56 protein-coding genes, 1 tRNA gene and 1 other RNA gene (1 of these 58 only partly in view) are annotated in these 56,157 nt (G+C 64.0%); 28 read left to right on the top strand and 30 right to left on the bottom strand.

The window, feature by feature from the left end:
* Both Q0105_RS12705 and Q0105_RS12700 read right to left on the bottom strand, forming a co-directional pair.
* Positions 1-713, bottom strand: the 5' portion of a protein-coding gene (locus tag Q0105_RS12705) for a branched-chain amino acid ABC transporter substrate-binding protein (protein WP_298212316.1). It extends 520 nt beyond the left edge of the window; 713 of the gene's 1,233 nt are visible here — the first part of the coding sequence; it begins with the start codon at positions 711-713; the stop codon falls past the left edge of the window.
* Positions 714-900: 187 nt separating this feature from the next.
* Positions 901-2,544, bottom strand: a complete 1,644-nt coding sequence (locus Q0105_RS12700; RefSeq protein ID WP_298212314.1) for a 3-(methylthio)propionyl-CoA ligase — start codon at positions 2,542-2,544, stop codon at positions 901-903.
* A 203-nt stretch (positions 2,545-2,747) separates the two neighbouring features.
* Here Q0105_RS12700 and Q0105_RS12695 point away from each other — a divergent pair, with 203 nt between their 5' ends.
* From Q0105_RS12695 to Q0105_RS12665, 7 genes are all read left to right on the top strand, one after another.
* On the top strand, positions 2,748-3,434 hold the full coding sequence (locus Q0105_RS12695) for a Crp/Fnr family transcriptional regulator (RefSeq protein WP_298212312.1): 687 nt from the start codon (positions 2,748-2,750) through the stop codon (positions 3,432-3,434).
* A 332-nt stretch (positions 3,435-3,766) separates the two neighbouring features.
* Positions 3,767-4,834: an AraC family transcriptional regulator gene (locus tag Q0105_RS12690; protein WP_298212310.1), complete on the top strand. Its 1,068-nt coding sequence runs from the start codon at positions 3,767-3,769 to the stop codon at positions 4,832-4,834.
* A gap of 71 nt (positions 4,835-4,905) precedes the next feature.
* Complete coding sequence (locus Q0105_RS12685; protein ID WP_298212308.1) at positions 4,906-6,387, top strand: protein adenylyltransferase SelO; 1,482 nt, start codon at positions 4,906-4,908, stop codon at positions 6,385-6,387.
* The gene (gene msrB, locus Q0105_RS12680) at positions 6,384-6,797 is read left to right on the top strand and encodes a peptide-methionine (R)-S-oxide reductase MsrB (RefSeq protein ID WP_298212306.1); all 414 of its coding nucleotides are present in this window, start codon (positions 6,384-6,386) and stop codon (positions 6,795-6,797) included. Before Q0105_RS12685 ends, msrB begins: the two co-directional genes overlap by 4 nt.
* Before the next feature lie 23 nt (positions 6,798-6,820).
* Complete coding sequence (locus Q0105_RS12675) at positions 6,821-7,360, top strand: septation protein A (protein ID WP_298212304.1); 540 nt, start codon at positions 6,821-6,823, stop codon at positions 7,358-7,360.
* 24 nt (positions 7,361-7,384) lie between these two features.
* Positions 7,385-7,648 (top strand): BolA family protein, encoded by a 264-nt coding sequence (locus tag Q0105_RS12670; RefSeq protein WP_298212301.1) that lies wholly within the window; start codon positions 7,385-7,387, stop codon positions 7,646-7,648.
* Positions 7,649-7,714: 66 nt separating this feature from the next.
* Positions 7,715-8,500, top strand: coding sequence for a peptidylprolyl isomerase (locus tag Q0105_RS12665; RefSeq protein ID WP_298212299.1), 786 nt, complete (start codon positions 7,715-7,717; stop codon positions 8,498-8,500).
* Positions 8,501-8,593: 93 nt separating this feature from the next.
* Here the strand turns inward: Q0105_RS12665 and Q0105_RS12660 are convergent, their stop codons facing one another.
* The 4 genes from Q0105_RS12660 to Q0105_RS12645 form a co-directional block, all read right to left on the bottom strand.
* Complete coding sequence (locus Q0105_RS12660; RefSeq protein WP_298212297.1) at positions 8,594-9,340, bottom strand: heparan-alpha-glucosaminide N-acetyltransferase; 747 nt, start codon at positions 9,338-9,340, stop codon at positions 8,594-8,596.
* 230 nt (positions 9,341-9,570) lie between these two features.
* A tRNA-Pro gene (locus Q0105_RS12655) sits at positions 9,571-9,647 on the bottom strand.
* Positions 9,648-9,747: 100 nt separating this feature from the next.
* Positions 9,748-9,996, bottom strand: coding sequence for a translation initiation factor IF-1 (infA, locus tag Q0105_RS12650; RefSeq protein WP_007856902.1), 249 nt, complete (start codon positions 9,994-9,996; stop codon positions 9,748-9,750).
* Between the two features lie 231 nt (positions 9,997-10,227).
* Positions 10,228-11,430: an HPP family protein gene (locus Q0105_RS12645; RefSeq protein ID WP_298212289.1), complete on the bottom strand. Its 1,203-nt coding sequence runs from the start codon at positions 11,428-11,430 to the stop codon at positions 10,228-10,230.
* A 497-nt stretch (positions 11,431-11,927) separates the two neighbouring features.
* On the opposite strand from Q0105_RS12645, the gene Q0105_RS12640 reads away from it, so the two are divergent.
* From Q0105_RS12640 to asd, 6 genes are all read left to right on the top strand, one after another.
* The gene (locus Q0105_RS12640) at positions 11,928-13,115 is read left to right on the top strand and encodes an ABC transporter substrate-binding protein (RefSeq protein WP_298212287.1); all 1,188 of its coding nucleotides are present in this window, start codon (positions 11,928-11,930) and stop codon (positions 13,113-13,115) included.
* 115 nt (positions 13,116-13,230) lie between these two features.
* Positions 13,231-14,094 carry a branched-chain amino acid ABC transporter permease gene (locus Q0105_RS12635; RefSeq protein ID WP_298212285.1) on the top strand — a complete coding sequence of 288 codons (864 nt, stop codon included), beginning with the start codon at positions 13,231-13,233 and terminating at the stop codon, positions 14,092-14,094.
* A gap of 58 nt (positions 14,095-14,152) precedes the next feature.
* Positions 14,153-15,154: a branched-chain amino acid ABC transporter permease gene (locus Q0105_RS12630; protein WP_298212283.1), complete on the top strand. Its 1,002-nt coding sequence runs from the start codon at positions 14,153-14,155 to the stop codon at positions 15,152-15,154.
* Positions 15,147-15,920: an ABC transporter ATP-binding protein gene (locus tag Q0105_RS12625; RefSeq protein ID WP_298212281.1), complete on the top strand. Its 774-nt coding sequence runs from the start codon at positions 15,147-15,149 to the stop codon at positions 15,918-15,920. The genes Q0105_RS12630 and Q0105_RS12625 overlap by 8 nt, the downstream gene beginning before the upstream one ends.
* Positions 15,920-16,636, top strand: a complete 717-nt coding sequence (locus Q0105_RS12620; RefSeq protein ID WP_298212279.1) for an ABC transporter ATP-binding protein — start codon at positions 15,920-15,922, stop codon at positions 16,634-16,636. Before Q0105_RS12625 ends, Q0105_RS12620 begins: the two co-directional genes overlap by 1 nt.
* Positions 16,637-16,687: 51 nt before the next feature.
* A complete protein-coding gene (gene asd, locus Q0105_RS12615; RefSeq protein WP_298212277.1) occupies positions 16,688-17,542 on the top strand; it encodes an archaetidylserine decarboxylase in 855 nt (284 codons plus the stop codon).
* Between the two features lie 22 nt (positions 17,543-17,564).
* Here asd and Q0105_RS12610 read toward each other — a convergent pair whose 3' ends face one another.
* The 20 genes from Q0105_RS12610 to Q0105_RS12515 all read right to left on the bottom strand — a co-directional run bounded on the left by Q0105_RS12610 (position 17,565) and on the right by Q0105_RS12515 (position 36,571).
* Entirely contained in the window at positions 17,565-17,768 is a 204-nt protein-coding gene (locus tag Q0105_RS12610; RefSeq protein WP_298212275.1) for a hypothetical protein, read from the bottom strand.
* Between the two features lie 139 nt (positions 17,769-17,907).
* Positions 17,908-18,726 (bottom strand): N-formylglutamate deformylase, encoded by an 819-nt coding sequence (hutG, locus tag Q0105_RS12605; protein ID WP_298212273.1) that lies wholly within the window; start codon positions 18,724-18,726, stop codon positions 17,908-17,910.
* A gap of 141 nt (positions 18,727-18,867) precedes the next feature.
* Entirely contained in the window at positions 18,868-20,268 is a 1,401-nt protein-coding gene (locus Q0105_RS12600; RefSeq protein WP_298212271.1) for a formimidoylglutamate deiminase, read from the bottom strand.
* Positions 20,258-21,571 carry an imidazolonepropionase gene (gene hutI, locus Q0105_RS12595; protein ID WP_298212269.1) on the bottom strand — a complete coding sequence of 438 codons (1,314 nt, stop codon included), beginning with the start codon at positions 21,569-21,571 and terminating at the stop codon, positions 20,258-20,260. The genes Q0105_RS12600 and hutI overlap by 11 nt, the downstream gene beginning before the upstream one ends.
* 77 nt (positions 21,572-21,648) lie before the next feature.
* The gene (locus Q0105_RS12590) at positions 21,649-22,284 is read right to left on the bottom strand and encodes a HutD family protein (RefSeq protein ID WP_298212267.1); all 636 of its coding nucleotides are present in this window, start codon (positions 22,282-22,284) and stop codon (positions 21,649-21,651) included.
* Positions 22,281-23,168, bottom strand: coding sequence for a phytanoyl-CoA dioxygenase family protein (locus Q0105_RS12585; RefSeq protein ID WP_298212265.1), 888 nt, complete (start codon positions 23,166-23,168; stop codon positions 22,281-22,283). Before Q0105_RS12585 ends, Q0105_RS12590 begins: the two co-directional genes overlap by 4 nt.
* 58 nt (positions 23,169-23,226) lie before the next feature.
* Positions 23,227-24,024 carry an amino acid ABC transporter ATP-binding protein gene (locus Q0105_RS12580; RefSeq protein ID WP_298212263.1) on the bottom strand — a complete coding sequence of 266 codons (798 nt, stop codon included), beginning with the start codon at positions 24,022-24,024 and terminating at the stop codon, positions 23,227-23,229.
* Positions 24,021-24,689 (bottom strand): amino acid ABC transporter permease, encoded by a 669-nt coding sequence (locus Q0105_RS12575; protein WP_298212261.1) that lies wholly within the window; start codon positions 24,687-24,689, stop codon positions 24,021-24,023. Before Q0105_RS12575 ends, Q0105_RS12580 begins: the two co-directional genes overlap by 4 nt.
* Positions 24,690-24,715: 26 nt before the next feature.
* Complete coding sequence (locus Q0105_RS12570; RefSeq protein WP_298212259.1) at positions 24,716-25,468, bottom strand: glutamine ABC transporter substrate-binding protein; 753 nt, start codon at positions 25,466-25,468, stop codon at positions 24,716-24,718.
* 36 nt (positions 25,469-25,504) lie between these two features.
* Positions 25,505-26,251, bottom strand: a complete 747-nt coding sequence (locus Q0105_RS12565) for an IclR family transcriptional regulator (RefSeq protein ID WP_298212257.1) — start codon at positions 26,249-26,251, stop codon at positions 25,505-25,507.
* 102 nt (positions 26,252-26,353) lie between these two features.
* Positions 26,354-28,084 (bottom strand): urocanate hydratase, encoded by a 1,731-nt coding sequence (gene hutU, locus Q0105_RS12560; protein WP_298212255.1) that lies wholly within the window; start codon positions 28,082-28,084, stop codon positions 26,354-26,356.
* 40 nt (positions 28,085-28,124) lie between these two features.
* Positions 28,125-29,666, bottom strand: a complete 1,542-nt coding sequence (hutH, locus tag Q0105_RS12555; protein WP_298212252.1) for a histidine ammonia-lyase — start codon at positions 29,664-29,666, stop codon at positions 28,125-28,127.
* A 65-nt stretch (positions 29,667-29,731) separates the two neighbouring features.
* Positions 29,732-30,550, bottom strand: a complete 819-nt coding sequence (gene hutC, locus Q0105_RS12550; RefSeq protein WP_298212250.1) for a histidine utilization repressor — start codon at positions 30,548-30,550, stop codon at positions 29,732-29,734.
* Positions 30,551-30,566: 16 nt separating this feature from the next.
* Positions 30,567-31,349, bottom strand: a complete 783-nt coding sequence (locus Q0105_RS12545; protein WP_298212249.1) for an ABC transporter ATP-binding protein — start codon at positions 31,347-31,349, stop codon at positions 30,567-30,569.
* Positions 31,346-32,182 carry an ABC transporter permease gene (locus Q0105_RS12540; RefSeq protein WP_298212247.1) on the bottom strand — a complete coding sequence of 279 codons (837 nt, stop codon included), beginning with the start codon at positions 32,180-32,182 and terminating at the stop codon, positions 31,346-31,348. Before Q0105_RS12540 ends, Q0105_RS12545 begins: the two co-directional genes overlap by 4 nt.
* Before the next feature lie 23 nt (positions 32,183-32,205).
* Complete coding sequence (locus tag Q0105_RS12535; protein WP_298212245.1) at positions 32,206-33,171, bottom strand: ABC transporter substrate-binding protein; 966 nt, start codon at positions 33,169-33,171, stop codon at positions 32,206-32,208.
* A gap of 499 nt (positions 33,172-33,670) precedes the next feature.
* On the bottom strand, positions 33,671-35,056 hold the full coding sequence (locus tag Q0105_RS12530) for a HAMP domain-containing sensor histidine kinase (protein WP_298212243.1): 1,386 nt from the start codon (positions 35,054-35,056) through the stop codon (positions 33,671-33,673).
* Positions 35,053-35,745 (bottom strand): response regulator transcription factor, encoded by a 693-nt coding sequence (locus Q0105_RS12525; RefSeq protein WP_298212239.1) that lies wholly within the window; start codon positions 35,743-35,745, stop codon positions 35,053-35,055. Before Q0105_RS12525 ends, Q0105_RS12530 begins: the two co-directional genes overlap by 4 nt.
* 17 nt (positions 35,746-35,762) lie before the next feature.
* Positions 35,763-36,083 (bottom strand): hypothetical protein, encoded by a 321-nt coding sequence (locus Q0105_RS12520; RefSeq protein WP_298212237.1) that lies wholly within the window; start codon positions 36,081-36,083, stop codon positions 35,763-35,765.
* Positions 36,084-36,100: 17 nt separating this feature from the next.
* A complete protein-coding gene (locus Q0105_RS12515; protein ID WP_298212235.1) occupies positions 36,101-36,571 on the bottom strand; it encodes a Spy/CpxP family protein refolding chaperone in 471 nt (156 codons plus the stop codon).
* A 444-nt stretch (positions 36,572-37,015) separates the two neighbouring features.
* Between Q0105_RS12515 and Q0105_RS12510 the strand changes: the two genes are divergently transcribed.
* The 9 genes from Q0105_RS12510 (at position 37,016) to Q0105_RS12470 (ending at position 43,573) form a co-directional block, all read left to right on the top strand.
* Positions 37,016-37,888, top strand: a complete 873-nt coding sequence (locus Q0105_RS12510; protein ID WP_298212335.1) for a pirin family protein — start codon at positions 37,016-37,018, stop codon at positions 37,886-37,888.
* A 133-nt stretch (positions 37,889-38,021) separates the two neighbouring features.
* Positions 38,022-38,444, top strand: coding sequence for a DoxX family protein (locus Q0105_RS12505; RefSeq protein WP_298212233.1), 423 nt, complete (start codon positions 38,022-38,024; stop codon positions 38,442-38,444).
* Positions 38,445-38,459: 15 nt separating this feature from the next.
* Positions 38,460-39,038: a hemerythrin domain-containing protein gene (locus tag Q0105_RS12500; protein WP_298212231.1), complete on the top strand. Its 579-nt coding sequence runs from the start codon at positions 38,460-38,462 to the stop codon at positions 39,036-39,038.
* Positions 39,039-39,091: 53 nt separating this feature from the next.
* Positions 39,092-39,325, top strand: coding sequence for a DUF2630 family protein (locus tag Q0105_RS12495; protein ID WP_298212229.1), 234 nt, complete (start codon positions 39,092-39,094; stop codon positions 39,323-39,325).
* A gap of 189 nt (positions 39,326-39,514) precedes the next feature.
* Positions 39,515-41,323: a monovalent cation:proton antiporter-2 (CPA2) family protein gene (locus Q0105_RS12490; RefSeq protein ID WP_298212227.1), complete on the top strand. Its 1,809-nt coding sequence runs from the start codon at positions 39,515-39,517 to the stop codon at positions 41,321-41,323.
* A 41-nt stretch (positions 41,324-41,364) separates the two neighbouring features.
* Positions 41,365-41,670: a GNAT family N-acetyltransferase gene (locus Q0105_RS12485; RefSeq protein ID WP_298212225.1), complete on the top strand. Its 306-nt coding sequence runs from the start codon at positions 41,365-41,367 to the stop codon at positions 41,668-41,670.
* A gap of 56 nt (positions 41,671-41,726) precedes the next feature.
* Positions 41,727-42,353, top strand: a complete 627-nt coding sequence (locus Q0105_RS12480) for a hydrolase (protein ID WP_298212223.1) — start codon at positions 41,727-41,729, stop codon at positions 42,351-42,353.
* Between the two features lie 46 nt (positions 42,354-42,399).
* Entirely contained in the window at positions 42,400-42,648 is a 249-nt protein-coding gene (locus tag Q0105_RS12475; RefSeq protein ID WP_298212222.1) for a DUF2789 family protein, read from the top strand.
* 19 nt (positions 42,649-42,667) lie between these two features.
* Positions 42,668-43,573 carry a pirin family protein gene (locus Q0105_RS12470; protein WP_298212220.1) on the top strand — a complete coding sequence of 302 codons (906 nt, stop codon included), beginning with the start codon at positions 42,668-42,670 and terminating at the stop codon, positions 43,571-43,573.
* A 218-nt stretch (positions 43,574-43,791) separates the two neighbouring features.
* Here Q0105_RS12470 and ssrA read toward each other — a convergent pair.
* The 4 genes from ssrA to ompA all read right to left on the bottom strand — a co-directional run bounded on the left by ssrA (position 43,792) and on the right by ompA (position 46,318).
* Positions 43,792-44,178, bottom strand: a transfer-messenger RNA (tmRNA) gene (ssrA, locus tag Q0105_RS12465).
* Positions 44,179-44,190: 12 nt separating this feature from the next.
* Positions 44,191-44,856 (bottom strand): HAD-IA family hydrolase, encoded by a 666-nt coding sequence (locus Q0105_RS12460; RefSeq protein WP_298212219.1) that lies wholly within the window; start codon positions 44,854-44,856, stop codon positions 44,191-44,193.
* A gap of 10 nt (positions 44,857-44,866) precedes the next feature.
* A complete protein-coding gene (ubiG, locus tag Q0105_RS12455; RefSeq protein WP_298212217.1) occupies positions 44,867-45,577 on the bottom strand; it encodes a bifunctional 2-polyprenyl-6-hydroxyphenol methylase/3-demethylubiquinol 3-O-methyltransferase UbiG in 711 nt (236 codons plus the stop codon).
* Positions 45,578-45,667: 90 nt separating this feature from the next.
* Positions 45,668-46,318, bottom strand: a complete 651-nt coding sequence (gene ompA, locus Q0105_RS12450; RefSeq protein ID WP_298212215.1) for an outer membrane protein OmpA — start codon at positions 46,316-46,318, stop codon at positions 45,668-45,670.
* A 225-nt stretch (positions 46,319-46,543) separates the two neighbouring features.
* On the opposite strand from ompA, the gene gyrA reads away from it, so the two are divergent.
* The 6 genes from gyrA to rpsA form a co-directional block, all read left to right on the top strand.
* The gene (gyrA, locus tag Q0105_RS12445) at positions 46,544-49,216 is read left to right on the top strand and encodes a DNA gyrase subunit A (RefSeq protein WP_298212213.1); all 2,673 of its coding nucleotides are present in this window, start codon (positions 46,544-46,546) and stop codon (positions 49,214-49,216) included.
* Positions 49,217-49,324: 108 nt separating this feature from the next.
* Positions 49,325-50,434 (top strand): 3-phosphoserine/phosphohydroxythreonine transaminase, encoded by a 1,110-nt coding sequence (gene serC / locus Q0105_RS12440; RefSeq protein WP_298212211.1) that lies wholly within the window; start codon positions 49,325-49,327, stop codon positions 50,432-50,434.
* A 55-nt stretch (positions 50,435-50,489) separates the two neighbouring features.
* Positions 50,490-51,587, top strand: a complete 1,098-nt coding sequence (gene pheA, locus Q0105_RS12435) for a prephenate dehydratase (RefSeq protein ID WP_298212209.1) — start codon at positions 50,490-50,492, stop codon at positions 51,585-51,587.
* A gap of 11 nt (positions 51,588-51,598) precedes the next feature.
* Positions 51,599-52,471 carry a prephenate dehydrogenase/arogenate dehydrogenase family protein gene (locus Q0105_RS12430; RefSeq protein WP_298212207.1) on the top strand — a complete coding sequence of 291 codons (873 nt, stop codon included), beginning with the start codon at positions 51,599-51,601 and terminating at the stop codon, positions 52,469-52,471.
* Between the two features lie 135 nt (positions 52,472-52,606).
* Positions 52,607-54,649 carry a bifunctional 3-phosphoshikimate 1-carboxyvinyltransferase/cytidylate kinase gene (locus Q0105_RS12425; RefSeq protein WP_298212205.1) on the top strand — a complete coding sequence of 681 codons (2,043 nt, stop codon included), beginning with the start codon at positions 52,607-52,609 and terminating at the stop codon, positions 54,647-54,649.
* Between the two features lie 208 nt (positions 54,650-54,857).
* A partial coding sequence (gene rpsA, locus Q0105_RS12420) for a 30S ribosomal protein S1 (protein ID WP_298212203.1) occupies positions 54,858-56,157 on the top strand: 1,300 nt, incomplete at its 3' end.

The following is a 56,157-nucleotide window of genomic DNA, read 5'->3' as shown; positions in this document are numbered from 1 at the left end:
CCCCAGTTGCCGGTGATCACGCTGTCGGCACCCGACTGTTTGATCTTGGCGATGTAGGGAGCAAAGTCACGCACCTGGGCCAGGGGGTGCAGGTCGTCGCCGACAAACTGCACGTCGGGGCGCTTGCGCTGCATCATTTCCTTGGCGAACTTCGAGACCTGGTGGCCGTGCGAATAGTTCTGGTTGATCAGATAAACCTTCTTGACCTCGGGCAGATCCTTCATGTAGGTCGTCAGCGCCTCCATCTTCATGGAGGTGTCTGCATCCAGGCGGAAGTGCCAGTAGCTGCACTTGCTGTTGGTGAGGTCTGGGTCCACGGCGGCATAGTTCAGGAACAGAACTTCCTTGCCGGGATTGCGTGCGTTGTGTTTTTCCAGCGCATCCATGATGGCCAGCGCAGGGCCCGATCCGTTGCCCTGCACCACGTAGCGCACGCCCTGGTCCATGGCCGAGCGCAGGGCGCTGGTAGTCTCTTGCGGGCTGAGCTTGTTGTCGATGCCGATGATCTCGAATTTGACGCCTGCGGCGTTCTTCTTGTTGAACTCTTCAGAGATGAACTGGAAGCTCTTGAGCTGGTTCGTTCCAACGGCTGCCATCAGGCCCGACAGGGGGTCGAGCCAAGCGATTTTCACTGTTTCGCCCTTTTGAGCGAATGCCCCGCCAGCGCTTGCCAGAATTACCGATGCCGCTACAGCCTTAATAGCAAATTTCATGGTTTTGTCTCCTAGTGAATCGACACAACGCAGCGTACCGCGTTGCAACAAAGCGATGCTCAGGGATTGCCCCTACCAGCGTCGCACACGTGACTGGCGCAGCGCTCCCCCGAGCTCACACGCCAATCGTGGGCAGCCAAACCGAGGCCCGCGCGCATGGCGCAGACCCGGTTGAGCCACGCCCTTCTCACAGGCCCGGAAGCTTGTAATCCTTGAGTTGCTCACGCAACTTTGTCTTGAGCATCTTGCCGGTGGCGCCCAATGGAATCGACTCCACGAACACCACGTCATCGGGGATCTGCCACTTGGCCGTTTTACCCTCGTAGAAGGCCAACAGTTCTTCGCGCGTGACCTCTGCGCCAGGACGCTTGACCACGGCCACGATGGGGCGCTCGTCCCACTTGGGGTGCGGCATGCCCACGCAAGCCGCCATTGCAATCGCAGGGTGCCCCATCGCAATGTTCTCGATGTCGATGGAGCTGATCCATTCGCCGCCGGACTTGATCACGTCCTTGCTGCGGTCGGTAATCTGCATGAAGCCGTCGGCGTCGATGGTGGCCACGTCGCCCGTGGGGAACCACTCCCTGCCCTGGGCATCCTTGACAAGCGGATTGCCGCCCTCGCCCTTGAAGTAGCTGGCCACGATCCACGGGCCCTTGACCAGCAGATCGCCATAGGTCTTGCCGTCCCAAGGCAGTTCGTTGCCCTCGCCGTCCACGATCTTCATGTCCACGCCATAGATCGCACGGCCCTGTTTGAGCAAGATCTTCATCTGCTCGTCCTTGGGCAGAGCCAGGTGCTTGTTCTTCAGCGTGCACAGCGTGCCCAGCGGGCTCATCTCGGTCATGCCCCAGGCGTGCAGCACCTCCACGCCATATTCATCCTTGAAGGCATGGATCATGGCGGGTGGGCAGGCCGAACCACCAATCACCGTGCGCTTGAGCGTGGAGAACTTCAGTCCTCCGGCCTTCATATGGCCCAGCATCATCTGCCACACGGTGGGCACGCCCGCCGCATAGCTGACCTTCTCGGTCTCGATGAGTTCGTAGATCGACTTGCCGTCCATGGCCGGGCCGGGGAACACCAGCTTGCAACCCGTGAGCGCTGCCGAATAAGGAATGCCCCAGGCGTTGACGTGGAACATGGGGACCACGGGCAGCACCGAATCACGGGCCGAGAGGCACATCACATCGGGCAATGCGGCAGCGTAAGCATGCAGCGTGGTGGAGCGGTGGCTGTACAGCGCGGCCTTGGGGTTGCCCGTGGTGCCGCTGGTGTAGCACATGCTCGATGCCGAGTTCTCGTCGAATTCGGGCCAGGCGTAGTCGGGCGAATGCGCGCCGATCCAGGCTTCGTAGCTCGTGAGGCCAGGGATGCCCGAATCCGCAGGCAGCTTGTCGGCATCACACAAGGCCACCCACTTCTTCACCGTGGGGCACTTGGCGTGCACCGCCTGCACCAGGGGCAAGAAGGTGACATCAAAACACAGCACCTGGTCTTCGGCGTGGTTGACGATCCATGCGATCTGGTCGGGGTGCAGGCGCGGGTTGACGGTGTGCAGCACGCGGCCTGAGCCGGAGACGCCAAAGTACATCTCCATGTGGCGGTAGCCATTCCAGGCCAGTGTAGCCACGCGGTCGCCGAACTGCAGTTGCAGATCGTCCAGCGCACCAGCCAGCCGACGCGCTCGCGCAGCCAGGTCGCGATAGGTGTAGCGATGAATGTCACCCTCTACCCGTCGGGAGACGATTTCGGCGTCGCCATGGTGGCGTTCGGCGAACTCGATCAGCGACGAAATCAGCAATGGTTGACTTTGCATCAGGCCCAGCATGGGAGCTCCTTGGATGTTGTAGTGAAGGGAAAGATCATGGTAACGCGCAGCCTGAAACCCATGTGTCTCCAACGTCATGCGCGCCGGCCGGTAGCGCTCCAGTGTGCGCCGCATGCATGCAGCCGCCAACACCTGTCGTTCCATTGACAAAGGCCGAGGGATTACCCTGCACTTTGCGCCCCGGTGCGGCGACAATCGCGCACATGCTCAGCGCCTCGCCATCTGCTCCGCGGTTCATTTCAGCCCAGCTCTGGTTTGCCAGCGTTCCCGCCGCGCTGCAAGAGCGCCTGCGCAGCGAGGTGTTCACGGCGCAAGGTGGCAAGGGCGAGGTCATGCTGCCTGCGGGCAGCGCCGTGGCGGGCTGGCATGCGGTGCTCTCGGGCCTGGTCATGCTGCAGAGCCCGGCCAGCAAAGGGCGGTCTTCGGCTTTTATCGGCGTGCCAGATGGCGAATGGTTTGGCGAAGGCTCGGCCATGAAGCCCGAGCCCCGCAGATACCACGTGGTGGCACTGCGCCCCACCACACTGATGTGCCTGCCACTGCCGCTGTTTGCCATGCTGCGCGAGACCAGCCTGGCCTTCAACCAGTTTCTGGTGCTGCACCTGAACATGCGGCTGGGGCAGGCCATGACCATCATCGAGGCCGGGCGCACGCAGTCCACCGAGCACCGCGTGGCGCTGTACCTGAGTCGGCTGTTCTGGCGCAGCACACGGAGGCTGAACCTCACACAGGACGAGTTGGGCCAGTTGGTGGGCCTGTCGCGGCAGACCGTGAACAAGGTGTTGCGTGTGATGGAAGACATGGGCATCGTGTCGCTGGATTTCGGGCGCGTGGCCATCGTGGACGACGATGCGCTCAACGCGTACCTCGCGGCCACGGCGGCGCAATGACCTGACGCCGCTTTCTGCGCAAGCGCGCGGCTCAAAGGATTGCCACCGGTGGGAACGCCCCTGGCACAGCGCCCGAACCGCCGTCGCCACAGCCAGCCATTGCCAGCGAGAAACTCACCACCCCCAACCATTGGGGCTTACGCCAACACACATCAACCATGTCTTGTCTCAACTTTTCTTAGAAGCTTCGGGAACGCATCCCATCCAATAAATAAGGCACAACCTTGAGGCTGGATTGTGGAAAACAGCGGGCCTTTCGGTACTATCGCAACCTTGCCAAAACACTGACTTCAGGCCACCATCGCGCGTAAACCCTGATCCCCGCTGAAGCCATGACTTCCCACCGTACAAGCTCTGCCGCCTGGGTGCGCGGCACCACCGACATGATGGCCGCCGAAGGGCTGCCGGTGGCCGAGCTGTGCAGCGAGGCAGGCATCGACCTCGCATCGTTGCAGCAGCCACAAACCCGCGTGGATGTGGACCGGGTCAGCCGACTGTGGGAGCTGGCCGTGGCGCGCTCGGGCAAGGTGGATCTGGGCCTGTGCCCACACCTCACGGCCCGCTACGGCAACGTGGATGTGGTGGGCTATGCGCTGGCGTCCGGCCCCAGCCTGCTGGTGGGGTTTCAGCACCTCAGGCGCCACATGGCGGTGATTTCAGACTGCACCACCTTCGACATGGAGCGCGATGCGCGCGGCGGCTACTGGCTGTCCATCACGCACATCGGCGCCGCCCGGCCCATTCCGCGCCAGCGTGTGGAATACGCGCTGCTCACGCTGTTCACGCTGTGCTGCTGGCTCACGCGCCGCGACCTGCGACCCCTGGGCGTGGAGCTGGTCACGCCGCCACCGGCCGCTGGCAATGAAGCGCGCTATCAAGCCGCCTTTGGCATGCTTCCGCGCTTTGGCCAGCCAGCCAACCGATTCCTTCTGGCCGAGGCAGATTTGCTGGCCAGCATCCCCACACACAACCCTAGCCTGTGGGCCATGCACGAACGGCTGGTGGAAACCGAACTCGACCAACTCGGCCATTCGCTGGCCAGCACGCGGGTGCGCACCGAGGTGGCACGCATCCTTCACAAGGGCGAACCGCGCCGCGACGACATCGCCGCCCGCCTGCACATGACCGACCGCACCCTGCAGCGCAGGCTGCAGGCCGAATCGGCCACCTACCAGCAGTTGCTCGACGACACGCGCTGCGAGTTGGCCCGCCAGTACCTGTCAGACCCCCGCCGCAACCTGACCGAAGTGGCCGACCTGTTGGGCTTTGCCGACCAGAGCAACATGTTCCGCGCCTGCAAACGCTGGTTTGGCATGCCGCCGGGGCAGTACCGCGCGCAATTGCAGCAGCAACAGCAGCAGCCTGGGGCCGAGGCCGAAGCGCTCACCCCCAGCGCATAGGGCGGCAAACGCCCCGGCCTGCCAAGGCCCTGCCCACACCGGGTCATCCATGGTGCGAGACAATTCCAGCCATGAACCCCACCGCCGACAGCGCCACCCGCCCCGAAACCGGCCTGGCCTGGGACCACCGTTTCGCCGCGCTGGGCCCGGACTTTTTCACCGAACTGCGCCCCAGCCCGCTGCCCTCGCCCCACTGGGTGGGCGTGAGCACCGATGTGGCTGCACTCATCGGTCTTGACAGCACCTGGTTGCACAGCGACGCAGCGCTGCAGGTCTTCGCAGGCAACGCTCTGCCCGCAGGGGGCCGTTCGCTTTCCAGCGTGTACAGCGGGCACCAGTTTGGCGTGTGGGCGGGCCAGCTCGGCGATGGCCGGGCCATTTTGCTGGGCGAAACCGCCAGCGGCTGGGAGATTCAGCTCAAGGGGGCGGGCCGCACGCCCTACTCCCGCATGGGCGACGGGCGCGCCGTGCTGCGCTCCAGCATCCGCGAATTTCTGTGCAGCGAAGCCATGCATGGACTGGGTGTACCCACCTCGCGGGCGCTATGTATCGTTGGCTCGCCAGCCCCCGTGCGCCGGGAGGAAACCGAAACCGCCGCCGTGGTCACCCGCGTGGCGCAGAGCTTTGTGCGCTTCGGCCATTTCGAGCACTTTTCGGCCAACGGCATGGAGCCCCAACTGCGCACGCTGGCCGACTACGTCATCGACCGCTACTACCCGGAATGCCGCAGCACCACTGAATTGGGCGGCAATGCCTACGCCGCCCTGCTACAGGTCGTGAGCGAGCGCACGGCCCATCTCATGGCCCAATGGCAGGCTGTGGGATTTAGCCACGGGGTGATGAACACCGACAACATGAGCATCCTGGGCCTGACCATCGACTACGGCCCGTTCCAGTTTCTCGACGCCTTCGTGCCCGGCCATGTGGGCAACCACAGCGACACGCAGGGCCGCTACGCCTACAACCGCCAGCCCAACGTGGCGTACTGGAACCTGTTTGCCCTGGCCCAGGCCCTGCTGCCGCTGATCGGCGACGAGGATCTGGCCAAAGCCGCATTGGAGCCATACAAAACCGTCTTCCCCGAAGCCTTCATGGCCCGCATGCGCGCCAAACTGGGCCTTGGCGCCGTGCGCGAGCAGGATGCGGCACTGATCGACGGCGTCCTGACCCTGCTGGCCAAGAACGGCGTGGACTACACGATCTTTTGGCGGCGCCTGTCACACGCCGTGGGCAGCAGCGATTTCGAGCCAGCGCGCGACCTGTTCGCGGACCGGGCGGCTTTCGACACATGGTTGCTATCATATTCAGAGCTGCTTGCGCTTGATGATCGTGCGCAAAGTGCCAATTTAATGCTCAAAACCAACCCCAAATTCATCCTGCGCAACCACCTGGGCGAGCAGGCCATCCGCGCAGCGAAACTCGGCGACTTCAGCGAACTCCAAACCCTTCAGCGGCTGCTGGAACATCCCTTTGACGAGCACCCAGGGCACGACGCCTACGCAGCCTTCCCGCCCGACTGGGCATCTTCCATTGAGATCAGCTGTTCATCATGACCTACTCTGTTCAAAAAACCGATGCCCAATGGCAGGCTGAGCTGCGCGAAAAAGGCGCCGAGCCCGCCGCTTTCCAGGTCACGCGCCACGCGGCCACGGAGCGCCCTTTCACCGGCAAATACGAAGCCCACTGGGCCGATGGCAGCTACCATTGCGTCTGCTGCGGCGCCAAGCTGTTCGACTCGGTCACCAAGTTCGACGCGGGCTGCGGCTGGCCCAGCTTCTCCGAGGCCATCCCCGGCGCCATCAAAGAGATCGTGGACCGCAGCCATGGCATGGTCCGCACCGAAACGGTGTGTGCACAATGTGGGGCGCACCTGGGCCACGTGTTTGAAGACGGCCCCACCCCCACGGGCCTGCGCTATTGCATGAACTCAGCGTCGCTCGACTTCGAATCCGACAGAGGCTGAACGCCGAGAATGTCCCCGACTCCATGAAAATTCTGATTGATTTCTTTCCCATCCTGCTGTTCTTCGGGGCCTACAAGTTTTATGGCATCTACGTGGGCACTGCCGTGCTCATGGCTGCCACCGCAGCGCAGATGGCGCTGATCTATGCCATCGACCGGCGCCTTCAGACCATGCACAAGGTCACGCTGGTCCTCATCCTGCTGTTTGGCACGCTCACGCTGGTGCTGCAGGACGACCGCTTCATCAAATGGAAACCCACGGTGCTTTATGGCGCCATGTCCATCGCGCTGGCCGTTGCCCTGTGGGCGATGAAGAAGAACTTCCTCAAGATGCTGCTGGGCAGCCAGCTGGAGCTGCCCGACCGGGTGTGGCTGCGGCTCAACGTGGCCTGGATCGTTTACTGCGCCTTCATGTCGGCGATCAACGCCTACGTAGTGGTCAACTTCAGCACCGAGGCCTGGGTGGACTTCAAGCTCTGGGGCTACGCCTTTCCGCTGGTCTTCCTGATCGGCCAGGGCATCTACATCGCACCGCACCTCAAGAGCGACGAGCCCACCGCCTGAGACAGCCCACCCACAAAGCCGCACATGACGACGACCCTTGCCCAACAGATGCACCAGGCTTTGGCCGAAAAGCTCACCCCTACAGAGCTGGAGGTCCTGGACGAAAGTGCCGCTCACGCAGGCCACGCCGGAGCCAATGGCACGGGCTTCGGCACCCATTTCCGGGTGCGCATTGCGTCACCTTTCTTTACAGGTCGGCCCCGCGTGGCGCAGCACCGCCTTGTGTATGATGCGCTGCAAGAATTTATTGACCAAGGCGTTCACGCCCTCGCCATTGAAGTTCTCTGAGCCGGCCCCAAATCATCAGCTGCCGGATTTCAGCTGGCAAACAACCTCTCATTTTTTGGATTTCGCATGAAGAAACAGCTCCTGTCCGGCCTCGTCGCCGCTGCCGTGCTGGGCACGTTGGCCCTGCCGGTTTCCGCCCAGAACGTGGCCATCGTCAACGGCAAGGCCGTTCCGAAGGAACGCGTCGAAGCGCTCAAGCAACAGGTGGAACGCTCGGGCCGCCCTGTGACGCCCGACATCGAAGGCCAGATCAAGGAAGAAGTCATTGCCCGTGAAGTCTTCATGCAGGAAGCGCAAAAGCGCGGCCTGGAAGCCTCGGCAGACTACAAAACCCAAATGGAACTGGCCCGCCAGACCATTTTGATCCGCGAACTGTTCGCCGACTTCCAAAAAGCTAACCCGGTGACGGACGCCGAAATTCAGGCCGAATACGACAAGTTCGTGGCCGCCAACAGCGGCAAGGAATACAAGGCTGCCCACATCCTGGTGGAAAAGGAAGCCGACGCCAAAGCCATCATTGCGTCCATCAAGAAGGGCGCCAAGTTCGCAGACATCGCCAAGAAGCAGTCCAAGGACACAGGCTCCGGCGCCAAGGGTGGCGACCTGGACTGGGCCAACCCCGCCAGCTACGTGAGCGAATTCACCGAAGCCCTCGTCAAGCTCGAAAAGGGCAAGATGACCGAGACCCCCGTGAAGAGCCAATTTGGCTGGCACGTGATTCGCCTGGACGATGTGCGCCAGGCCGAACTGCCCAAGCTGGAAGAAGTCAAGCCCCAGGTCGCCCAGCAACTGCAACAGCAAAAACTGGCCAAGTTCCAGGAAGACCTGCGCGCCAAGGCCAAGGTCGAGTAATCGGAACCAACCGAATCCCGCTAGGGATGCCGACAAAAAACGCGACCTCGGTCGCGTTTTTTTATGGGCGCATCAGCGCATCCGTTGGCTGCATCAGCCGTGCCCCAGGCCCCATGCCACCGCCATCAACAAGCCCATCATCACCGGCTGATGGAGCATGTAGTAACTCAGGCTCCAGCGCCCCAGGGCCGCCAACGGGCGCAGGCCGCCAGGCAGTGAGCGCTGCAACCAGTTCGACCGGTGCGCCAGCATCCACTGGCCCGCGGCCAGCCCCCACCACAGCACGCCCAGCCACGGAAAAATCGGCACATAGTCCTCGGTGAAAGGCTTGCGCGAGACCAGACCCAGCCAGTTGAGCGCCCGGCCATTGAGCCACGGCGCAGCCTCGGCCCACATGCCGCTCAGGACATGCTGCGCCAGCGGCGGCAGCGCCACGGCCACCAACCCAGCCAGCCACAGCCACCGGCCCCAATGGGCGGTGCACCGCGCAATCAACAGCATCACGGCCATTCCGTGCAGCACCCCGAAGTAGATGAAGCTTTGCGGAAACATGACATAGGAGCTTGCCGTCACCAACAAAGCGCAGCCCACGATCTGCCCCCAACGGCGCCCAAAGCGCAGCCATCCCTGCCCCTGGTGCCACGCAATGGCTTGGCCCAGCCCTGCGCAAAACAGAAAGAGACTCACGATCAAGGTGCGTTGCGTGGTCCAGAACGGATCCATGCGGAAGTTCTGTGGCCAAAAGCCGAAGTGGCTCAGGTCAAAGCAAAAATGGAAGACCGTCATCCACACCATGGCCAACCCGCGCAATGCGTCCACTGCGTCATAACGCTTGGGCATGGCTTCAGCCGAAGGCGACAAGGAGGGAGAAGCAGACAGAGCAGCAGCGGACGAAGAGCGTTTCATTGCGTGATCAGCCAATCGGGATGTGGGCACATGTGGCCCTGAAGCGTACGACCGCCAGATGGTACGAACGTTTGCATGCACGTGCGCACAGACACTACTGCAAGCCTCAAAAACGCGGGCAAGAAAAAAGGCCTTGCAGCATGTGCTGCAAGGCCTTCAAACATTGGTCGGAGCGGCGGGATTCGAACTCGCGACCCTCTGCTCCCAAAGCAGATGCGCTACCAGGCTGCGCTACGCTCCGACAGCTCGTATTCTAACCCGCAGATTTCATGATTTTTGGCTCGATACCTGCTTTTTGCATTTTTTTTGAAAAGCTGCAGAAGGCAGACCAATTGATGGGCTTAGCGGCTGCTCGGGCCAGGGCCGCGGCCGGCCAGGTGGCGGAACGTGATGCGGCCCTTGGACAGGTCGTACGGAGACATCTCCAGCGACACCTTGTCACCCGCCAAAATGCGGATGTGGTGCTTGCGCATCTTGCCGCCGGTGTAGGCGATCAGTTGATGGCCGTTGTCCAGCGTTACGCGAAAGCGCGAGTCGGGCAAGACTTCCGTGACGGAGCCTTGCATTTCGATGAGTTCTTCTTTGGCCATGTTCTTTATCTCTTCAAAACAAATATTCTGTGATCGGCGCCTGAACGCTGGGAGGCTTCCACCACGGCGGATACAACGTGGTCGGTGCTCGACACACGGTGCATTGCGGGCGGTGGGAGTCGCTGCACCCTGGGCGCAGATCAGGCAGAGGGCCGTGGGAGACGGCTTCAATGGACAGGCTTAGGCGCTGTGCATAGCCTGTCGATTGTACCGCGATGTGCTAGGTTTTGCCTATGGGCTCGCTTTGGCGTCCGCTGGCGAGCCTTCACGCCCCTGAACGGCCATCGCCAGAGTCCGTACCAGATCGGTCTGGGTGATCACCCCCACCAGGCGCTCATCGCCGTCCACGATGGGAATATGGTGGTGCCCGCCCTGAGAGAACAAGGGCACGAGATCCATGGCGTGCTGCGCCACGCGCGCCACTTGCACCGGGTGCGACATGATTTCACCCACGCTCTGGGGCTGACCGCCGCGCCCCATGACCAGCGCGCGCAAGCGCTGCCCTAGCCCCTCGTGCGTATCCAGGTTGGCCAGCCGCATGAAGTCGGCCACCGTCACGATACCGGTCACCAGGTGCTGCGCATCCACCACAGGCAGCGCCTTGATCTGCTCGGCGCGCATGAGGGCCCAGGCATCCTTGAGCGAAACGCCCGCCTCCACAGCCAGGGGCGGCTTGGACATGATGTCTGAGCAGCGCAACTCGCCCAGCGTCCGCTGGAACGCCGCACGCCCCGCCAGATGCAACAGCCCTTCCAGATCGGCCCGGCTCACGTCCAGCACCTGGTTGTAGTGCGCAAGCGCAGCATCCACGTCCGACGCGGTAAACGCCCCCTGGGCCACATCGGTGCGGGCCACTACGCGCTGCGGATGGGGATAGCGGCGCCCGGTCAGCCCGTTGTAAATCACCGCTGCCACCAGAAGCACGAGCACATTGAACAAAACGGGAAACACGGCCAGATGCCACCCGTCGCCCGCCGTCAGCACCACATACAGCGCCATCGCTCCGCCCGGCGGGTGCAGGCAGCGTAGCGGCACCATGAGCGCGATCGCCAGTCCCACGGCCACAGCCCCCGCTAGCGCCTGATCAGGGATCAGTGCAACACAAACCGCCCCCACCAAGGCAGACAGGGTGCTGCCACCCAACAGAGGCCAAGGCTGGGCCAACGGACTCGACGGCATGCCGAACACCAGCACAGCGCTGGCCCCCAGCGAAGCCACCATCCAGGGGCCCGAGCCGCTGCTGCCCGCCCACCAGCGGCTAAGCAATGCCGTCAGCAGCACCCCAATCACCGCACCCACTATGAAACGCAGCCTTTCACGCCCATCAATGCCCAAGGGGGCGGGCCAGAAGTGGCGCAACCACCGGACCAGGCGCACACGCACCGGCAACGCTGCAGAAGAAGAAGGCGGGGTTGGGGGTGAGGAAAGAGACATGGACAAAACAGAAGCACTGCGGCGCAGCCACCAAAAATCACCAGGGGCCGGGCCTCGGCAACACGCAGCGCAGGCATGCAGTGTCGCCGAGATGGTCATTTTGTGGGCTAGCGCACCCAGATTCCCCCACGAATCCACGCAGCCATGGGGAATGGCTCGTGCGGTTTGATGGGGTTTCCTATGCTCGAAACTACTGACACCAAGAGATCAAACAAGTTCGCACAGCTCAAAATTGATGATCTATACTGCATGAAAAATTGAATGATGCAATTTAATTCATATTGAAGATGCCTTGTATCGAGACACTCATGCCACCCAATGCACAGGCGATCGGCCAGGCGGTTGCGCATGTCCGACCGGGGCTGATTTCAGGAAAAATCCCGCCCCACGCACATCTTGATGCTGCCCCTCACCCGACGGTACGGGTATCCCATAAGTATTCACCACAGAATGCTTGGGGTAAATTACTTTAAGCCTAAACAAAGGAGACAAGCCATATGACTACCCGCCGCCTCGTCATCAGCCGCAGCGCCGCCCTCGTGGGCGCCGCATCCACGGGGCTGTTGCTGCCCTCCATCGTGCGCGCCCAAAGTGGCAAGGTGCGTGTGGGTTTCATGTTGCCCTACACCGGCACCTTCGCGCAGTTGGGCGTGGCCATTGAGAACGGCGTGCGCCTGGCGATCGACCAGCAAGGCGGCAAACTGGGCGGGCGTGAGATCGAATGGTTCAAGGTGGACGATGAGTCCGAACCCAGCAAGGGCGTGGAGAACGCCAGCAAGCTTGTGCAGCGCGACAAGGTGGATGTGCTGATCGGCACCGTGCACTCGGGCGTGCAGATGGGCATTCAGAAGGTGGCGCGCGACACCGGCGTGCTCAACCTCATCCCCAATGCGGGCGTGCATGCCGCCACGCGCGCACTGTGCGCACCCAACGTGTTCCGCACCTCGTTCAGCAATTCACAGCCCACGCTGGCGCTGGGCAAGGCCATGGTCGAAAAGGGCCACAAGAAGGCCGTGTGGATCACCTGGAAATATGCGGCTGGCGATGAGGCCTTTGAAGGCTTCAAGGAAAGCTATACCAAGGCAGGCGGCACTATCGTCAAGGAACTGGGCCTGCCCTTCCCCAACGTGGAGTTCCAGGCACTGCTGACCGAAATCGCGGCCCTCAAGCCCGATGCCGTGGCCTGCTTCTTTGCGGGTGGCGGCGCGGCCAAGTTCATCCGCGACTATGCTGCGGCTGGTCTCAAAGACAAGATCCCGCTGTATGGCTCGGGCTTCCTCACCGAGGGCGTGCTAGAGGCCGCTGGCCCTGCCGCCGACGGCATCATCACGACCATGCACTACAGCGATTCGCTGGACACGCCGCGCAACAAGCAGTTCCGGCTGGAATACGCCAAGGCCTTCCGTAGCCAGCCCGACGTGTACGCCGTGCAGGGCTACGACACCGGCTTGCTGCTGGTGCAGGGCGCCAATGCGGTCAAGGGTGATCTGTCCGCCAAGCCCGCCATCATCAAGGCCATGGAGAGCGCCACCATCGACAGCCCGCGTGGCAAGTGGACCATGAGCAAGGCCCACAACCCGGTGCAGGACATCTACCTGCGCCGCGTCGAAAACAAGGAGAACAAGGTGATCGGCGTGGCCGCCAAGGCCCTGGCCGACAGCGGCGCCGGGTGCCGCATGGGCTGATCCCGCACACGGCACGCGCCTCCCGACCCGCCCGCATGGTCTCCGTGCGGGGGGCTCTTTGCTGTCGGCTGCGCGCCGTGCGGCCTGATCTGTTGCACTCCACCCACGGCCCCCCATGGACTTCGCCACCTTCCTGATCCAGTTGCTCAACAGCGTGCAGTACGGGCTGCTGCTGTTCATGCTCGCGGCCGGCCTCACGCTGATCTTCGGGATCATGGGCGTGGTGAACCTGGCACACGGCAGCTTCTACATGCTGGGGGCCTATCTGGCGTACTCGCTGTCGGGGCATTTCGGCAGCCTCACGCTCGCCATTCTGGGTGGCGCTGTGCTCTCCGTGCTGTTTGGTTTGGCGCTGGAGTGGCTGCTGTTTCGCCATTTCTACCACCGCGACCACCTCGACCAGGTGCTGCTGACCTTTGGCCTGATCTACATCTTTGAAGAACTGCGCTCCATCCTGTGGGGCGACGACGTCCACGGCGTGCCCATTCCCAAGGTGCTCGACTGGTCCATTCCGCTCACCGACACCCTCTCCTATCCGGTCTATCGGCTTTTCATCTCGGGCGTGTGCATCGCATTGGCCGTGGCCCTGTACCTGCTGATTTCCAAGACCCGCCTGGGCATGAAGATCCGCGCGGGGGCCTTCAACCGCGACATGGCCGAGTCGCTGGGGGTGAACATCAAGCTCATCCACGCCATCGTTTTTGCACTGGGCGTGGGCCTGGCGGCGGTGGCGGGCATGGTGGCCGCACCGGTGTCCAGCGTCTACCCCAACATGGGCTCCTCGGTGCTCATCATGTGTTTTGTGGTGGTGGTGATTGGCGGCATCGGTTCGGTGCGTGGTGCACTCATCGCTGCCCTGCTGGTGGGGCTGGTCGACACCTTCGGCAAGGTGCTTCTGCCATCGATGGCCGGAATGCTGGTCTATATGTTGATGGCAGCCGTGCTGCTGTGGAAACCAGAAGGCCTCTTCAAACAATGATGACCCCCATGCTTGTCGCCCCGTGCGCCCCACACGCTTCGCAGCCCGGCGGCCACCTATGAGCACACCCCGCGCCAATATCGAAGTGCTGCCCCGCAGCGCGCAGTTCACCCTGGCTCTGGGCCTGGTGGCATTGCTGGCTTTTCCGTTCGTCGGAAGCGACTTCTACGTGCAGATGGTCACGCGCATGATGATCATGGCCATCTTTGCGATGAGCCTAGACCTGCTGCAGGGCGTAACAGGCCTGGTATCGCTGGGCCATGCCGCCTACTTCGGCGTGGCGGGCTATGCGCTGGCCTTCCTCACGCCCGCCGATACGCCAGTGAGCCTGTGGTGGTCGCTGCCATTGGCTGTGGCCGGTGCAGGGCTGGTGGCGCTGGTCATCGGCTTTTTTGTGGTGCGCACGCACGGCATCTACTTCATCATGGTCACGATGGCGTTTGCGCAGATGGTGTTCTACCTGTTCTTCGACAACAAGGTGCTGGGCGGCTCGGACGGCCTGTACATCAACTTCCGGCCCGATGCGTCCATCTTTGGCTGGCTGCCGTTCGACCTCGAAGGGCGCAAGACCTTCTACTACTTCACCCTGGCCCTGGTGGTCATCGTCTATGTACTGCTGCGCCGCCTGCTCTGGAGTCCGCTGGGCCGGGCGCTGTCGGGCATCCGCATCAACGAACACCGCATGCGTGCCATGGGTTTTGGCACACGTGGCTACAAACTCACTGCCTTTACCGTGGCGGGTGCGCTGGCCGGGCTGGCGGGCTACCTGTGGGGTGCACAAACCGGCTATGTGAACCCCGAGCTGATGGGTTTTCACATGAGTGCTCACGCCATCATGATGGTCATCCTGGGCGGCATGGGTAATTTTGCGGGGGCCATCGTCGGGGCCTTCGCTTTCGAATACCTGCTGCATGTGTTCAAGGACATCACCAAACACTGGCAGTTGCTGATGGGCGGATTCATCGTGTTGGTGGTCGTGGCCGCGCCACGCGGGCTGCTGGGCATGCTGGCGCAGCGCCAGGGTGCCAGCAAGGCCGAGGAGGACCCACACCATGGCTGACGCCCTGCTCTCTGCCCGCCAGCTCACCAAGCGCTTTGGCGGCCTGGCTGCCGTCAACGGCGTGTCCGTGGACCTTTGGCGTGGCCACATCCACGCCGTGATCGGCCCCAACGGCGCAGGCAAGTCCACGCTGACCAACCTGCTCTCAGGCGACCTGCCCCCCACCGCAGGCCAGGTGCTGCTGGGCGGCGCCGACGTGACCGGCTGGGCGCCCGAACGCATCTCGCGCCAGGGCCTGGGGCGCAGCTACCAGAAGACCAACATCTTTCTGCCGCTCACCGTGCACGAAAACGTGCGCCTGGCCGCCCAGTCGCGCGATGCGCAGCAGCCCTGGAACCCGCTGCGTTGGTGGCAGGATACGCGCGCAAACACTATCAAAAACAGAGCTACTACCGAACGCCTGGAAAGCGCTATCGAGCTTTCTGGCTTGAAAGACCGGCGCACGGCGATTGCCGGTGCCATGAGCCACGGCGAGCAGCGCCAGCTTGAAATTGCGATGACCCTGGCCACCGAGCCGCAGGTGCTGCTGCTCGACGAACCCCTGGCGGGCATGGGCGTGGCCGAGGCCGAGCGCATGGTCGATATGTTGCAGCGCCTCAAGCCCGCCCACGCCATCATGCTGGTGGAACACGACATGGACGCCGTGTTTGCGCTGGCCGACCACCTCACAGTGATGGTGAACGGCGAGGTGATCGCCCATGGCACGCCACCCGATGTGCGCGCCGATGCGGGCGTGCAGGCCGCCTATTTGGGAGAAGACCACTGATGAGTAGCGCTCCTTGGATCGATGCCCGGGGCATCCACACCTTCTACGGCAGCAGCCACATCCTGCACGGCGTGGACTTCACCGTGGGCAAGGGCGAAACCATTGGCCTCATGGGCCGCAACGGCATGGGTAAAAGCACCTTGCTCAAGTCGCTGATGGGCCTGGTCAAGCCGCGCTCGGGCAGCGTGGCCGTGGCGGGCCGCGACGTGACGGGCAAGCCGCCTTACGAAGTCGCCCGGCTGGGCATCGCCTATGTGCCCGAGGGCCGTGGCATCTTCGGCAACCTCAGCGTGGTCGAGAATTTGCAGATGGCCGCCCGTGCGGGCACCAGCGGCCAGCGCGACTGGACCTATGAGCGCGTGCTGGAGACCTTTCCGCGCCTGAAGGAGCGCCTGGGCCATGGTGGCCAGCAGCTCAGCGGTGGCGAGCAGCAAATGCTGACCATCGGCCGCGCGCTCATGACCAACCCCGACGTGCTCATCCTCGACGAAGCCACCGAAGGCCTGGCCCCGCTGATCGCCCGCGAGATCTGGCGCATCTGCAGCCTCATCAAGGACAGCGGCATCAGCAGCGTGATCGTGGACAAGAACTGGAAACACGTCACGCAGATCACCGACCGCAACATCATCCTGGTCAAAGGCCAGGTGGTGTTCGAGGGCAGCTCGGACGCACTGCATACCCAACCCGAACTGCTGGAGCAGTACCTCGGGGTCTAAACGGCCTCCACGCCGATAGAATCGCCGCTTTCGTCTTCGAGGGGTTCGCCCGTGTCTGATCGCCTGGCAGTTCTGCCGCAATACCTCATGCCCAAGCAGGCATTGACCGCCCTGGCGGGTAAGTTCGCATCAGCCCGGCTGGGGGGCCTCACCACCTCGGTGATCCGCCGCTTTGTGGCCCGCTACAACGTGAACATGGCCGAAGCGGCCAACCCCGACATCGCCAGCTACGCCTCGTTCAATGACTTCTTCACGCGGGCACTGAAAGACGGCGCGCGCCCGCTGGCCGATGCCGACCTGATTTGCCCCGTGGACGGTGCCATCAGCCAGTTCGGACCCATCGCCAAGGACCAGATTTTCCAGGCCAAGGGCCATTCGTACTCCACCACCGCCCTGGTGGGCGGCGACGCGGCACTGGGCGCGCGTTTTGAGAACGGCCATTTCGCCACGCTGTACCTGAGCCCGCGCGACTACCACCGCATCCACATGCCCTGCGCGGGCGAGCTCGCGCGCATGATCCACGTGCCGGGCGACCTGTTCTCCGTCAACCCCACCACTGCGCGCGGCGTGCCCGGCCTGTTCGCTCGCAATGAACGCGTGGTCTGCGTGTTTGAATCGGCCCAAGGTCCGTTCGTGCTGGTGCTGGTGGGCGCCACCATCGTGGGCAGCATGGCCACCGTGTGGCATGGCCAGGTGAACCCGCCCCGCCCCGGCACGCTGCGCCAGTGGGACTACGCGAGCGGCCAGGTGAGCCTGCAAAAGGGTCAGGAGATGGGCCGCTTTCTGCTGGGCTCCACCGTGGTGATGCTGTTCCCCAAGGGGCCGCTGCAGTTCAACCCGCAGTGGACGCCCGCGGGGCCCATTCAGCTGGGTGAAGCGATGGCGCAACGAGCGACGACCGGCTGACCGGGGCCGTTCCCAGGAGGCCCTACTCCGGCACCCTGCTCATGTGGAATGCGCTGGGCTCCAGCCGCAATGTGTCGGGATGCACAGGGGATTCATGCCCCACCAGGTGCACCATCAAACCACTGCGCCGCACCACCACATGGCTCACCGTTTCGCGGCGCCCCCCCAGGTGGACGACCGCGCCGGGCTTGAACAAAGGCATGTAGTAATACGCCGCAGATTCCATGAGGATGCGGCTCCTTCCGCAAAAAAGGTGGCCGGTTGGCGCACCACGCGGCCTGCAAAAACAAGGTGAGGCCGCTCGGGCCATCCTAGCACCGATCCCTGCCCTTGCTGCGCTGCGGCAAGGCAAAGTCAGCGCTGATTCAGCCCTTGGTTTGCGCCCGCGCAAATACAAGCGCCGCATCCAGCAGGCGGCGCAAGTGCGGCTGCACGCCCGCAGCCACATCGGGCAGGTAGTCAAACGGCAAAACCTCCTGCATGTAGCTGCACTGCGTCATCTCCAACTGCACCGCATGGATGTTGTTCGCAGGCTGGCCGTAGTGGCGCGTGATGTGCCCGCCCTTGAAGCGGCCATTGAGCACGCCGGTATAGCCTGGCGCGGATTGGGCAATGGCCAGCAACTCCTGCGCCAGCGCGGGGGCGCAGCTCGCGCCGTCGGCCGTGCCCAGGTTCAGGTCGGGCAGCTTGCCCTCAAAAAAGCGCGGGAGTACGGAGCGGATGGAATGCGCGTCCCACAACACCGCCACACCGTGCTGCGCACGGATGCGATCGAGCTCGGCGCGCAGCTGCGCATGGTACGGCGCCCAGACAGTGTCGCGGCGCGCGGCCACCTCGGCATCATCGGGCACATCGCCTTGGGCATAGATGGGCGTGTCGTCAAAAGTGTCCACCGGGCACAGGCCCGTAACGCTCTGGCCGGGGTACAGGCTGGCACCGTCGGGCGGGCGGTTCAGGTCCACCACGTAGCGCGAATGCGTGGCCACGAGGATGGAGGCGCCCATGTCTTTCGCAAACGCATAGAGGCGCTCCATGTGCCAGTCGGTGTCGGGCACATGGCGGGCTTCGTCAGTGAAGCGCGCGGCCAGTGCGGGCGGCACATAGGTGCCTGCGTGGGGCATGGAGATCAGCAGCGGCAGTGTGCCCTGGTGGAACAAAAACGGTGGGGGGGCAGTATTGGTCATGGTTTTGGGTGCGGTAATACACGTCGGCTGTTCAGTCCAGCCGCCCGCCCTGGGTCTATCGAAGGGCAAGTTGCGGCAGAAGCCCAGGCTTCGACAGGCTCAGCCCGAACGGTTGGGGTACGAGGCTGGGACCGGACCATCTCAGGCGTCCGGCGCAATGGTGGCCGATCGCGCGGCCACGAAGGCTTGCGCGGCAGTGTCGTGCAGGGCATGGCGGCCCAACGCTACGCGCTGCACACCCGCCACCCACAGGCTGTCGATGGCCGAGGTGCGGTGGCTGCCGAACACGTGGGACGAAAGCATGCTGTGCGCGGGCAGGCCACAAAGCGCCACATGCTGCGCATCAAGCGCCACCATGTCGGCCTGCTGGCCTGCTTCGATGCCGCCGATGGAGCGGCCTGCCGCCTGCGCCCCGCCCTGCACGGCCTGCAAGGTCATGGCGGTGGCCACTTCGGCCTGGCTGCTGCTCGCCAGCACGTTGCGCTGGCGCAGCGACAGGCGCTGGCCGTATTCAAGCATCAGCAGCTCCTCGGCCGCGTTCACGCAGGCATGGCTGTCCGAGCCCACGCCCCAGCGGCCGCCGTGCTGCAGCCACAGCGGCATGTCGAAGATGCCGTCGCCCAGATTCGCTTCGGTGGTGGGGCAGATGCCCGCCACGGCGCCCGTGCGCGCGGCATCTGCATATTCGCCCTGCGTCATGTGCGTGGCGTGCACCAGGCACCAGCGTTCGTCCACGGGGGCGTGCGCAAGCAGCCATTGCACGGGGCGCTGGCCGCTCCAGGCGATGCAGTCATCCACCTCCTGCGTCTGCTCGGCGATGTGGATGTGGATAGGCGCCTTGGGGTTGAGCGCGGTGAGGCCCTGCACGGCAGCGGCAAGGCTGCCCTCCGGCACGGCGCGCAGCGAGTGCGGAGCAAGACCCAAAACACCACCCAGCGCTTGTGTAGCGGGCGCAAGGCGCTCCAATAATGAGAGCATATTGTCGGTGCCGCGGATAAAACGCGCCTGGTCGGCACGCGGCGGCTTGGCGCCGAAACCGCTGGTCTGGTAGAGCACCGGCAGCAGCGTGATACCGATGCCCGCATTGCGCGCCGCACGCAGCAGCACCAGCGACAGCGTGGCATCGTCGGCATAGGGCGTGCCGCCCTGGTCGTGGTGCACGTAGTGGAACTCGCACACGCTGGTGTAGCCCGCCTCCAGCATCTCCACGTACAGCCAGGTGGCAATGGCCTCCAGCGACTCGGGTGTGATACGCGCGGCAAACCGGTACATCAGGTTGCGCCAGCTCCAAAAACTGTCCTGGCTTTGCCCCCGGTATTCCGTAAGGCCCGCAAACGCGCGCTGGAACGCATGCGAGTGCAGGTTGGGCATGCCGGGGATCAGGGGGCCGGGTGCTACCGCAACGCCCATTGGCGCTACCGAGTCAGCCACGGCACGGGTGATACGCCCTGCACCATCCCACTGCACCAGCACGTTGCGCGCCCAGCCGGTGGGCAGCAGCGCATCCGCCGCGAAAAGACTGCGTGAAGCGTCATGCGCCATGGGCTGCCTCCTTTTGCGAGCGCACTCCCAGGCCGTCACCAGCCACCCGCCCCTGCCGCACGATGGTGCAGGCGGGTTGGTGGCCGAACCAGTAGGCCAGCTCAGCCGCCTCGCCCAGCGGCCACAGCACGAAGTTGGCGGGCCTGCCAGCGGCGATGAGGCCGTGTGTATCCGCAAGGCCCAGCGCACGCGCGGCGTGCGTGGTGATGCCCGCCAGCGCCTCGGGCACCGTCAGGCGGAACAGCGTGCAGGCCATGTTGGCCATGAGCAGCAGGCTCAGCGCTGGCGAGGTGCCAGGGTTGTGGTCGGTGGAGACGGCCATGGGTGCACCTGCTTCGCGCAGCTGCGCAATCGGCGGCAGGTGCGTGTCGCGCAGCGTGTAGTAGGCGCCGGGCAGTAGCACGGCCACGGTGCCTGCGGCCTTCATGGCGTCGATCCCGGCTTGCGACAAATGCTCGATGTGGTCGCACGACAGCGCGCCATAGCGCGCGGCCAAGGCCGCACCGCCCATGTCCGAGAGCTGCTCTGCATGCAGCTTGACGGGGATGCCGAGCGCCTGCGCGGCCTGGAACACCTGCTCCGTCTCTGCCAGCGTGAAGGCGATGTGCTCGCAGAACACATCGACCGCATCCACCAGCCCCTCGGCCGCCAGCGCGGGCAGCATCTCGCGGCAGACCAAGTCGATGTAGTCCTGGCTGCGCCCGGCGTACTCAGGCGGCAGTGCATGCGCGCCCAGAAAAGTGGTGCGCACCGTCACGCCAAAGGCCTCGCCCAGGCGGCGGGCCACGCGCAGTTGCTTGCGTTCGTGCTCCAAGGCAAGGCCGTAGCCGGACTTGATCTCGATGGCGCACACGCCTTCGGCCAGCAGGGCTTGCAGGCGCGGCGCGGCCTGGGCGAAGAGCTCATCTTCCGACGCCTCGCGCGTGGCCTTCACCGACGACACGATGCCCCCGCCCGCCTTGGCCACTTCTTCATACGTGGCGCCTGCCAGCCGCATGGCGAACTCGTTGGCACGCTGGCCGCCATAGACCAGGTGCGTGTGGCAGTCCACCAGGCCGGGCGTGGCGAGCGCGCCGCCTGCGTCCCAGCGGCGCAGCGGCTGGTAGGCGGGCGGCAACTGCGCCTCGGGCCCCACCCAGGCGATGCGGCCGCCCTGCACCACCACACAGGCGGGTGAGCCATCGGGCACGGGCACATCGGCCACCACCAGGCCCGCCACGGGCCTCAGGTTGGTCCACACGCCATCGGCGCTTTCGCCTGCCGCAAAGCTGTTGTTGTCCTTGTGCTGCATCTGCCGGTACATCTTTGGGTATCGCTTTGATTGCTACAAAATTAATAGCCATTAGCGCTTATTCATCAAGCGCCAGAGGCCATTTTTATTCAAACTTCTGGATTCACTCCGCGCTGCAAAGCGATCCAGACCAGGGCGGGCGCATCAGCCACACCACCAGTGCGCAAAGGCTCCAGGCGGCCCGGCACCGGGTCGCCCTCGCCTGCCCACCAGAAACCCTGCCCCGCCTTCAACACACTGGGTGCGGCGTTCTGGGCTTGCGCCCACTGCCACTCACCCTGCAGCACCATGCACAGCCCCGCAGGCGTGCTGCCGGGCGATTGCGCATCGCTGACCACGCGCAGCGGGCCGTGCCACAGGCCCCGCCGCTGCATCAGGTTGAAATCCTTGGAGGTGCCACCCAACATCGCGCCGTCCACGGCGTCGTCGCCCGAGAAGGCAAACGGCTGCCAGCGCTCTTCCAGCCGGTGCTCCCAACCGGGGCTGCGCAGGTGCAGGCCGTCACCGCCCAGCAGCATGATCTGGCGGTCGATGGACGGGAAGACCGAGAACGGGCCGGGCCGGTCCACGGTGGCCAAACTCACGCGCCACTCAAAGTCGTTCATGTCCGCCCCGGGCGGCCAACAGGCCAGCTCTTGCGTGCTGCCGCCGCCGTTCTTCCACGGGGTGCTGGGGGTGGTGGCCAGGTCAAAGAAGTTCATCGCCATCGTCGTCGTATTCCTCATGGTGTGGCTGTCGGCTCTGTCCCCGCGATCAGCAGCGGGAACAGCGGGTGGTCCATCTCAGCGCCTGCGGGCAACTCGTCTGCCAGGCCCGGAAACTCGGGCGAAGTCTTCCAGGGCCGGGGCGCATGGCGCGTATCGTCGCCGAGGAATCGCACCGAGAACACGCGGCGGCGGTTGGTGCCCTCCACCCCGCCCGCCGCATGCAGCGTGAGCATGTGAAAACACACCACATCGCCGGGCTCGATCTCCCAGCCCACAATCGGGAAGGCGTCGCGGTCGGCCTCGACGTTGGGCAGGTCCTGCAGGCTGCCTTCAGGGAACCATTTGGCCTGGTTGTCCATGAAGGTGCGCGGCATGAGCCAGGGGCCTTTGTGCGAACCAGCCACAAATTCGAGCGTGGCCGCGCGCGAGACCGGGTCCACCGGGATCCACATGCTGATGTTCTGCATGCCGTCGATGTTGTAGTAGGGCTGGTCCTGGTGCCAGGGCGTGCGCTGGCGCGTGCCGGGCTCTTTCACCAGCACATGGTCGTGGTACAGCCGCACGGTGCGCGACTGCATCAGGCGCTGCGCGGCCAGCGCCAGCGGCGTTTCGTGCACAAAGCGGCCGAACTGCGGGATGTCCTGCCAGTTGCAGAAGTCTTCAAAAAAACGGCCTGGGTCGTCGGGGCGGCTGGCGACCTTGGCGCGCGGGCTGGGCGCGGCCAGGTTGGCGTCGATGCCACTTCGCAGCAGCGCCACCTCATCGGACGTGAGCAATTGTTTGATGCACAGCGCGCCGTCGCGGTCGAAGCGGGCGATGTCGCCTGCGGTCAGGCGCTCCTGCAGGCGCTGCGCAAAACGCGTTGGCAAGAGCGGGTCTGTGGCGGGTGAAAGCGGGGGCATGCGGGGCTGTCTCCTTGTGTTGGGTTGACCGTCGTCGTGCACGCGCCGCTTCACAGCTTCAGGCGCGCGTGAGCACGGCCTGCAGGAAGGAGCGCGTGCGCTCCTGCGTGGGGTTGGTGAAGATGGTGGCGGGCACGCCAGCCTCAATGATGCCGCCGCCGTCCATCACCACAACCACATCGCCCACATCGCGTGCAAAGTCCATCTCGTGCGTGACCACCATCATGGTCATGCCTTCGCTGGCCAGCAGCTTCATCACCTGCAGCACCTCGCCCACCAGCTCGGGGTCCAGCGCCGACGTGGGCTCGTCGAACAGCATCACGCGCGGCTCCATGGCCAGCGCGCGCGCAATGGCCACACGCTGCTTTTGCCCGCCCGACAGACTGGCGGGCATGGCCGTGGCCTTGTGCGCCAGGCCCACCTTGGTCAGCAGGGCCTGGGCGCGCTCCTCCGCCTCCTTGCGCGAGAGGCCACGCAGCTTGCGCGGGCCTAACGTGACGTTGTCGATCACCGACAGGTGCGGAAACAGGTTGAACGACTGGAACACCATGCCCACCTCTTCGCGCAGGGCGTTGAGGTCGTGGTCGGGCAGCATGCGGCCGTCCTGCACCAGCGTGCGGCCACAGATCTCGACCGTGCCACCCTCGGGTTGCTCCAGGCCGTTGCAGCAGCGCAAAAAGGTGCTTTTGCCCGAGCCGCTGGGCCCGATCACCACCACCACCTGCGATGGCAGCACATCAAAGTCGATGCCGCTCAGCACCACATGGCTGCCAAACGACTTGCGCAACCCACGGATGCGCACGATGGGCTGTGTGGCCGAATCCACCGCATTCATCACAGCGTCTTTCTTCTTCATTGCACCATCCCCCCAGCGCGCAGGCGCAACTCGATGCGGCGCAGCACCAGTGTGGTGATGCCGGTGAGGATGAAATACACCACCGCAATCGCCAGGTACACCTCCAGCGAGCGGTACGACACGCTGATGATCTTCTGCCCCTCGTGCATCAGGTCGTGGATGGTGAGCAGCGACACCAGCGCCGAGTTCTTGATCAGCGCGATGAACTCATTGCCCAGCGGCGGAATCATGCGCACCACCGCCTGTGGCAGCACCACGGTGCGCATGGCCAGGCCCGAGGACATGCCGATGGAGCGCGCGGCCTCCATCTGCCCCTTGTCGATGGACTGGATGGCGCCGCGCACCACCTCGGACACATAGGCGCCCGAGTAGATGCCCAGGCCAAGCACCCCGCACACAAAAGCGGGCAGCAGAATGCCGAACTGCGGCAGGCCAAAGAACAGGATGAACAGCTGCACCAGCAGCGGCGTGCCACGGATCGCGGCCACGTAGGCGGTGCACAGGGCATAGACCACGCGGCGCTTGGGATTCAGGCGGCCAATGCCCACCAAGAGGCCCATGACGCAGCCCAGCAGCAGCGAGGCAGCCGTGATTTCCACAGTGACCAGCGCACCCGCCAGCAACTGCGGTAACCCGGCCCAGACAGGAGAAAAATCAAGTTCCATGGCTCAGTTCGGCAACCGTGGGTGACTTACTTGGCAGCGCTGTTGCTGAACCACTTCTTGACGATGGCCGCATAAGTGCCGTCGGCCTTGAGCTTGGCGATGGCACCGTTTACCGCCTTCGTGAGCTCAGGCGTGTCCTTGCGCAGGGCCATGCCATATTCTTCGGTGGTGAGCTGCTCGTCGAGCACGCGCAGGCCGGGGCGGGTGCGCACATACTGAAAGGCGGCGGGCTTGCCGGTCACGGCGGCGTCGGCACGGCCGATGTCCACCAGGTTGAACATCTCCTGGTTCTTTTCGACCTCGACACGCTGCACCTTGGGGAATTTTTCGGTCAGGTACGACACCGACTTGGTGCCCACCTGCACGCTGACCTTCTTGCCGTCCAGGTCGACCAGTTTGTTGATGGTTTTGTTGTCGGCCTTCACCATCACCACCAGGCCACCGGCGTAGTAGGAGTCGGTGAAGTCCACCACCTTCTTGCGCTCGTCGGTGATGTAGATGGCCGAGACTGCCATGTCAAAGCGCTTGGAGATCAGGCCGGGGATCAGGCCCTTGAAGTCGATGTCCACCCATTCGACCTGCTTGCCCAGTGTCTTGGCAATGGCCTCCACCAGCTCGATGTCAAAACCCGTGCGTTTGCCGTTGTCCACGAATTCCATGGGCGGGAACGTGGCATCGGTGCCCACGCGCAGGACGTTGCTGTCCTGGGCCTGCGCACCCGTGGTGCAAAGGGCTGCGGCGGCCAGGCTGGCCAGAAGAAGGTTGCGGCGGAAGTTCATGGGGAAGTCTCCTTTTTAGAGGGGTGAGGGAATAATTCAGGGAGGGGTGAGCTGGCGGGAAATGCGCGCGGCGGCAACCACGGCCATGCCGATGAGCGCGGCCTCTTGCCCCTGGGCGCGCACCATCGGAGCCATCAGGGTGATGGCCCCGGCCGCCTGCCGGGGTGAGCCGAACACGGGCACGCTGACGCCCCAGACACCGGCATCCACTTCGCCGGAGCTGACCGCGTAACCCGCCTTGGCAATGCCTTCCAGCTCGGCCAGCGCCGCCTGGCGCTCGGCAGTGCCTGCGCCGTAATGCGTGTCCAACACAGCGCTGCGCATGGCGGGCGCAATATGGGCGAGCAAGCACTTGGCCGAGGCGCCGGAGCGCAAGGGCACGCTGCGGCCCTTCTCGAACGAGCAGCGCAGGGCCTGCGTGCTGTCCACCATGTCCAGGCACACCACGCTGTCGTTCACGGCCACCACCAGCCCCACGCTCTCGTGGGACTGCCGGGCCAGGGCCTGCATGTCTGGCCGCGCCTGGTGCACCAGGTGCGACGCCAAATCGAACCCCAGCGCCAGTTGCAGGCTGAGCGGGCCGGGCGCGTAGTGCCCGCTGCTCTCCAGCACAAAACCCCACAGCTTGAGCCGCGCCAACTGGCGGTACAGCGTGCTGCGTGCCAGGCCCGTGGCCTCCATCAACTCGACCGCCGACATGGGCTGGCCGTGCTGCGCCAGCACGGCCAGCACGTGCAGAACACGGTCGGCGGCGGCAACGGAGGTCAGTCCACGGGCTTGCATGGACTCAGTATCAAAGGATTGCAGCGGCATTCATACCCAACATTCCCACCGAATGGGAATGCCGTTCCCTTTTTTCAAATTCCGGTCGCGCCCTCCTCTGGGTTACTTCACCATGGGCAGCTTCAGGCCCTGCTTTTTGGCCGTTTCCACAGCCAGTTCGTAGCCCGCGTCGGCATGGCGCATCACGCCGCTGCCGCAGTCGTTGACCAGCACGCGCGCCAGGCGCTCGGCGGCATCGTCCGTGCCATCGGCCACGATGACCATGCCCGAATGTTGCGAGTAGCCCATGCCCACGCCGCCGCCGTGGTGCAGGCTGACCCAGGTGGCACCGCCTGCGGTGTTGAGCAGCGCGTTGAGCAGCGGCCAGTCGCTCACGGCGTCGGTGCCGTCCTTCATGGCCTCGGTTTCACGGTTGGGGCTGGCCACGCTGCCGGTATCGAGGTGGTCGCGGCCGATCACGATGGGCGCCTTCAGTTCGCCGTTTTTCACCATCTCGTTGAAGGCCAGGCCCGCGATATGGCGCTCACCCAGGCCCAGCCAGCAGATGCGCGCAGGCAGGCCCTGGAAGGCGATGCGTTCGCCCGCCATGTCGAGCCAGCGGTGCACATGCTTGTTCTCGGGGAACAGCTCTTTGATCTTGGCGTCGGTCTTGCGGATGTCTTCCGGGTCGCCCGAAAGCGCCACCCAGCGGAACGGACCCTTGCCTTCGCAGAACAGCGGGCGGATGTAGGCGGGTACGAAGCCGGGGAAGTCGAACGCGTTTTTCACGCCTTCGTCAAACGCCACCTGGCGGATGTTGTTGCCGTAGTCCACCGTGGGGATGCCCATCGATTGGAAGTCGAGCATGGCCTGCACGTGCACGGCGCAGGAACGGGCAGCAGCCTTCTTCAGCACCTCGTGCTGGGTCACGTCCTGCTGCGCGGCGCGCCATTGCTCCACCGTCCACTCGCTCGGCAGGTAGCCGTTGACGAGGTCGTGGGCAGAGGTCTGGTCGGTGACCAGGTCGGGCTTCAAACCGCCCGCCTTGGCGCGTTTCACCAGCTCGGGCAGTACGTCGGCCGCGTTGCCCAGCAGCGCGATGGAGATGGCTTCCTTGCGTTCCGTGTGGTGCTTGATGAGCGCGATGGCATCGTCGATGTCCTTGGCCTGCTTGTCCACGTAGCGGGTGCGCAGGCGAAAGTCGATGCTGCTTTGCTGGCACTCGATGTTGAGCGACACCGCGCCTGCGAACGTGGCTGCCAGCGGCTGCGCGCCGCCCATGCCGCCCAGGCCCGCCGTGAGAATCCACTTGCCTGCGAGCGAGCCGCCGTAGTGCTTGCGGCCCGCCTCGGCAAAGGTCTCGTAGGTGCCCTGCACGATGCCTTGCGTGCCGATGTAGATCCAGCTGCCAGCGGTCATCTGGCCGTACATGAACAGGCCCTTCTGGTCCAGCTCGCTGAAATGCTCCCAGTTGGCCCACTGGGGCACCAGGTTGGAGTTGGCCAGCAGCACGCGGGGCGCGTTGGCGTGGGTCTTGAACACGCCCACGGGCTTGCCGGACTGGATGAGCAGGGTTTCGTCGGCGTTCAGGTCCTTGAGCGAGGCGAGGATCTGGTCATAACACTCCCAGTTGCGCGCGGCACGGCCAATGCCGCCATAGACCACAAGGTCTTGCGGGCGCTCGGCCACCTCGGCGTCCAGGTTGTTCTGGATCATGCGGTAGGCGGCTTCGATCAGCCAGTTCTTGCAGGTGATGCTGCTGCCGCGCGGCGCGCGGATCACGCGGCTGGCGTCGTGGCGGGGGTCGGTGTTTACGGAAGCTGCGGCAGCAATGATGGCGTCGTTGGCGTTCATGGTGTGCTCCTGTGAATGGTGGGACGTGAAGAAAAATGGATCAGGCGAAGCTAGGCAGGCATTGCGTAAGCGCTTGGGGCCATGCGGACTGCTGGGCCCATTCGCGCATGGATTCGATGTCGGTGGCGAGGAAGCGGTCTTGCTCCAGGTAGGCCACGCGCTGGCGGATGGCGGCGAATTGGTCTTCCACCAAAGGCGATGACTTCAGAGCGCGGTCGAACTCCATGCCCTGGGCTGCGGCCATGGCTTCGATGCCCACCATGACTGCGGCGTTGCGCACCATGTCTGCAAGGCGCCGCGCGCCATAGGTGGCCATGGAGACATGGTCTTCCTGGTTGGCCGATGTGGGCAGGCTGGTCACGCTGCTGGGGTTGGCCAGGCACTGGTTCTCGGCGGCCAGCGCGGCGGCGGTGACCTGCGCGATCATGAAGCCCGAGTTCACGCCGCTGTCGCGGATGAGGAAGGCGGGCAGGCCCGAGAGGCCAGGGTCAAGCAGCAGCGACAGGCGACGCTCGGAGATGGCACCGATCTCGGCCACGGCCAGCGCGATGATGTCGGCCACAAAGGCCACGGGCTCGGCGTGGAAGTTGCCGCCGGAGATCACGTCGCCATTGTCGAAAACGAGCGGGTTGTCGGACGCCGCATTCGCCTCGATGGTCAGCACGCGCGCGGCATGGTGCAGGTTATCGAGGCACGCACCCATCACCTGTGGCACGCAGCGGATGGAATACGGGTCTTGCACGCGGCCGCAGTTCGGGTGCGAGGGGTCGATGGCGCTGCCGTCGAGCAAGGCGCGCACGGCAGCGGCCACGGCGATCTGCCCAGCCTGGCCGCGCGCCTCATGAATGCGCGCGTCGAAGGGTTTGACCGAGCCCTTGATCGCTTCGAGCGAGAGGCAGCCTGCCACCAGCGCTGCGGCGAACACGCTCTCGGCGCCAAACAGCCCGACCAGCGCCAGCGAGGTGGACACCTGCGTGCCGTTGAGCAGCGCCAGCCCTTCCTTGGGGCCCAGCACAAACGGCTGCAAACCGATGGAGCGCATGGCCTCGGCACCCGACACCACGGCACCGTTGACCTTGGCCTGCCCTTCGCCAATCAACACGCAGGCCAGGTGCGCCAGCGGTGCCAAATCACCCGAGGCACCCACCGAACCTTTGGCCGGAATCACGGGCAGCACGTTGGCATTGGCCAGGGCCAGCAATGCATCCGCGATCTCGGGGCGGATGCCTGAGTGCCCGCGCGCCAGGCTGACGGCCTTGGTGGCCAGGATGAGGCGCACCACCTCATCGGGCAGCGCATCACCCGTGCCCACGCTGTGCGACAGCACCAGGTTGCGCTGCAGTTCGGCCAGGCGCTCGTGGGCTATTTTTGTGCTGGCGAGCTTGCCGAAGCCGGTGTTGATGCCATAAACCACCTGGTCTTCATCGACGATGCGCTGCACCGTGGCCAGCGATGCCTGCATGAGCGCACGGGCCGATGGGTCCAGCGACAGTTGCACGGGCGCGGCATGGATGCTGCGCAGCTCGGCCAGCGTGACGCGGCCGGGGTGCAGGGTCAGAGATGAAACGGTGTTTTTTGTCATGGCGTCGATCCTGTATATACAAGTAGGTACAAGCGTAAGAATTCTGGGCTTTTGGCGAAAAACTTTCAACCGGCGACGGGATTGCCGTCGGCTCGGAAGCGGCTGCCCAGGCGGTAACGAGTAGCGGGGTGCAGGCAGCGCACCACGGTGATCGGCACGCCGCGCGACCAGGTGCGGCGGGTCAGCAGCAGGCAAGGCTCCTGCGGCGACATCTCCAGCAGCGTGGCCTGCTCGGCGGTGGGCATGACGGCATCGACCACATGCTCGATCTGGTCGAAGGGCACGTTGCGCACCAGGTATTCGGAGGGTTGCAGCAGCGTGAAATCCTGCGCGGCGAACTGGGGCACCTGGCGCGGGTTCACATAACGGTCTTCAAGCTGCACGGGCAGGCCGTCCTCGCGGTGGACGCACAGCGAGTGGAACACCGACTCCCCCGTGCGCAGGTCCAGCGCGGCGGCCACTTCGAGAGCGGCCGAGATACGCTCCACCGCCAGCACGTCGCAGCGATAGTCGTGCCCACGCTGGCGGATCTCGCTGGCCAGGTTGGCGATCTGCAGCAACGTGGACTGGGGCTTGTCTTCGGCCACAAAGCTGCCCACACCGGCCACGCGCACGATGCGGCCCTGCTCCACCAGCTCGCGCAGCGCGCGGTTCACCGTCATGCGCGAAATACCGAACTGAGTGACCAGCTCGTTCTCGGACGGCAGGCGGTCGCCCGCGCGCCAAACGCCTTCCTGGATCTTGCGCGAGATATGGTCCTTGACCTGCTCGTACAGCGCCATGGCCACAGGCGCAGCCACGGCTGCCGCGCCCTGGGACGGGGCAGCAACGCGGCCAACGCTGCGCGCAGCAACGGCGGGACGAGGGGAAGGACGGGCGCTCATAGGGTCAACACGTTCATCAGTGCAGATCGGCCGCCATGGATTCGGCGCGGATCTCTTCCGTCAAACGCGCCTTCAAGGCCATGAATTCCGGGCTGGTCTTGATCGTGTAGTGGCGCGGGTGCGGCAGGTCCACGGCCAGTTCGGTCTTGATGCGGCCGGGCCGGGCGCTGAACACGGCCACGCGGTTGGCCATGAAGATGGCCTCATCGATGTCGTGGGTGACAAAAAGCACGGTCTTGCGCTCGGCCTCCCAGATGCCCAAGAGCAGTTCCTGCATGAGCACGCGGGTCTGATTGTCCAGGGCGCCGAAAGGCTCGTCCATGAGCAATATCTTGGGGTCGTTGGCCAGTGCGCGCGCAATGGCGGTGCGTTGCTGCATGCCGCCCGACAGCTGCTTGGGAAAGTGCTGCTCGAAGCCGCGCAGCCCCACCTTGGCGATGAAGTACGCGGCGCGCTCTTTTTGCTGTGCCTCGGGCATACCACGCTCGCGCAGGCCGAAGCGGATGTTCTGCTCGATGGTGAGCCAGGGGAACAGCGTGTAGCTCTGGAACACCATGCCACGGTCTGCGCCGGGGCCTTCCACCGGGCGGCCGCCCAGCAGCACACGGCCCGCAGTGGGGTGATCAAGCCCCGCCACGATGCGCAGCATGGTCGACTTGCCGCAGCCCGAAGGGCCGAGGATGGTCACGAAATCGTTCTCCGCCACATCGAAATCCACGGGCAGCAGGGCCTGGGTGGTCTGCCCCTTGGGGCTGACGAAGGTGCGCGAAACACCTTGGATGGACAGCAGCGGGCTCATCGCAGGGCACTCCAGGCAAACAGGCGGCGGTTGACGAACTTGAACAAGGTATCGGACACCAGCCCGATAAGGCCGATGACGATGATGCCGAAGATAATCTGGCCGGTGTTGAGCAGCGCCTGGCTGTCGGTGATCATGTGGCCGATGCCCGATGACGAGCCGATCAGCTCGGCCACGATCACGTAAGTCCAGGCCCAGCCCAGCACCAGGCGCAGGGTCTCGGCGATGTCGGGGGCGGCCCCCGGAATCAACACGCGGCGCACGATGCCCGTGGGGCTGGAGCCCAGCGTGTAGGCCGCCTCCACGAGGTCCTTGCGGGCATTGCCCACGATCACGGCCACCATCAGGATGATCTGGAACACCGAGCCGATGAAGATCACGAGCAGTTTTTGCATCTCGCCCAGGCCCGCCCACAGGATCAAGAGCGGAATGAAGGCCGAGGCGGGAAGGTAGCGGCAAAAGGACACGAAGGGCTCAAGAAAAGCCTCCACCCCCTTGTGCGCACCCATCGCGATGCCCAGCGGCACCGCCACGATGGCCGCCATGATGAAGCCGCCGAGCACACGCCACACCGTCATGCCGATGTCGTGCAAAAAGCCGAACTCGGTGAACAGCAGCCAGCCTTCCTTGGCCATGGTGATGGGGCTGGCCAGGAACGTGGGCGAGACAAAGCCCCCCAGCGTGAACGCGGCCCAGGCAGCGAAGAACAATATGAAAAACGCCACCCCCAACACCAGCCGCGTGCGGGTGCTCACAGGCTCTAACGGGGCCAGGGCCCGGCGGCGAGGCCGCTCTGGCTCTGGCGAAGGTGCAACACCCATCACGCGACTCATGGATCAATCCTTGTGATGGCTGCTTATTTGATGAAGCTGTCGTCGAACATCGCCTGGAAGTTCTCGGGCTGCTTACGGATGACGCCCGCTTCGAGCAGGATCGCGCTGGCATCCTTCATGAAGGCTGTGAGCTCACCCGCAAAGAACTTCTGGTTCGCGGCCTTGTCTTGCCAGCGCAGGAAGGCCGCCGACTTGGCGAACGCCTCGCCGGTCTGCTTGACGGCTGCGCCCATGATCTCGTTGGACTTGGTGGGGTCGGCCTTGATCATCTCGAGTGCCTGGAAGTACGAGTTGGCCAGTGCCTGCGCGGCCTTGGGGTTGGCCTTGAGCCACGTGGGGTCGCAGCCCACGGTGTCCATCACCATGGGGTAGTCGATGGTGGTGGCCAAAATTTTGCCGGCGGCGGGGTTGGCGCGCACGGTGGACAGATAGGGCTCGTAGGTCATGGCGCCGTCGTTCTGGCCCGACACAAAGGCCTGGGCAGCAGGCTGGGGCTCCAGCGAAACGATCTTCACGTCCTTGAGGCTCATGCCGTTCTTGGACAACATCCAGGCCAGGCCGAAATACGGGGCCGTGCCGGGCGCGCTCACGCCGATGGTCTTGCCCTTGAGGTCGGCAAAACTCTTGACGTCATTGCGCACGGCCAGGCCGTCGGCGCCATACGACTTGTCCAACTGGAAGATCTGCACGATGGGCACGCCGTTGGTGTTCCAGGCGACATGGGTCTCCACCGTGGTGGCGGCGCACTGGATGGCCTTGGAGGCCAGGGCCAGGTGGCGGTCCTTCTGGGGGATCATCTTGATCTCCACATCGAGGCCGTTCTTCTTGAAGATGCCCGCCTTGTCAGCCAGCGTCAGGGGCGCAAAGCCCGTCCAGCCCGACATGCCCAGCACAATCTTGGTTTCTTGCGCCTGGGCCGGTGTGGCCAGGGCCATTACGCATGCCGTTGCCGCCGCCAGCGACGTCCATTTCACAACCGATCGAGTCATCATCTGCTCCTGTTTGAAGAAAGTACCTTGGCCTACCCTGGCCGGGCTGCACCCGCATACCAGCCGACATGATGGCATTGGCGGCATACCTGTATATACAGGGTAAACACCAGAAAACCTGGTGATTCAGCAAGGCTGAGTATCCAACAGCAAGAAGGGAGCCAAGAGAGAAAACGCCCTTTTTTTGCAGGGGCCAGCAAGCAAATTGCTACCAAATCAATAGCATCTAGCGCTTATTCAACAAGCGCTGGATGCCATTTTTACACCCATCCGCCTATCCATGGTCAGGCGGCAAGCCCGCATGTGGCTGCACTATCCAAGCGCATACAAGTGCCTGCAAGCGCATGTGTGCCCTGCTCTCTGCACACAACCCGTCCATACAGCACGCAGGTGGCTTATTCCATTTCTAAATCAACCGATCACTTTGTCGGCTTCGCTTGCCGTGCTACAGCACTGTCTGCGCTTCGCCTTCGCGTGCTCGATCGATTGAGAAACGGAATTACTCCACCACCGGCAGCCGCACGGTGACCGACAGGCCGGGCTCTGCATTGCGCATGTGCAACTGCCCGTCATGCGCCTGGGCCACCAGGCGGCACAGGTACAGGCCTAACCCCACCCCGCCCGTGGTGCGCTGGCGGGCCGTGTCTGGGCGGTAGAACGCCTGGGCCAGGTGGGGCAGGTGCTCGGGGGGCACGCCACGGCCATGGTCGCGCACCTCCAGCTCTACCACGCGGCGATCCTCTTGCAGCCGCAGATGCAGTTCGGGGGGCAATGCGCCGGATTCGCTGTGGCGCAGGCTGTTGTCCAACAGGTTGCGCAGCAACAGCCGCAGGCGGGAGCGGTCGAGCCGGATGGTGGGCAGGTCTGGCGGGGCATGCAGAACAATGCTGGCCGCGCCAGCGTGGCGCGAGCCGAGCTCGGCAATCACCTCGCGCGCCAGTTCCGTGAGGTCGGTGGGCTCGCGGTGCAGCGCGGCATGGCGCCCGGCCAGGCGCTCGCTCTCCAGCAGGTCGGAAATAAGGCCAGCCATCTCCCCCAGGTCGCGCAGCAGGGCCAGCCGCTGGGCTTCGACGTCGGCGGTCTCGGGCAGCAACTCGGTGTTCAGCCGGGCCCGGGTCAGCGGGCTGCGCAGCTCATGGCTCATGGCCAGCAACAAGGCGCGCTTGGCTTCCAGCATCTGGTGGATGTCGTCGCCCATGGTGTTGATGGTGGCGGCCAGTTGCCCCAGCTCGTCAGGCCGGTGCGCGTGCCGCACCGGGATGGGCTGGGCAAAATTGCCGTCGCCAAAGCGCTGGGCGCCTTGGCGGATGTCGTCCAGCGGCCGCAACAGATGGCGCACGTACACAAAGGCCAGTGCGGTCATCAGCAGCAGCACCGTGAGCGTGCCCCAGGCAATGCGCGGGCGCTTTTCCCACAGCATGGCATTCACGCCAAATTCGATGTGGTGCCCGTCTGCCGTCGTGCGCTGCAGCAGGCCGTGGCCGTTTTCGTCGCCCGCCCAGTGATTGTCCTGGCGGAGCTTGTCGGTCATCCAATGGGGACGCGGCTGGTCGGGGTGGGAGGCCCAGTGAATCGTCGGGCCGTCAATGCGCAGCGTGACGGGCAGGCGGTCGGCGATGGCCTGCGCGCGCTCGACGCTCGGGGGGTTGCCGATCTCGGCGGTCAGCCGGTCCACATAGTCCATCAGCAGTGGGCGGGCCGCCTCGCGCCACCCCACGGCCACGGCCTTCTGCACCCCACCCATGAAGGTGACTGCGACCGTCACGGCCAATGCCACGAACACCAGCACCAGGCGGATGCGCAGCGAGTACCCCACGGCATACCGCGCTCGGTGGTGCCACGGGCAGTCCGGGTCGTGGGCTGGGTCGGTGTTGTGCCTCTTCATGGTGCTGCGGCCCGCCGCAGGGCCAGCGAATACCCGGCGTTGCGCAGCGTCTTGATGCAGTCCAGCGGCTCCAGCTTCTTGCGCAGGCGGCTCACCACGATGTCCACGGCGCGGGTGTACAGCTCGGCCTCGTGCCCGCGCAATTGGTTCAGGATGTCGTCGCGGCTGAACACCTTGCCGGGCTCTCGGGCCAGCAGGTGCAAAAGGTCGAACTCGGTGCCGGTCAACTCCACTGCAGCGCCCTGGCGCAGCACGCTGCGACGGGCGGCGTCGATGGTGAGCCCCTCGAACTCCAGCGACTCCACGGCGGCGGCCCCCTGCCCCGGCCCCCTGCGGCGGCGCAGCACGGTCTGCAGGCGCGCCACCAACTCACGCGGCTCAAAGGGCTTGGGCAGGTAGTCGTCCGCCCCCAGCTCCAGCCCCACCACGCGGTCCATCACCTCGCCGCGCGCCGTGAGCATCACGATGGGCAGGTCGCCCTGCTTGCGGATGGTGCGGCACAGCTCAAAGCCATCCATCTCGGGCAGCATCACATCCAGGATGGCGGCATCAAAGCCCCCCACCCCCAACTGGGCCAGGCCGTCGCTGGGTTTGAGGGCGTGGACCAGCTCCAGCTCGAACCGCTGGAAATATATGGCCAGCGGCGGGCCGAGCTGTGCGTCGTCGTCAATGAGCAGGATGCGGTGCATGCGCAATTCTCACACTGTCAGGCGTTCATTCCGTTGGCGGCCCAATCGCCGTCTCCGCGCAATGCGCGGTGCCGCACGATCAAGCGGCGCAGGCGGCCCTGCGCTGTGGCCTGGAGCGCATCGAAATGGTCGGCAGCGGCCAACAAGGCGGGCAAGGTGTGGGCAGCGGCCTCGGGTTGGCGGGCCACCAGGCCCAGCGCGTGCTCGCGGTCAAAGCGCGGCCCCCAGACCAGCGACATCAGCTCGTCATGGGGATCGGGCATGCCCGCCAGCAGCACCGGCCCGTGCGTGCGAACGCCCTGCGCCAGGCGGTGGATAGGTTCCAGCATGGGTGACATGGAAAGACCCCTTGCCATCAGCCGCGTGCCATCCAGCCCTTGCGCCGCTGCATCAGCTCGCGCACTTTTTGCTGCTGCTCAGGGTTCAGGCTGTCGTAGAAGTCGGCCATCGCGCTGACCACCTCGGGGCTGTGGGCCTGCACCGCGCGGGTTTTTTCGTCCAGCAGGGTCTGTGCGCGTGCACGGTCGAACTTTTCGCCTGCAACAATGGCCTGCATTTCGGTGCGGGGGTCGGTGGTCTTGCCGATGAATGCCGTGCGTTGTGCCTCCACCTTGTCGGCCAACACGTTGAGCTTGGTCTTTTGCGCTTCGTTCAGGTCCAGCTTGCTGCTGACCCGCTCGACCACCTTGCCACGCACCTCGGCCATTTTCTCGGCACTCATGGGGCCACGGTGGTGATAGTGGTTGCTGGAGCAGGCCGTCAGACCACCCACCACAATGGAAGCGCCAAAGATGCCCACCAGGGTTTTCTTGATCCAGGGTTTCATGATGCAGTCCTTTCACGGACGGTGTTGAACATGGCCCTGATGGTGCCGCGCGGCGTGCGCCACGTCGTCTCGACGCAGTTTCGGTTTATTTCACTTTGTATCGCGCGACAGAGGCCCGCACCCGGCGAAAGGCGCCCTCCCGCGTCCACCAACCGGCGCAGGCACGGCAATCCAAACCATGAAACAAATCAAGCCCTAGCGCTTATTCATCAAGCGCAAGCAGCTATTAATTTAATAGCAAATCATTTTCATCCTGGCGCAATACCCACGCCTCGCAATGCGACGATTTGCCCAAAGCCCATCGTTCCAATTTCAGAACAGTGAAGGCATTTTTAGGGGGCTTATCACCGGCATTGTCCTCCTTTACCATTCAATCCATGCCGCACATTCTGTCGCGGCCCCACTCGCGAAAGGAGTCTTACCATGACTGCTAATACCACCACCCTGAAGTCCGTCGTGAACGTGCAAAGCGCCCCCGGTCGCCACTGGGTGGGCGACGGGTTCCCGGTTCAAGGCATGTTTGGCTACAACGGCAACGGTGTCGCTGCGCGCAGCCCCTTCCTGCTGCTGGACTATGCCGCGCCGACCACGTTCTCGCCCAACACCGGCCACCGCCGTGGCGTGGGTGCACATCCGCACCGCGGCTTCGAGACCGTGACCATCGTCTATGACGGCGAGGTCGAGCACCGCGACAACACCGGCGCCGGTGGCGTGATCGGCAAGGGCGACGTGCAGTGGATGACCGCCGGTGGCGGCATCATCCACGAGGAGTTCCACTCGGAGGCCTACAGCAAGAGCGGTGGCCCGTTCGAGATGGTGCAACTGTGGGTCAACCTGCCCAAGAAGGACAAGATGACCCCGGCGCACTACCAGGGCATCACGTCCGGCACCATCCCGGTGGTGCCGCTTGCGGGCGGCGCAGGCCAGGTGCGTGTGATCGCTGGCAAGCTCGAAGACGCTGAAGGCCCGGCCGAAACCTACACGCCCATGAACGTGTGGGACGTGCGGCTGAACGCCGGTCAGGCGGTGGACCTGCCGCAGCCCGAAGGCTGGACTTCGCTGGTGCTGGTGCAGTCGGGCACGGTGCAAATCAACGGCCAGAGCGCCAGCGCCGGGCAGTTGGTGACGCTGGAGCGTGACGGATCGGGCCTGCGCCTGGAGGCTGACGGCGGCGACGTCAAGCTGCTGGTGCTGGCTGGCGAGCCCATCGATGAGCCCGTGGTGGGTTATGGCCCGTTCGTGATGAACAGCGAAGCCGAGATCCGCCAGGCGGTCACCGACTTCAACGGCGGTCGCTTCGGCCGCGCGCCGCACTAAGCAGGTAAGGCAGCAGGCCGCTGCCGGGCCACGGTACAAGCCGGGGCCCGGCGGCGGCTTGTGGTGCCCTGCTACGCGCAGCGCGGCTGTGGCCCCTCCCCTCAAGTGTTTCAAACAACCACAGGAGACCGTGATGCCCCAAACTCCCCATTGGATTGCCCGCCTGGCACAGGCGCGTGCCACCTACCCGCTCGCGGCCACGCTGCTCACGTTCATCTTTTGGTGGAGCGGGCTCACCAAGATCTTCGACTTTGGCGGCGCTACCGCCGAGATGGCGCAGTTCGGTCTGCAACCCGCAGCCCTCTTTGCCGCGCTGACGATTGCCGTGCAATTGCTGGGCTCCGCACTGGTCATTAGCGGCGGCCGCTGGGTATGGCTGGGTGCGGGGGCGCTGATCGTGATGACCGTGGGCACCATCCCGGTGGCGCACCGGTACTGGGAGATGACGGGCATACAAGCGATGCTGGAAAAGGCACTCGTGCAAGAGCATTTCACCGTCATCGGCGGGCTGCTCGTAGCCGTGATCGCGGCCGAACTGCGCCGCCGCGCGCGCTGAACCCGGAGACCATTCATGCCCCTTCACAGAAACGACGCCGCCAACGACACCCCGCGCCTGGCGCCCGACCTGCTCTACCTGCTGGAGCAACTGCCACGCGAGCGCTGGCCAGCCGAGGCAGCGCATGGCACCGCAGGTGTCTGGCTGTCGATGCATGCGAGCCTGCGCCACGGCCAACAACGGCTGGAAACCCTGGCCCAGCGCTGGTTGAGCAAGGACACCGACTGGGTCGGATTTCGCCAAGAGGCTGTGCCGCTGCTCGATGCCCACCTGGGCCACCTGCACGGCCACCACCGACTGGAAGACCAGCACTACTTTCCGGTCATGCGGCACGCCGAGCCACGCCTGGCTACCGGCTTTGACCTGCTGGACAGCGACCACCAAGCGATCGACCAGTCGGTTCAGGCCTTGCACCGCCTGCAACTGCAGCTTGTGCGCGCCAACCCCGCCGAAGCTGCGGCTTGGCAATGCGCGCATGACCTCGTGCGCGAATTGCCGGTCTGCGGTAGGCTGTTGAACCGGCATCTGGCGGACGAGGAGGATCTCGTCATCCCCCTGCTGGCGCTGCGCGAAAGCAGGCAGCGCGCAGCTTGAACGCCTGTTTACGATCTCCCAGATGCCGGCCGAACAACAGACAAGGAGCATGCATGGAAGACAACAACATCCTCAAGCACATCAACAAGCTCGTCGCAGAAGAAGAAGCGCTGCGCAGCGCGGGCTCGGCCCAGGACCCGAGCGGCAACCGACTGCGCGATGTGGAGCACCAGCTCGATCAGTGCTGGGACCTGCTGCGCCAACGCCGCGCGCTGCGCGAGTTCGGGCGCAACCCCGACGACGCCGCGCTCCGCGATGCGGGCACGGTAGAGGGCTACAAAGGCTGATTCCGCACATGCCATGGCACCGCTGCGGCGGGTGGCATGGGCTGACGGCATACTCAAAAAACCAGGCTGCGGACCAAGCGTTCAGCACACACGGCTTGATGGGCTCTCTGATGGCCTGACGAGCCGTTGGCCTTCCAAGGCAAAGGGCATGCCGCATGCCAAAACTTCACAATAAACAGGGAACAATTCATGGCCGTTGAGGGAAGCACCAGCCAATTGGTGGGCATCGTCACGCTGCTGGGCGCAGCGGTGGTGGCAGTGCCGCTGTTCAAACGCATCGGGCTGGGCTCGGTGCTTGGGTACCTGGCAGCGGGCCTGGCCATTGGGCCTTTTGGCCTGGCGCTGGTGACCGACGCGCAAACCATCATCCACGTGGCCGAGCTCGGCGTGGTGATGTTCCTCTTCGTCATCGGGCTGGAAATGAAGCCCTCGCACCTGTGGAGCCTGCGCGGCCAGATTTTTGGGCTGGGTACCCTGCAGGTGGTTGTCTGTGCCATGTTTCTCACTGCCGTTTCCATGGCATTTGGCTTCTCGTGGCAGGTGTCCTTTGTGTGCGCATCGGGCTTCGTGCTCACGTCCACGGCCATCGTCATGCAGGTGCTGGCGGAGCGGGGCGACATCCTCGCACCACGCGGGCAGCGTATCGTCTCGATCCTGTTGTTCGAAGACCTGCTGATCGTGCCCTTGCTGGCCGTGGTGGCCTTCCTGGCGCCGCCGGATGCCGTGGCGGCCGCTACCTCACCGCTGTGGCAACGCGCCGGCATTGCCGTCCTGGCGCTGGGCACGCTGGTGGGTGCCGGCCTGTGGCTGCTGAACCCCTTGTTCGGACTGCTGGCCAAGTCCAAGGCCCGCGAGGTCATGACCGCTGCCGCTCTGCTGGTGGTGCTGGGTGCGGCGCTGCTGATGGAACAAGGCGGCCTGTCCATGGCCATGGGCGCCTTCGTTGCGGGCGTGCTGCTGTCAGAGTCCACCTTCCGCCACCAGCTTGAAGCCGACGTCGAACCCTTCCGTGGCCTGCTGCTGGGCCTTTTCTTCCTGGGCGTGGGCATGGCGCTGGACCTGGACGTGGTGGCCCGCAACTGGCAGCTCATCGTCTCAGGCGTGATCGCGCTGATGGTGGGCAAGGCGATCTGCATTTACGCGGTGGCACGCTTCGCCCGCAGCAACCACAGCGACGCCATCGACCGCGCCATCCTCATGGCCCAGGGCGGCGAATTCGCCTTCGTGCTGTTTGCCGAAGGGCTCAAGCTGCAAGTGCTCACGCCTGAGATCAACGCCAACATGACCGCCATCGTCGTGCTCTCCATGGCCATCACACCCATAGTGGTGGCTGTGCACAAGCGTTATGCAAGCAAGGTGGAAGCCACCCTCGACGGCGTGGAAAAACCGCACGACCTGCACGGCAGCGTGCTCATCATCGGTTTCGGTCGCGTCGGCCAGATCGCCAGCCAGGCGCCGCTGGCCATGGGCGTGCAGTTGTCCATCATCGACAACGACCCGGACGTGACCCGCCATGCGCTGCCTTATGGCTTCAAAGTCTATTACGGCGATGGCGCACGGGCCGACGTGCTGCACGCTGCAGGCGCGCACCACGCGCGCGCCATCATCGTCTGCGTAGACGACAAGGACGCGGCCACGCGCATCGCAGAAAACGTGCGGCGCGAGTTCCCGCAAAGCCGCCTGATCGTGCGCGCCTATGACCGACAGCACGCGCTGGAATTGATCAAACACGACGTTGACGTCGCCGTGCGTGAAACCTTTGAATCCGCCGTGCAGATGGGCCGCCAGACCGCATTGGCCCTGGGAGCCACCGAGGACGAGGCCAATGCGTTGACCGACGCGGTGCGCAGCCGCGACGCCGAACGGTTCGCGCTGGAGACCTCGGGCGGTGACTTCGCTGGCCGCGCGCTGTTGCTGGGCAACATCGACTACATCGAGCCACCCAAGGACAACCACAAATCCGCGCCAGGCCAGCCAGCCCCTGAAGGCGCTGCCTGAGCTTTGCTGCATTCATCCATTTCACAGCAAGGAGACCGCCCATGGCCAGTGACGAGACCTCAGAAGTCATCCTCAACGAAGCCGAGCACCGCTTTGAACTGCACATAGACGGCCACATGGCCTACGAGGTGTTCGAGCGTTTTCCCAGTGGCATTGCCTACCGGCACACCATCGTGCCCAACGAACTGGCGGGCAAAGGTGTTGGCAGCAAGCTGATCAGGTACATCCTCGACTACGCTGCCAACAACCACCTGAAAGTGCGGCCCGACTGCCCCTTCGTGAAGGCCTACATCGACAAGCACCCCGAGTACCAGGCCAATTCCCTGTACCACGGCGCCAAGGCCTGACTCCAGGCCGACGCAATTCATCACCGCACCCTTCAACAAAACCTTTGGAGAGCTCCATGAATGGCATCACCCCTTCTCGCAGCGACGACTGGCTGTTGACCCCCGACAACGCCGTCATCACCTTCATCGACTATCAACCGGACCAGTACGCTGGCATGCAATCCATGCCCGTGGACGAGTTGCTGGTCAACGTTGTCACGCTCGGTCAGTTGGCTACCGCCTACGCACTGCCCGTGGTGCTGTCTACCGTAGGCATGAAAATGCGCGGCATGAAAGGCACCAACACGGAGTTGCATGCCGCGCTGAACAACGCCCCCGAGATCGACCGCAACACGCTCAACTCATGGGAAGACCCCGATTTCCGCGCCGCCGTCGAGACAACCGGGCGTAAAAAGCTCATCGTGGCCGGCCTCTGGACCGAAATCTGCGTAGCGTTTCCCGTGCTCGACGCCCTGCACGCAGGCTATGAGGTGTATGTGGTCGAAGACGCGATCGGCGGCGTCAGCAAAACCGCGCACGACGCCGCCATGCGCCGCATGGAACAAGCGGGCGCCCGCCCCATCACCGTGATCGGCCTGGCTGGCGAGCTGCAGCGCGACTGGAGCCGCCCCGGCGCAGATCGTTTGCGCGCAGTGCTAGGCAGCTATTTCGGCGGCCACCATGCGCTCAAGAGCCGCCGCTGAGCCCCGCGCTTCGAAACGCCCCATTCACTGAAAAACAAAGAATCCCATGTCCCATCTGCTGCCTGAGCAATGCGCTCATTTTTCTGATCTGTTCGATCAGCTAGGCCTGTCCAGCACGCCCGCCGACATCGCTGACTTCATCAATGGCCACCGACCCCTCAAAGGCCAGATATTGCTGGCCGACGCACCTTTCTGGTCGGCCGGACAGGCCCAGTTCCTGCGCGAAGAAATGCAGCGCGACGAGCCGCCGTGGAGCGAATTGATCGATCAATTGAACACCGCCTTGCGCGGTTGAGTACGAAAGGACTTGAGCCGTGGCCCTCCCACCCCCACCCCACCGCTATGCCGCGCGCGTATCCATCGTTGGTGAAGACACGCCCATTCGCCGCGCGCTGCCCCACCGCGAACGCCGCACTGTTGGCGCCTGGTGCTTTCTGGACCATGCAGGCCCGGTGCAATTCGGCCCCGGCAAGGGCCTGCACGTCGGCGCGCACCCGCACATCGGGCTGCAAACCTTTACCTGGTTGATCGAGGGCGAGGTAATGCACCGCGACTCGCTTGGCAACGAGCAGGTCATCCGCCCCGGCCAGGTCAACCTGATGACCGCCGGCCGCGGCATAGCCCACACCGAGGACTCTGTGACCGACGGCGGCCGCCTGCACGCCGCCCAGCTGTGGATCGCCCTGCCCGATTCGCAACGCCACCGTGAGCCCGCGTTCTGCAACTATGCCAATCTGCCAGTGGTGCAGGCCGACGGCTTCACCGCCACAGTATTGGCTGGCACGGCACTCGGCCACACCGCGCCCACCCAGGTCTATAGCCCGATGGTTGGCATCGACTTCGCCAGCAAAAGTGCCGCGCGCACCCAATTGGCACTGAACCCTCAGTTCGAATACGCCGTGCTGGTGCTAAGCGGCTCGGCCCAAGTCGAGGGCGAGGCGCTGGAGCAAGAGGAGTTGCTGTATTTCCCCCCCGGACGCGGCACACTCAGCCTCCAAACCGACAACGCGGCCCAATTGCTGGTGCTGGGCGGCGAGCCCTTCGCTGAAGATATTTTGTTGTGGTGGAATTTCGTCGCCCGGACCCAGGCCGAAATGGAACAGGCGCTGTCCGACTGGAATGCCGGAAACGAGCGCTTCGGTAGCGTGCAGCCCGGCAGCATTGCCGCACCGTTGCAGGCCCCCAGCCTGGCTGGTGTGCAACTCAAGGTTCGCAGCTAAAAGTCAGAGTCCACTTTCTTGTCTTGAAATGGACCAATGGGCGCTCTTGCGTTGGAGCTTGAAAAAATTTCACCTGCAAGGACTATCGAAAGCTGGAGGCTGAATGGCGCAGGGCGGGGTAAATCGGATCGGTGCAATTTTCAGAACACCACCAGACCCCGAAAGACAAAGAAAAACCGCCACAACCTGGGGTTTCCAGAGTGTGGCGGTGTCTTGTATGGTGGAGCTGGCGGGAATTGAACCCGCGTCCGCAAGCCTTCACCGGGCAGATCTACATGTTTAGCGGTCTGTTTTGAATCTCGCCGCCTGTGTCGCGCAGTCGCACGCTACACAGGCCGCCAGCACCCTATTTTCTCGCTTCAATCCAAGGTACCCGGATCAAAGCCAGCCCATGTAATTATCCTTGCAGCCGGGAGGCACTGATTGCTCAGAACCCCCTTGCCCAGCCCATCGGCCAACTGTTGCAAGGCTCACTGGCAATTAAGCAGCGAGTGCGAAACGTTCGTCGTTTGCAGTTAGTTTTTTAAATCGAGATTTACGAGCGTGACTCAAGCTCGACATGCACCACGCCGATTCCGAACCCACGTCGAAACCAGGACAGCCCCAAGTCCTCTATTTTAGGCGTATGCGAGCAGTTGCAAGAGCTCCGAGGGAGATTTAATTGTTGCGTGTGCTCCCCATTCCCTGGGGTCGGTTTTGGCGCCCAGATAACCATAGGTAGCAGCCACTGTGCCCATGCCCGCAGCCAGGCCTGCAACGATATCGCGTTCGTCATCCCCTACATAGATACATTGCTCAGGGGGCAATTGCAGACGTGCAGCGGCCTCCAGCAAGGGGGCGGGGTGCGGCTTCGCGTGGGGAGTGGTGTCGCCGCTCACAACCGCCCCGGCGGTAACAAACAACGGAATCGCGCGGGTCAACGGCTCGGTAAAACGTGCCGCTTTGTTGGTGACCACACCCCATGCCATGTTGCGTTGCAAAATCTGGTCGACCAGCTCTGGTACGCCTTCAAAAATCGTGGTGTTCTCAGTCATCCGCGATTCATAGTTTGCGAAGAATTCTTCCCGCAAAGCGGCAAATTCTGGGTGATCCGGGGTCATGCCAAAGGCTTCCCCCAGCATGCCACGCGCGCCAGCGCCCGCCATGGGCCGATACCGCACGGGGGGCAAAGAGGGCAAACCGCGATCCGTTCGCATTTTGTCGGCGGCGGCGCCCAAATCCGGGGCGCTGTCTATCAGCGTTCCATCCAGATCAAAAAGTACGGCGCGAATGTTATGAAACATAGGCACCACCTCAAACTGCACGCCGGGTGGCAAACAAATAATTCACGCTGGTGTCTGCACTGAGCCAATACCGCTTCGTCAACGGGTTGTATTCAAGGCCTTTGGTGTGCAGAACATCGAGATGGGCGCTGCGGCAGGCGGTGGCTAGCTCGCTGGGGCGAATCATCTTGGCATATTCGTGCGTACCACGGGGCAGCATGTTCAACACATACTCCGCGCCGACAATGGCCAACATGAATGCCTTGGCATTGCGGTTGATGGTGGAGAAAAACACCCATCCGCCCGGCTTCACCAACTCCGAACACGCGCGCACCACGGATGCGGGGTCTGGAACATGTTCCAGCATTTCCATGCACGTCACCGCGTCAAAGCTCGCGGGCTGCTCTTTGGCCAGCGCTTCCACGCTGATTTCCTGGTAGCGAATATTCTGGGTTCCTGCTTCCAGCGCATGCAACTGCGCCACACGCAGTGCCTTGGATGCCAGATCGATACCCAATACATCGGCACCTTTGCGTGCCATGGAATCGGCCAGGATGCCGCCGCCACAACCCACATCCAGCACCCGCTTGCCAGACAGTCCGCAAAACCCATTGATCCAATCAAGTCGCAGCGGATTGATCTGGTGCAAGGGGCGAAATTCGCTGTCCGGGTCCCACCAGCGGTGGGCTAGTTCTGAAAATTTGGCCAGCTCGGCCGGGTCTGCGTTAACGGTGTCACTCATACCAGTCATTGTCCATGAAGGCGGAGCCAGAAAGGCTCCAGACGCAAAAAAGCCCCGTTACCGGGGCTTTTTTGTGAAGCAATCCGAAGATTACTTGGCAGCGGCGCGGGTACCGACCACTTCGATTTCCACGCGGCGGTTCTTGGCACGGCCTTCGGCAGTCTTGTTGTCAGCCACGGGTTGCTTTTCACCCTTGCCTTCGGTGTACACGCGGTTCTTTTCGATGCCCTTGGACACCAGATAAGCCTTCACGGCTTCAGAACGGCGGACCGACAGCTTCTGGTTGTAAGCATCAGAGCCCACGGAGTCGGTGTGACCCACGGCGATGATGACTTCCAGGTTGATGCCCTTGACCTTGGAGACCAGATCGTCCAGCTTGGCCTTGCCTTCTGGCTTCAGCACCGACTTGTCGAAGTCGAAGAATGCGTCAGCGGCGTAGGTCACCTTGGTGGCCACAGCGGGTGCTGGTGCAGGTGCGGGTGCTGGAGCGGCAGCAGGTGCTGGAGCGGCAGCAGGTGCTGGAGCAGCTGCGGCGGCAGGAGCGGGAGCAGCGATAGCACCGTCGCAACCAGCGGCAGCCGTTGCGGGCGTCCAGTTGGCATCGCGCCAGCAGTATTCGTTGGTACCGTTCTTCCAGACGATGCCAGAAGCGTTTCTCCAGTTGTCAACGGTTTGTGCGCCAGCGGCGGTTGCGAGCGCTGCAGAGGCAAACAACATCGCCACTTTGTTCAGTTTCTTCATGGTTCTCCTCTTGGGGAAAAAGCCGCAGCCGCGCTGCGAATCAGGACGCTTGGGATGACCACCACCCAAAGCGTTCGAATGATTGTGCCATACGTAACTGGGCAAAAGCGGTGGTGACGGCCCGAGGCCCGTAGGACAAAACCTGAATTGCTTCGATATGTTGCGTGGTCGCTACACGGTCTTACCCCTAAAATGACTCTCCTTTGCCACCGCCGCCGCCCTCCAATGACCCAGTTTGCCAAAGAAACCCTGCCCATCAGCCTTGAAGAGGAGATGCGGCGCAGTTATCTCGATTACGCGATGAGCGTGATCGTGGGTCGGGCCCTGCCCGATGCGCGCGACGGCTTGAAGCCTGTGCACCGCCGCGTACTTTTTGCGATGCACGAGCTCAACAACGATTGGAACCGGCCTTATAAGAAGTCGGCCCGTATCGTGGGTGACGTGATTGGTAAGTACCACCCGCACGGCGATTCGGCGGTGTACGACACCATCGTTCGGATGGCGCAGGACTTCTCGCTGCGCCACATGCTGGTGGATGGCCAGGGCAATTTCGGCTCGGTGGATGGTGACAACGCGGCTGCCATGCGATATACCGAAATCCGCCTGGCGAAAATCGCGCACGAAATGCTGGGCGACATCGACAAGGAAACCGTCGATTTCGGCCCCAACTACGACGGCAGCGAAAAAGAACCGCTGGTTTTACCCAGCAAGCTCCCCAATCTGCTGGTCAACGGCTCGGCCGGTATTGCGGTGGGCATGGCCACCAACATCCCGCCGCACAACCTCAACGAGGTGGTGGATGCGTGCCTGCACATGCTGCGCAACCCCGAAACCACCATCGACGAGTTGATGGAGATCATCCCGGCCCCTGACTTCCCCACAGCCGGCATCATCTACGGCATCAATGGCGTGAAGGACGGTTACCGCACGGGGCGTGGGCGCGTGATCATGCGCGCCCGCTGCCATTTCGAGGACATCGACCGCGGCCAGCGCCAGGCGATCATCGTGGACGAGCTGCCCTACCAGGTCAACAAGAAGACGCTGCAGGAACGCATGGCCGAGCTGGTGCACGAGAAGAAAATCGAAGGCATCAGCCACATCCAGGACGAGTCCGACAAGTCGGGCATGCGCCTGGTGATCGAGCTCAAGCGCGGCGAAGTGCCCGAGGTGGTGCTCAACAACCTGTACAAGCAGACGCAGTTGCAAGACACCTTCGGCATGAACATGGTGGCACTGGTCGATGGCCAGCCGCGCCTGTGCAACCTCAAGGACCTGATCGTCGTCTTCTTGCAGCACCGCCGCGAAGTGGTGACGCGCCGCACGGTGTTCGAGCTGCGCAAGGCGCGCGACCGGGGCCACGTGCTCGAAGGCCTGGCCGTGGCGCTGGCCAATATTGACGATTTCATCGCCATCATCCGCAACGCCCCCACCCCGCCGGTGGCCAAGTCCGAACTGATGGCCCGCTCGTGGGACAGCAAGCTGGTGCGCGAGATGCTCACCCGCACGCGTGCCGACGGCGGCGTGATCAGCGCCGACGACTACCGCCCCGAGGGCCTGGAGCGCGAATTCGGCATGGGCCAGGACGGCCTGTACCGCCTGTCGGAAACCCAGGCACAAGAAATTTTGCAGATGCGCCTGCAGCGCCTGACCGGGCTGGAGCAGGACAAGATCGTGGCCGAGTACAAGGAAGTCATGGCGGTCATCGAAGACCTCCTGGACATCCTGGCCAAGCCCGAGCGCGTCTCCACCATCATTGGCGACGAGTTGACTTCCATCAAGCAGGAGTTCGGCCAGCACAAACTGGGCGCCCGCCGCAGCGTGGTGGAGTACAGCGCGCAGGATCTCTCCACCGAAGACCTGATTACCCCCACCGACATGGTGGTGACGCTTTCGCACACGGGCTACATCAAGAGCCAGCCCCTGTCCGAATACCGCGCCCAAAAGCGCGGTGGGCGCGGCAAGCAGGCAACGGCAACCAAAGAAGACGACTGGATCGACCAGCTTTTCATCGCCAACACGCACGACTACATCCTGTGCTTCTCCAACCGGGGCCGCCTGTACTGGCTCAAGGTCTGGGAAGTGCCCGCCGGTTCGCGCGGCTCGCGCGGGCGGCCCATCGTCAACATGTTCCCGCTGCAGGATGGCGAGAAGATCAACGTGGTGCTGCCGCTCACGGGCGACATGCGCACCTTCCCCGCCGATCGCTATGTGTTCATGGGCACGAGCATGGGCACCGTCAAGAAGACGGCGCTGGATGAATTCAGCAATCCCCGCAAGGGCGGCATCATTGCCGTCAACCTCGACGATGGCGACTACCTGATCGGCGCCGCACTCACCGATGGCAAACACGATGTGATGCTGTTCAGCGACGGCGGCAAGGCCGTGCGCTTTGACGAGAACGACGTGCGCCCCCTGGGCCGCCAGGCGCGCGGCGTGCGCGGCATGATGCTGGAAGACGGCCAGAGCGTGATCGCCATGCTGGTGGCCGAGGACGAAACCCAAAGCGTGCTCACCGCCACCGAAAACGGCTATGGCAAGCGCACCAGCATCACCGAATACACGCGCCATGGCCGTGGCACCAAGGGGATGATTGCGATCCAGCAAAGCGAACGCAACGGCAAGGTCGTGGCCGCCACGCTGGTGCACGCCGACGACGAGATCATGCTGATCACCGACAAGGGCGTGCTGGTGCGCACCCGCGTGTCCGAGATCCGCGAGCTGGGCCGCGCCACACAGGGCGTCACGCTGATCGCACTGGACGAAGGCTCCCAACTCAGCGGCCTGCAGCGCATTGTTGAAAACGATGCCAACGTGGCCGACCCCGAGGTGGATGGCGAAGGCAACACCGACGGCGAATCTCCCGCAGCCTCCAACACCCCGGAAGCACCCGACGCCTGAGCCCGCCCTGCGGGTGCAGCTCCGATGGGATGGCACCCGACGTGCTATTAAAAGTAAAGCTGCTAGCGCTTATTCAATAAGCGCTAGCAGCCTTTTTGATTGATAAACATGACCCGCCCCTACAACTTCTCGGCCGGCCCGGCCGCCATCCCCACCGAAGTGCTGGAACAAGCCGCCGCCGAAATGCTGGACTGGCACGGCAGTGGCATGGGCGTGATGGAGATGAGCCACCGTGGCAAGGAGTTCCTGGCCATCTACGAGCAGGCAGAGTCCGATCTGCGCACGCTGCTGGCCGTGCCCCCCGACTTCAAAATCCTGTTCATGCAGGGTGGCGGGCTGGCCGAAAACGCCATCGTGCCGCTGAACCTCTCACGCGCTGGAACGGTCGATTTTGTGGTGACGGGCAGTTGGAGCCAGAAGTCGCAAAAGGAAGCGCGCAAGTACGCCTCGGAGGTGAACATCGTGGCGTCCGCCGAAGACACCGGCTTCACCACCCTGCCCGACCCGGCCTCCTGGACGGTCAGCCGGGGCGCAAGTTATCTGCACCTGTGCAGCAACGAAACCATCAACGGCATTGAGTTCCACCAGTTGCCCGACCTGAAGGCCCTGGGCAGCGATGCGCCCCTGGTCATTGATTTTTCGTCGCACGTGGCGTCGCGGCCTGTGGATTGGAGCCGCGTGGGCCTGGCTTTTGGCGGCGCGCAAAAGAACCTGGGCCCCGCGGGCCTGACCCTGGTGGTGGTGCGTGACGACCTGCTGGGCCATGCCCTGCCCGCCTGCCCCAGCGCCTTCGACTACAAAATCGTGGCCGACAACCAGTCGATGTACAACACCCCGCCCACCTGGGGCATCTACATGGCAGGCCTCACCTTCCAGTGGCTCAAGCGCCAGACCGAAGGCAGCCTCACCGGCGTGGCCGCCATGGAGCAGCGCAACATCGCCAAGGCCGCCCTGCTCTACAACGCCATCGACAGCTCGCAGCTGTATGTGAACAAGGTGGCCGCCAACTGCCGCTCGCGCATGAACATCCCGTTCTTCCTGCGCGACGAAAGCCGCAACGACGCGTTCCTGGTCGGTGCCAAGGCGCGCGGCCTGCTGCAACTCAAGGGCCACAAGTCCGTGGGCGGCATGCGCGCCAGCATCTACAACGCCATGCCGCTCGCGGGCGTGCAGGCGTTGGTGGACTACATGCGAGAATTTGAGCAAAAGCAAGCTTGAAAAAGCGCCCGGTACAAAAACTGCTTCAAGAGCCCGCACAGACGCTCCACCGTCCATGAACAATCCCCAAGCCTCGCCTGATCTCGCCAGCCTGCGCGTACAGATCGACTCCATCGACCAGCAACTGCTCACGCTGCTCAACCAGCGCGCACTGGTGGCCGAGCAAGTGGGCGAAGTCAAGAAACGCGAAGGCACGCCCTTCTTCCGCCCCGACCGCGTGGCGCAGGTCATCGAGAAGATCCAGACCGCCAACCCCGGCCCGCTCAAGGGAGCACATGTGGCCGCCATCTGGCGCGAGATCATGTCGGCCTGCCTGGCGCTCGAATCGCCCCAGCGCGTGGCCGTGCTTGGCCCCGAAGGCACCTTCTGCGAGCAGGCTGCCATCGAGTTTTTCGGCGGTGCGGCCGATCTCATGTATTGCGCCAATTTCGACGAGGTGTTTCACGCCACCGCTGCGGGCAGCGCCCAATATGGCGTGGTGGGCGTGGAGAACTCCACCGAAGGCGTGGTTACACGCTCGCTCGACCTCTTCCTGCACACCCCCACCCACGTGGTGGGCGAGGTGAGCCTGCTGGTGCGGCACAACCTGCTGCGCACCACCAACTCGCTCGACGGTATCGAAGTAGTGCTGGCCCACCCGCAGGCGCTGGCGCAGTGCCAGGCCTGGCTGACCAAACACCTGCCACATGCCGAACGCCGTCCGGTGTCCAGCAATGCCGAGGGCGCCCGCCTGGCCACCACCAACCCCGCCTGGGCAGCGCTGTCCAGCGAGCGCGCCGCCGCCCAGTTCGGGCTGCACATCGTGGCGCATGCCATCCAGGACGACGCCTACAACCGCACGCGTTTTGCCATCATCTGCCTGCCGCACACGCTGCAAACACCCCCGCCATCGGGCAAGGACTGCACCAGCCTCGTGGTGTCGGTGCCCAACCAGCCCGGCGCAGTGCACGACTTGCTGGTGCCGCTCAAGACACACGGTGTGTCCATGACGCGTTTCGAGTCGCGTCCCGCGCGCACCGGCCAGTGGGAGTACTACTTTTATATCGACCTCGACGGCCATCCCGCGCAACCCCATGTGGCGCGGGCGCTGGAAGAACTGCGCAGCCTGTGCGCGTTCTACAAGGTTCTGGGCACCTACCCCGTGTCTTCCTGAGGAGCGCCGCCATGTTTGAACAACTCGGACTGATCGGCTGCGGGCTCATGGGGGGCTCGTTCGCCCTAGCCATGAAAAAAGCGGGCCTCGTCAAACGCGTGGTGGGCTACAGCAAGTCACCCTCCACCACCGACCGCGCGCGCCAGTTGGGCGTGATCGACGTCGAGGCCCCATCGGCCCTGCTCGCCGTGGCGGGCGCCGACATTGTGCTGGTGGCCGTGCCCGTGGCCGCCACCGAAGCCACCCTGAAGGCCATCAAGCACCTGGTCACCCCCCAAATGCTCATCATGGACGTGGGCTCGACCAAGGCCGACGTGGTGCAGGCCGCGCAGCGCGCCTTGCGCGACCAGGTGGGCTCGTTCGTGCCCGCGCACCCGATCACGGGGCGCGAGGTGTCGGGCGTGGAGCATGCCGAGGCAGACCTCTACAGCGGGCGCCAGGTCATCCTGACCCCTACCGAGCGCACCCTCACCGTCCAGCTTCAAAACGCTGAAAAGCTCTGGGCCGCGCTGGGCAGCCGCGTGACCAGCATGTCGCCCGAATCGCACGACGCAGCCTTCGCCGCCGTCAGCCACCTGCCCCACCTGCTGGCCTTTTCCATGATGAACAGCATCACGGGGCAAGCACATGGCGACGATTTCCTGTCCCTGGCAGGCCCCGGGTTCCGGGATTTCACCCGCATCGCAGCCAGCGACCCCAAGATGTGGCGCGACATCCTGCTGGCCAACCGGGAGGAACTGCTCGCCCAGTCCAAGCTGTTCCAACAGTCGCTGCGCAACATCGAGCAGGCCATGGAAAAAGGCAATGCGCAGGCGCTGGAAGACATGCTGACCCTGGCCAGCGAAACCCGTGCCCACTGGCGCATGGGAGCGAAACGCAAGTAACCCCCTGAGTCGCCTTCGGCGCCTTCCCCCAAGGGGGACGCACCCGGTGGCCTGGCAAAGCCAGTTCCACGGGTGCACTGGGATGGGTCTGCGCCAGTTGCGAAAAGCGCTGGCGCCAACGGACGAAAGATACCGATGTACAGCACTGCCTTCCTCGATCTGCCCCCGCTGCAAGCGGCCGCGGGTGAAATCCACCTGCCCGGCTCCAAGAGCATCTCCAACCGCGTGCTGCTGCTGGCTGCGCTGAGCAACGGCACCACCGCCGTGCACGACCTGCTGGCGTCCGACGACACCCGCGTGATGCTGGACGCCCTGCGCCAGATCGGCTGCACCGTGGATGAAACAGCGGGCAGCAATAACAACACCGTGCGCATCACCGGCCTGGGCGGGCGCACACCCCAATCGCCCGCAAAACTCTTCATGGGCAATGCCGGCACGGCCATGCGCCCCCTCACGGCAGCGCTGGCGCTGCTGGGTGGCGAGTTCGAGCTGTCGGGCGTGCCGCGCATGCACGAGCGCCCCATTGGCGACCTCGTCGATGCCCTGCGCCAACTGGGCTGCCAGATCGACTACCTGGGCAATGACGGCTACCCGCCGCTGCGAATCGCACACAGCCAGGGCGTGCCCGCGCTGGCGCTGAACGAGCCCATCCGCGTGCGCGGCGACGTATCGAGCCAGTTCCTCACCGCCCTGCTCATGGCGCTGCCGCTTGCGGCGGGCACGCAGAGCATCGTGATCGAAGTGGTGGGCGAGCTGATCTCCAAGCCCTACATCGCCATCACCCTGCAATTGCTGGCGCGTTTTGGCATCGTGGTCGAACACCAGAACTGGCAGCGCTTCACGATTGCCGCAGGCAGCCGCTACCAGTCGCCGGGCGACATCCATGTGGAGGCTGACGCCTCTTCCGCTAGCTATTTCATAGCACTTGGGGCAATCACATCAAGCGGTAGCAGCCCAAAAGGCATCAAGATTTTGGGGGTGGGGCTGGGCTCCATCCAGGGCGACATCCGTTTTGTTGAGGCAGCGCGCGCCATGGGCGCCCTGGTCACGGGCGGCCCCAACTGGTTGCAGATCGAACGCGGCGCCTGGCCCCTCAAAGCCATTGAGCTGGACTGCAACCACATTCCCGACGCCGCCATGACGCTGGCCGTGATGGCGCTGTATGCCAACGGCACCACCACGCTGACCAACATCGCCAGTTGGCGCGTGAAAGAGACCGACCGCCTGGCGGCCATGGCCATCGAGTTGCGCAAGCTCGGCGCCACGGTAGAAGAAGGCGCAGATTTCATCCGCGTCACCCCGCCCGCCAAGACTGCAGACTGGAAAGCCGCCAGCATCCACACCTACGACGACCACCGCGTGGCCATGTGTTTTTCGCTGGCGGCCTTCAATCCGGCCCGCTTGCCCGTGCGCATCGAAGACCCGAAGTGCGTGGCCAAGACCTTTCCGGACTATTTCGAAGCCCTGTTCTCGGTGGCCCAGGTCGCCACGGCGCACATTCCGGTGATCTGCATCGACGGCCCCACCGCCTCGGGCAAGGGCACGGTGGCAGCTGCCGTGGCGCAGCGGCTGGGCTATCGCTTTCTCGACTCGGGGGCGATGTACCGCGTCACCGCGCTGGCCGCCCTGCGCGCGGGCCTGGCCATTGACGCAGTGCACGAAACGCGCATCGCCACCATGGCCCAGACCCTGCCCGTGCGTTTTGAAGGCGGCCGGGTGTTGCTGGGCAACGACGACGTGACCGAAGCCATCCGCACCGAGGAAGCCGGGATGAACGCCTCCCGCGTGTCCGCCCTGCCCGCCGTGCGCACGGCGCTGATCGACCTGCAGCACAGCTTCCAGCGCCTGCCGGGCCTGGTGGCCGATGGCCGCGACATGGGCACCGTGATCTTCCCCGAAGCCCCGCTCAAGGTCTATTTGACGGCCAGCGCCGCCTGCCGCGCGGAGCGCCGCTATAAACAGTTGATTTCAAAGGGTTTTTCGGCTAATATCGAAGACCTTCGCGCGGACCTAGAGGCGCGCGACCTGCGAGACAGTTCCCGCAGCGTCGCACCCTTGAAGCCCGCGCAGGATGCTCTGGTCCTCGACAACTCCGATTTGACGATTGATGAAGCCGTCGAACAGGTGTTGATCTGGTGGCAAGAGCGCCAGCCCTTCGCAGCTGCTGCGCAGGGCTGAGACGTGTGGGGCCTTCACTCAACCTGAGGCCCCGCAGGCAAGACCGAAAGGCTTTGCCACAGGCCCACGCCGCCCCTCTCGCGCGCCAGCGCACAGGCGGTGTGGATCGTTAACCTAACCCGCGGCTCTGCCGCAAAAAACCACCGCAAGCAGCTATAAAAACGACAGCAATGGTGCTGCCGGAATCCTGTTTGTGGCAAGGAAACACATGTCCGAATCTTTTGCCGCCCTTTTTGAAGAATCTTTGCAGCGTACGGAAATGCGCCCAGGCGAAGTGATCACCGCCGAAGTCGTGCGCGTCGAGCACAACTTCGTGGTGGTCAACGCCGGCCTCAAGTCCGAAGCCTACGTGCCGCTGGAAGAGTTCAAGAACGACAAGGGCGAAGTCGAAGTCCAAGTGGGTGACTTCGTGTCGGTGGCCATTGGCTCCATCGAAAACGGCTACGGCGACACCATCCTGTCGCGCGACACCGCCAAGCGCCTGGCTTCGTGGATGAGCCTGGAAAAGGCCCTGGAATCCGGCGAATTCGTCACTGGCACGACCAGCGGCAAGGTCAAGGGCGGCCTCACGGTGCTGGTCAACGGCATCCGCGCCTTCCTGCCCGGTTCGCTGATCGACACGCGTCCTATCAAGGACCTGACGCCCTACGAAAACAAGACCCTGGAATTCAAGGTCATCAAGCTCGACCGCAAGCGCAACAACGTGGTGCTGAGCCGCCGCGCCGTGGTGGAAGCCTCCATGGGCGAAGAGCGCGCCAAGCTGATGGAAACCCTGAAGGAAGGCTCCATCGTTCAAGGCGTGGTCAAGAACATCACCGAATACGGTGCGTTCGTGGACCTGGGCGGCATCGACGGCCTGCTGCACATCACCGACATGGCATGGCGCCGCGTGCGTCACCCATCCGAAGTGGTGACGGCTGGCCAGGAAATCACGGCCAAGATCCTGAAGTTCGACACCGAGAAGAACCGTGTCTCGCTGGGTCTGAAGCAAATGGGCGACGACCCATGGATGGGCGTGAACCGCCGCTACCCACAAGGCACCCGCCTGTTCGGCAAGATCACGAACATTGCCGACTACGGCGCGTTCGTCGAACTCGAACCCGGCATCGAAGGCCTGGTGCACGTCTCCGAAATGGACTGGACCAACAAGAACATCGCTCCCGCCAAGCTGGTTTCGCTGGGCGACGAAGTCGAAGTCATGGTTCTGGAAATCGACGAAGACAAGCGCCGCATCAGCCTGGGCATGAAGCAGTGCAAGGCCAACCCATGGCAAGAATTCGCACAGGACACGAAGCGCGGTGACCGCGTCAAGGGTCCGATCAAGTCGATCACCGACTTCGGCGTGTTCGTGGGCCTGGCTGCCGGCATCGACGGCCTGGTGCACCTGTCCGACCTCTCGTGGAACGAACCCGGCGAAGCCGCTGTTCGCAACTACAAGAAGGGCCAGGAAGTGGAAGCCATCGTGCTGGCCGTGGACGTGGACCGCGAACGCATCTCGCTGGGCATCA

Source organism: Acidovorax sp., assembly GCF_027492855.1.
In the GTDB taxonomy this organism is placed as follows: Bacteria; Pseudomonadota; Gammaproteobacteria; order Burkholderiales; family Burkholderiaceae_C; genus Acidovorax.
Note: the sequence above shows the minus strand (reverse complement) of the source record. Positions and strands in the feature narration are given on the sequence as shown.

Excerpts from the sequence above, each read along its gene's own strand:
- hutC (WP_298212250.1), bottom strand. The coding sequence starts at position 30,550 with ATGAGCGCCCGTCCTTCCCCTCGTCCCGCCGTTGCTGCGCGCAGCGTT.
- Q0105_RS12665 (WP_298212299.1), top strand. The coding sequence starts at position 7,715 with ATGAAGAAACAGCTCCTGTCCGGCCTCGTCGCCGCTGCCGTGCTGGGC.
- Q0105_RS12495 (WP_298212229.1), top strand. The coding sequence starts at position 39,092 with ATGGAAGACAACAACATCCTCAAGCACATCAACAAGCTCGTCGCAGAA.
- ompA (WP_298212215.1), bottom strand. The coding sequence starts at position 46,318 with ATGAAGAAACTGAACAAAGTGGCGATGTTGTTTGCCTCTGCAGCGCTC.
- Q0105_RS12505 (WP_298212233.1), top strand. The coding sequence starts at position 38,022 with ATGCCCCAAACTCCCCATTGGATTGCCCGCCTGGCACAGGCGCGTGCC.
- ubiG (WP_298212217.1), bottom strand. The coding sequence starts at position 45,577 with ATGAGTGACACCGTTAACGCAGACCCGGCCGAGCTGGCCAAATTTTCA.
- Q0105_RS12490 (WP_298212227.1), top strand. The coding sequence starts at position 39,515 with ATGGCCGTTGAGGGAAGCACCAGCCAATTGGTGGGCATCGTCACGCTG.
- Q0105_RS12520 (WP_298212237.1), bottom strand. The coding sequence starts at position 36,083 with ATGTCACCCATGCTGGAACCTATCCACCGCCTGGCGCAGGGCGTTCGC.
- hutG (WP_298212273.1), bottom strand. The coding sequence starts at position 18,726 with ATGACCAATACTGCCCCCCCACCGTTTTTGTTCCACCAGGGCACACTG.
- Q0105_RS12535 (WP_298212245.1), bottom strand. The coding sequence starts at position 33,171 with ATGACTCGATCGGTTGTGAAATGGACGTCGCTGGCGGCGGCAACGGCA.
- Q0105_RS12540 (WP_298212247.1), bottom strand. The coding sequence starts at position 32,182 with ATGAGTCGCGTGATGGGTGTTGCACCTTCGCCAGAGCCAGAGCGGCCT.
- Q0105_RS12565 (WP_298212257.1), bottom strand. The coding sequence starts at position 26,251 with ATGCAAGCCCGTGGACTGACCTCCGTTGCCGCCGCCGACCGTGTTCTG.
- Q0105_RS12675 (WP_298212304.1), top strand. The coding sequence starts at position 6,821 with ATGAAAATTCTGATTGATTTCTTTCCCATCCTGCTGTTCTTCGGGGCC.
- Q0105_RS12525 (WP_298212239.1), bottom strand. The coding sequence starts at position 35,745 with ATGCACCGCATCCTGCTCATTGACGACGACGCACAGCTCGGCCCGCCG.
- Q0105_RS12500 (WP_298212231.1), top strand. The coding sequence starts at position 38,460 with ATGCCCCTTCACAGAAACGACGCCGCCAACGACACCCCGCGCCTGGCG.
- Q0105_RS12670 (WP_298212301.1), top strand. The coding sequence starts at position 7,385 with ATGACGACGACCCTTGCCCAACAGATGCACCAGGCTTTGGCCGAAAAG.
- Q0105_RS12570 (WP_298212259.1), bottom strand. The coding sequence starts at position 25,468 with ATGAACTTCCGCCGCAACCTTCTTCTGGCCAGCCTGGCCGCCGCAGCC.
- Q0105_RS12660 (WP_298212297.1), bottom strand. The coding sequence starts at position 9,340 with ATGCCCAAGCGTTATGACGCAGTGGACGCATTGCGCGGGTTGGCCATG.
- hutH (WP_298212252.1), bottom strand. The coding sequence starts at position 29,666 with ATGACAAAAAACACCGTTTCATCTCTGACCCTGCACCCCGGCCGCGTC.
- Q0105_RS12685 (WP_298212308.1), top strand. The coding sequence starts at position 4,906 with ATGAACCCCACCGCCGACAGCGCCACCCGCCCCGAAACCGGCCTGGCC.
- Q0105_RS12645 (WP_298212289.1), bottom strand. The coding sequence starts at position 11,430 with ATGTCTCTTTCCTCACCCCCAACCCCGCCTTCTTCTTCTGCAGCGTTG.
- Q0105_RS12630 (WP_298212283.1), top strand. The coding sequence starts at position 14,153 with ATGAGCACACCCCGCGCCAATATCGAAGTGCTGCCCCGCAGCGCGCAG.
- hutU (WP_298212255.1), bottom strand. The coding sequence starts at position 28,084 with ATGAACGCCAACGACGCCATCATTGCTGCCGCAGCTTCCGTAAACACC.
- Q0105_RS12610 (WP_298212275.1), bottom strand. The coding sequence starts at position 17,768 with ATGGAATCTGCGGCGTATTACTACATGCCTTTGTTCAAGCCCGGCGCG.
- Q0105_RS12515 (WP_298212235.1), bottom strand. The coding sequence starts at position 36,571 with ATGAAACCCTGGATCAAGAAAACCCTGGTGGGCATCTTTGGCGCTTCC.
- Q0105_RS12425 (WP_298212205.1), top strand. The coding sequence starts at position 52,607 with ATGTACAGCACTGCCTTCCTCGATCTGCCCCCGCTGCAAGCGGCCGCG.
- Q0105_RS12530 (WP_298212243.1), bottom strand. The coding sequence starts at position 35,056 with ATGAAGAGGCACAACACCGACCCAGCCCACGACCCGGACTGCCCGTGG.
- Q0105_RS12625 (WP_298212281.1), top strand. The coding sequence starts at position 15,147 with ATGGCTGACGCCCTGCTCTCTGCCCGCCAGCTCACCAAGCGCTTTGGC.
- Q0105_RS12485 (WP_298212225.1), top strand. The coding sequence starts at position 41,365 with ATGGCCAGTGACGAGACCTCAGAAGTCATCCTCAACGAAGCCGAGCAC.
- msrB (WP_298212306.1), top strand. The coding sequence starts at position 6,384 with ATGACCTACTCTGTTCAAAAAACCGATGCCCAATGGCAGGCTGAGCTG.
- Q0105_RS12695 (WP_298212312.1), top strand. The coding sequence starts at position 2,748 with ATGCTCAGCGCCTCGCCATCTGCTCCGCGGTTCATTTCAGCCCAGCTC.
- Q0105_RS12545 (WP_298212249.1), bottom strand. The coding sequence starts at position 31,349 with ATGAGCCCGCTGCTGTCCATCCAAGGTGTTTCGCGCACCTTCGTCAGC.
- pheA (WP_298212209.1), top strand. The coding sequence starts at position 50,490 with ATGAACAATCCCCAAGCCTCGCCTGATCTCGCCAGCCTGCGCGTACAG.
- Q0105_RS12480 (WP_298212223.1), top strand. The coding sequence starts at position 41,727 with ATGAATGGCATCACCCCTTCTCGCAGCGACGACTGGCTGTTGACCCCC.
- Q0105_RS12600 (WP_298212271.1), bottom strand. The coding sequence starts at position 20,268 with ATGGCGCATGACGCTTCACGCAGTCTTTTCGCGGCGGATGCGCTGCTG.
- Q0105_RS12580 (WP_298212263.1), bottom strand. The coding sequence starts at position 24,024 with ATGAAGAAGAAAGACGCTGTGATGAATGCGGTGGATTCGGCCACACAG.
- Q0105_RS12460 (WP_298212219.1), bottom strand. The coding sequence starts at position 44,856 with ATGTTTCATAACATTCGCGCCGTACTTTTTGATCTGGATGGAACGCTG.
- Q0105_RS12430 (WP_298212207.1), top strand. The coding sequence starts at position 51,599 with ATGTTTGAACAACTCGGACTGATCGGCTGCGGGCTCATGGGGGGCTCG.
- Q0105_RS12640 (WP_298212287.1), top strand. The coding sequence starts at position 11,928 with ATGACTACCCGCCGCCTCGTCATCAGCCGCAGCGCCGCCCTCGTGGGC.
- Q0105_RS12585 (WP_298212265.1), bottom strand. The coding sequence starts at position 23,168 with ATGCCCCCGCTTTCACCCGCCACAGACCCGCTCTTGCCAACGCGTTTT.
- Q0105_RS12475 (WP_298212222.1), top strand. The coding sequence starts at position 42,400 with ATGTCCCATCTGCTGCCTGAGCAATGCGCTCATTTTTCTGATCTGTTC.
- hutI (WP_298212269.1), bottom strand. The coding sequence starts at position 21,571 with ATGTACCGGCAGATGCAGCACAAGGACAACAACAGCTTTGCGGCAGGC.
- serC (WP_298212211.1), top strand. The coding sequence starts at position 49,325 with ATGACCCGCCCCTACAACTTCTCGGCCGGCCCGGCCGCCATCCCCACC.
- Q0105_RS12620 (WP_298212279.1), top strand. The coding sequence starts at position 15,920 with ATGAGTAGCGCTCCTTGGATCGATGCCCGGGGCATCCACACCTTCTAC.
- Q0105_RS12700 (WP_298212314.1), bottom strand. The coding sequence starts at position 2,544 with ATGCTGGGCCTGATGCAAAGTCAACCATTGCTGATTTCGTCGCTGATC.
- infA (WP_007856902.1), bottom strand. The coding sequence starts at position 9,996 with ATGGCCAAAGAAGAACTCATCGAAATGCAAGGCTCCGTCACGGAAGTC.
- Q0105_RS12575 (WP_298212261.1), bottom strand. The coding sequence starts at position 24,689 with ATGGAACTTGATTTTTCTCCTGTCTGGGCCGGGTTACCGCAGTTGCTG.
- gyrA (WP_298212213.1), top strand. The coding sequence starts at position 46,544 with ATGACCCAGTTTGCCAAAGAAACCCTGCCCATCAGCCTTGAAGAGGAG.
- Q0105_RS12635 (WP_298212285.1), top strand. The coding sequence starts at position 13,231 with ATGGACTTCGCCACCTTCCTGATCCAGTTGCTCAACAGCGTGCAGTAC.
- Q0105_RS12690 (WP_298212310.1), top strand. The coding sequence starts at position 3,767 with ATGACTTCCCACCGTACAAGCTCTGCCGCCTGGGTGCGCGGCACCACC.
- Q0105_RS12590 (WP_298212267.1), bottom strand. The coding sequence starts at position 22,284 with ATGAGGAATACGACGACGATGGCGATGAACTTCTTTGACCTGGCCACC.